General features: G+C 67.2%; 43 protein-coding genes and 2 tRNA genes (1 of these 45 running past the window's edge). 10 read left to right on the top strand and 35 right to left on the bottom strand.

Annotation, left to right across the window (positions count from 1 at the left end):
* Positions 1-296 precede the first annotated feature (296 nt).
* The 5 genes from murA to ACYVN4_RS44005 form a co-directional block, all read right to left on the bottom strand.
* Positions 297-1,559 (bottom strand): UDP-N-acetylglucosamine 1-carboxyvinyltransferase, encoded by a 1,263-nt coding sequence (gene murA / locus ACYVN4_RS44025; RefSeq protein WP_379366587.1) that lies wholly within the window; start codon positions 1,557-1,559, stop codon positions 297-299.
* 10 nt (positions 1,560-1,569) lie between these two features.
* Positions 1,570-2,163: a cob(I)yrinic acid a,c-diamide adenosyltransferase gene (locus tag ACYVN4_RS44020; RefSeq protein WP_460730047.1), complete on the bottom strand. Its 594-nt coding sequence runs from the start codon at positions 2,161-2,163 to the stop codon at positions 1,570-1,572.
* A gap of 21 nt (positions 2,164-2,184) precedes the next feature.
* The gene (locus ACYVN4_RS44015; RefSeq protein ID WP_379366584.1) at positions 2,185-2,607 is read right to left on the bottom strand and encodes a DUF2550 domain-containing protein; all 423 of its coding nucleotides are present in this window, start codon (positions 2,605-2,607) and stop codon (positions 2,185-2,187) included.
* Positions 2,608-2,775: 168 nt separating this feature from the next.
* On the bottom strand, positions 2,776-3,468 hold the full coding sequence (locus ACYVN4_RS44010; RefSeq protein ID WP_460730044.1) for an MspA family porin: 693 nt from the start codon (positions 3,466-3,468) through the stop codon (positions 2,776-2,778).
* A gap of 29 nt (positions 3,469-3,497) precedes the next feature.
* On the bottom strand, positions 3,498-4,157 hold the full coding sequence (locus tag ACYVN4_RS44005; RefSeq protein WP_460730042.1) for an MspA family porin: 660 nt from the start codon (positions 4,155-4,157) through the stop codon (positions 3,498-3,500).
* Between the two features lie 276 nt (positions 4,158-4,433).
* Between ACYVN4_RS44005 and ACYVN4_RS44000 the strand changes: the two genes are divergently transcribed.
* Positions 4,434-5,525, top strand: coding sequence for an NAD(P)-dependent alcohol dehydrogenase (locus ACYVN4_RS44000; RefSeq protein ID WP_460730040.1), 1,092 nt, complete (start codon positions 4,434-4,436; stop codon positions 5,523-5,525).
* Positions 5,526-5,588: 63 nt separating this feature from the next.
* On the opposite strand, the gene ACYVN4_RS43995 is transcribed toward ACYVN4_RS44000, so the two are convergent.
* The 11 genes from ACYVN4_RS43995 to ACYVN4_RS43945 all read right to left on the bottom strand — a co-directional run bounded on the left by ACYVN4_RS43995 (position 5,589) and on the right by ACYVN4_RS43945 (position 15,330).
* Positions 5,589-5,966, bottom strand: coding sequence for a F0F1 ATP synthase subunit epsilon (locus ACYVN4_RS43995; protein ID WP_460730038.1), 378 nt, complete (start codon positions 5,964-5,966; stop codon positions 5,589-5,591).
* Between the two features lie 6 nt (positions 5,967-5,972).
* Positions 5,973-7,403, bottom strand: coding sequence for a F0F1 ATP synthase subunit beta (atpD, locus tag ACYVN4_RS43990; protein WP_460730036.1), 1,431 nt, complete (start codon positions 7,401-7,403; stop codon positions 5,973-5,975).
* A gap of 18 nt (positions 7,404-7,421) precedes the next feature.
* Entirely contained in the window at positions 7,422-8,393 is a 972-nt protein-coding gene (locus tag ACYVN4_RS43985; protein WP_460730034.1) for a F0F1 ATP synthase subunit gamma, read from the bottom strand.
* Between the two features lie 55 nt (positions 8,394-8,448).
* On the bottom strand, positions 8,449-10,086 hold the full coding sequence (gene atpA, locus ACYVN4_RS43980) for a F0F1 ATP synthase subunit alpha (RefSeq protein ID WP_460730032.1): 1,638 nt from the start codon (positions 10,084-10,086) through the stop codon (positions 8,449-8,451).
* A 66-nt stretch (positions 10,087-10,152) separates the two neighbouring features.
* Complete coding sequence (locus tag ACYVN4_RS43975; protein WP_460730031.1) at positions 10,153-10,962, bottom strand: F0F1 ATP synthase subunit delta; 810 nt, start codon at positions 10,960-10,962, stop codon at positions 10,153-10,155.
* 19 nt (positions 10,963-10,981) lie between these two features.
* Positions 10,982-11,533, bottom strand: a complete 552-nt coding sequence (locus ACYVN4_RS43970; RefSeq protein WP_460730029.1) for a F0F1 ATP synthase subunit B — start codon at positions 11,531-11,533, stop codon at positions 10,982-10,984.
* A gap of 26 nt (positions 11,534-11,559) precedes the next feature.
* Positions 11,560-11,802 carry an ATP synthase F0 subunit C gene (locus tag ACYVN4_RS43965; protein WP_460730027.1) on the bottom strand — a complete coding sequence of 81 codons (243 nt, stop codon included), beginning with the start codon at positions 11,800-11,802 and terminating at the stop codon, positions 11,560-11,562.
* A 76-nt stretch (positions 11,803-11,878) separates the two neighbouring features.
* The gene (gene atpB, locus ACYVN4_RS43960; protein WP_460730025.1) at positions 11,879-12,652 is read right to left on the bottom strand and encodes a F0F1 ATP synthase subunit A; all 774 of its coding nucleotides are present in this window, start codon (positions 12,650-12,652) and stop codon (positions 11,879-11,881) included.
* A 367-nt stretch (positions 12,653-13,019) separates the two neighbouring features.
* Positions 13,020-13,448, bottom strand: a complete 429-nt coding sequence (locus tag ACYVN4_RS43955; RefSeq protein ID WP_460730023.1) for a hypothetical protein — start codon at positions 13,446-13,448, stop codon at positions 13,020-13,022.
* 11 nt (positions 13,449-13,459) lie between these two features.
* On the bottom strand, positions 13,460-14,653 hold the full coding sequence (locus ACYVN4_RS43950) for an MraY family glycosyltransferase (RefSeq protein ID WP_460730021.1): 1,194 nt from the start codon (positions 14,651-14,653) through the stop codon (positions 13,460-13,462).
* An 11-nt stretch (positions 14,654-14,664) separates the two neighbouring features.
* The gene (locus ACYVN4_RS43945; RefSeq protein ID WP_379366558.1) at positions 14,665-15,330 is read right to left on the bottom strand and encodes an L-threonylcarbamoyladenylate synthase; all 666 of its coding nucleotides are present in this window, start codon (positions 15,328-15,330) and stop codon (positions 14,665-14,667) included.
* Between the two features lie 101 nt (positions 15,331-15,431).
* On the opposite strand from ACYVN4_RS43945, the gene ACYVN4_RS43940 reads away from it, so the two are divergent.
* Positions 15,432-15,725 carry a DUF427 domain-containing protein gene (locus ACYVN4_RS43940; RefSeq protein WP_460730018.1) on the top strand — a complete coding sequence of 98 codons (294 nt, stop codon included), beginning with the start codon at positions 15,432-15,434 and terminating at the stop codon, positions 15,723-15,725.
* A 3-nt stretch (positions 15,726-15,728) separates the two neighbouring features.
* On the opposite strand, the gene prmC is transcribed toward ACYVN4_RS43940, so the two are convergent.
* The 10 genes from prmC to argS all read right to left on the bottom strand — a co-directional run bounded on the left by prmC (position 15,729) and on the right by argS (position 28,250).
* Positions 15,729-16,607, bottom strand: coding sequence for a peptide chain release factor N(5)-glutamine methyltransferase (gene prmC / locus ACYVN4_RS43935; protein WP_460730017.1), 879 nt, complete (start codon positions 16,605-16,607; stop codon positions 15,729-15,731).
* Positions 16,608-16,722: 115 nt separating this feature from the next.
* Positions 16,723-17,181 (bottom strand): aminoglycoside 6'-N-acetyltransferase, encoded by a 459-nt coding sequence (gene aac(6'), locus ACYVN4_RS43930; RefSeq protein WP_460730015.1) that lies wholly within the window; start codon positions 17,179-17,181, stop codon positions 16,723-16,725.
* 17 nt (positions 17,182-17,198) lie between these two features.
* The gene (gene prfA / locus ACYVN4_RS43925) at positions 17,199-18,278 is read right to left on the bottom strand and encodes a peptide chain release factor 1 (protein ID WP_460730013.1); all 1,080 of its coding nucleotides are present in this window, start codon (positions 18,276-18,278) and stop codon (positions 17,199-17,201) included.
* Positions 18,279-18,415: 137 nt separating this feature from the next.
* Complete coding sequence (gene rpmE / locus ACYVN4_RS43920; protein WP_379366549.1) at positions 18,416-18,637, bottom strand: 50S ribosomal protein L31; 222 nt, start codon at positions 18,635-18,637, stop codon at positions 18,416-18,418.
* A 730-nt stretch (positions 18,638-19,367) separates the two neighbouring features.
* The gene (rho, locus tag ACYVN4_RS43915) at positions 19,368-21,359 is read right to left on the bottom strand and encodes a transcription termination factor Rho (RefSeq protein WP_460730010.1); all 1,992 of its coding nucleotides are present in this window, start codon (positions 21,357-21,359) and stop codon (positions 19,368-19,370) included.
* Positions 21,360-21,777: 418 nt separating this feature from the next.
* Positions 21,778-22,734, bottom strand: coding sequence for a homoserine kinase (gene thrB, locus ACYVN4_RS43910; RefSeq protein WP_460730008.1), 957 nt, complete (start codon positions 22,732-22,734; stop codon positions 21,778-21,780).
* A gap of 25 nt (positions 22,735-22,759) precedes the next feature.
* Complete coding sequence (gene thrC, locus ACYVN4_RS43905) at positions 22,760-23,848, bottom strand: threonine synthase (RefSeq protein WP_460730006.1); 1,089 nt, start codon at positions 23,846-23,848, stop codon at positions 22,760-22,762.
* The gene (locus ACYVN4_RS43900; protein ID WP_460730004.1) at positions 23,845-25,173 is read right to left on the bottom strand and encodes a homoserine dehydrogenase; all 1,329 of its coding nucleotides are present in this window, start codon (positions 25,171-25,173) and stop codon (positions 23,845-23,847) included. Before ACYVN4_RS43900 ends, thrC begins: the two co-directional genes overlap by 4 nt.
* Entirely contained in the window at positions 25,170-26,591 is a 1,422-nt protein-coding gene (gene lysA / locus ACYVN4_RS43895; protein WP_460730002.1) for a diaminopimelate decarboxylase, read from the bottom strand. The genes ACYVN4_RS43900 and lysA overlap by 4 nt, the downstream gene beginning before the upstream one ends.
* The gene (argS, locus tag ACYVN4_RS43890) at positions 26,592-28,250 is read right to left on the bottom strand and encodes an arginine--tRNA ligase (protein WP_460730000.1); all 1,659 of its coding nucleotides are present in this window, start codon (positions 28,248-28,250) and stop codon (positions 26,592-26,594) included.
* Positions 28,251-28,372: 122 nt separating this feature from the next.
* Here argS and ACYVN4_RS43885 point away from each other — a divergent pair, with 122 nt between their 5' ends.
* From ACYVN4_RS43885 to ACYVN4_RS43870, 4 genes are all read left to right on the top strand, one after another.
* Positions 28,373-29,350 carry a DUF3105 domain-containing protein gene (locus ACYVN4_RS43885; protein WP_460729998.1) on the top strand — a complete coding sequence of 326 codons (978 nt, stop codon included), beginning with the start codon at positions 28,373-28,375 and terminating at the stop codon, positions 29,348-29,350.
* An 11-nt stretch (positions 29,351-29,361) separates the two neighbouring features.
* Positions 29,362-30,075 (top strand): DUF305 domain-containing protein, encoded by a 714-nt coding sequence (locus ACYVN4_RS43880; protein ID WP_460729996.1) that lies wholly within the window; start codon positions 29,362-29,364, stop codon positions 30,073-30,075.
* A 112-nt stretch (positions 30,076-30,187) separates the two neighbouring features.
* Positions 30,188-30,263 (top strand) — tRNA-Arg (locus tag ACYVN4_RS43875).
* A gap of 259 nt (positions 30,264-30,522) precedes the next feature.
* Positions 30,523-31,797: an alpha/beta hydrolase family protein gene (locus ACYVN4_RS43870; protein WP_460729994.1), complete on the top strand. Its 1,275-nt coding sequence runs from the start codon at positions 30,523-30,525 to the stop codon at positions 31,795-31,797.
* Between the two features lie 3 nt (positions 31,798-31,800).
* On the opposite strand, the gene ACYVN4_RS43865 is transcribed toward ACYVN4_RS43870, so the two are convergent.
* The 6 genes from ACYVN4_RS43865 to ACYVN4_RS43840 form a co-directional block, all read right to left on the bottom strand.
* Complete coding sequence (locus ACYVN4_RS43865) at positions 31,801-32,397, bottom strand: TIGR03086 family metal-binding protein (RefSeq protein ID WP_460729992.1); 597 nt, start codon at positions 32,395-32,397, stop codon at positions 31,801-31,803.
* Between the two features lie 10 nt (positions 32,398-32,407).
* Positions 32,408-33,823, bottom strand: a complete 1,416-nt coding sequence (locus ACYVN4_RS43860) for a hypothetical protein (RefSeq protein WP_460729991.1) — start codon at positions 33,821-33,823, stop codon at positions 32,408-32,410.
* A 134-nt stretch (positions 33,824-33,957) separates the two neighbouring features.
* Positions 33,958-34,311 carry a hypothetical protein gene (locus ACYVN4_RS43855; protein WP_460729989.1) on the bottom strand — a complete coding sequence of 118 codons (354 nt, stop codon included), beginning with the start codon at positions 34,309-34,311 and terminating at the stop codon, positions 33,958-33,960.
* 128 nt (positions 34,312-34,439) lie between these two features.
* On the bottom strand, positions 34,440-35,567 hold the full coding sequence (locus ACYVN4_RS43850) for an ABC transporter ATP-binding protein (RefSeq protein WP_460729987.1): 1,128 nt from the start codon (positions 35,565-35,567) through the stop codon (positions 34,440-34,442).
* On the bottom strand, positions 35,564-37,138 hold the full coding sequence (locus ACYVN4_RS43845; protein WP_460729985.1) for an ABC transporter permease: 1,575 nt from the start codon (positions 37,136-37,138) through the stop codon (positions 35,564-35,566). The genes ACYVN4_RS43850 and ACYVN4_RS43845 overlap by 4 nt, the downstream gene beginning before the upstream one ends.
* Positions 37,139-37,140: 2 nt before the next feature.
* Positions 37,141-38,163: an iron ABC transporter substrate-binding protein gene (locus ACYVN4_RS43840; RefSeq protein WP_460729983.1), complete on the bottom strand. Its 1,023-nt coding sequence runs from the start codon at positions 38,161-38,163 to the stop codon at positions 37,141-37,143.
* 140 nt (positions 38,164-38,303) lie between these two features.
* Here ACYVN4_RS43840 and ACYVN4_RS43835 point away from each other — a divergent pair, with 140 nt between their 5' ends.
* The gene (locus tag ACYVN4_RS43835) at positions 38,304-38,747 is read left to right on the top strand and encodes an Rv0361 family membrane protein (protein ID WP_460729981.1); all 444 of its coding nucleotides are present in this window, start codon (positions 38,304-38,306) and stop codon (positions 38,745-38,747) included.
* Positions 38,748-38,754: 7 nt separating this feature from the next.
* Complete coding sequence (locus ACYVN4_RS43830; RefSeq protein WP_460729979.1) at positions 38,755-40,158, top strand: purple acid phosphatase family protein; 1,404 nt, start codon at positions 38,755-38,757, stop codon at positions 40,156-40,158.
* Positions 40,159-40,203: 45 nt separating this feature from the next.
* Here ACYVN4_RS43830 and ACYVN4_RS43825 read toward each other — a convergent pair.
* A tRNA-Cys gene (locus tag ACYVN4_RS43825) sits at positions 40,204-40,277 on the bottom strand.
* 130 nt (positions 40,278-40,407) lie between these two features.
* Here ACYVN4_RS43825 and ACYVN4_RS43820 point away from each other — a divergent pair.
* Both ACYVN4_RS43820 and ACYVN4_RS43815 read left to right on the top strand, forming a co-directional pair.
* Positions 40,408-40,950 (top strand): MarR family winged helix-turn-helix transcriptional regulator, encoded by a 543-nt coding sequence (locus tag ACYVN4_RS43820; RefSeq protein WP_460729977.1) that lies wholly within the window; start codon positions 40,408-40,410, stop codon positions 40,948-40,950.
* A gap of 76 nt (positions 40,951-41,026) precedes the next feature.
* The gene (locus ACYVN4_RS43815; protein ID WP_460729975.1) at positions 41,027-42,079 is read left to right on the top strand and encodes an Hsp70 family protein; all 1,053 of its coding nucleotides are present in this window, start codon (positions 41,027-41,029) and stop codon (positions 42,077-42,079) included.
* 89 nt (positions 42,080-42,168) lie between these two features.
* Here ACYVN4_RS43815 and ACYVN4_RS43810 read toward each other — a convergent pair whose 3' ends face one another.
* Entirely contained in the window at positions 42,169-42,945 is a 777-nt protein-coding gene (locus ACYVN4_RS43810) for an enoyl-CoA hydratase (protein WP_460729973.1), read from the bottom strand.
* Positions 42,942-43,096 carry the final stretch of a 3-hydroxyisobutyrate dehydrogenase gene (gene mmsB, locus ACYVN4_RS43805; RefSeq protein WP_460729969.1) on the bottom strand. It continues 748 nt past the right edge of the window, so 155 of the gene's 903 nt are visible here — the last part of the coding sequence; its start codon lies beyond the right edge, outside the window; its stop codon occupies positions 42,942-42,944. The genes ACYVN4_RS43810 and mmsB overlap by 4 nt, the downstream gene beginning before the upstream one ends.

The following is a 43,096-nucleotide window of genomic DNA, read 5'->3' as shown; positions in this document are numbered from 1 at the left end:
GACATTCATCGACACACTATTGAGTTCTCAAAGAACACACGCACACACCAACATCCCCGGGTTTAACCGGCTTGTCGGTGAGGCTGCTTGTTTGTTGCTGGTGAAGCTTAGCTCAGCCCTCACAGCAGAACCAAATCCGCTGGTAGTTGGGAGCTAGATGATCATCAGGCGAAGCTCGTCTCACCGGAGTCGGTGTCCGTGTCGCTCTGACCTGGAATAAGTTACGTGTTGGTTGTTCGCATGTCAAATCGCCTGTTCAGGAGGGGTTTTCGCGAACCCGTCCCGACACCCACCGTTCAGTCGGTGGTTCCGACCCGTTCGATCTCGGCCCCGAGCGAGCGCAGGTTCTCCACGAAATCCGGGTAACCGCGGTCGATATGGAAGACGTCGTGCACTTCGGTGACTCCATCGGCGACCAGACCCGCGAGCACCAGACCGGCGCCGGCGCGAATGTCGGAGGACCACACCGGCGCCGAGGACAGTCGCGGAATCCCGCGCACCACAGCGTGATGCCCATCGGTGCGGGCATCGGCGCCCAGGCGAATCATCTCTTCGACAAAGCGGAAGCGCGCCTCGAAGATGTTCTCGGTGATCATCGAGGTGCCGTCCGCGATCGCGGCCAGGCCGATGGCCATGGGCTGCAGGTCGGTGGGGAAACCCGGGAACGGCAGGGTCGAGAAGTTCACCGCGCGCGGGCGATCCGCCTGCACCACGCGAAAACCATCCGGTTCGAACGAGATTCGGGCACCCGCGGAGCGCAGCTTGTCCAGCACCAGCGACAGGTGCTTGGGGTTGATGCCCGTCACCCGCACGTCGCCGGTGGTCATGGCGGCGGCGATACCCCAGGTCGCGGCGACGATGCGGTCACCGATCACCCGGTGCGTGGTCGGCGCGAGCTTGTCCACGCCTTCGATGGTCAATACAGAGGTGCCCGCACCGGAGATCTTCGCGCCCATCCGCGCCAGCATGTTGCAGAGATCCACGATCTCCGGTTCGCGCGCGGCATTGTCGATGACGGTCTCGCCCTCGGCGAGCACCGCGGCCATCAGGATGTTCTCGGTCGCGCCGACCGACGGGAAGTCGAGGCGAATCCGCGCGCCCTGCAGCTCCTCCGCCCGCGCGACCAGGCAGCCGTGCTCGATCTCGGAGGTCGCGCCGAGGAGGCGCAGACCCTGCTGATGCATATCGAGCGGACGCGAACCGATTGCGTCACCACCGGGCAGCGCGACAACGGCCCGCTTGCAGCGCGCCATGAGCGGACCCAATACACACACCGAGGCGCGGAACTGGGTGACCGCCGGGAAGTCCGCGTGGTACTTGGGTTCCGCGGGGGTCACGATGGTCACGGTCTCGTGGTTCACCGTGACATCGCAGCCGAGACCACGCAGCACCTCTGCCATCAGCGGCACATCCAAGATGTCCGGGCAGTTGGTGATCGTGGTCGTACCCTCGGCCAGCAACGCTGCGGCCATCAGCTTGAGGACGCTGTTCTTCGCGCCGCCCACCGCGACCTCACCGACGAGCCTGCTGCCCCCGGTCACCAGAAACCGTTCACTCACGGGGGTCAGCCTAGTGGTCGGATCCCGTGCTCGCGGCGTCTCCGCCCGGCCGCCAAAGTATGTCGCCATCCGGATTGGCTACTCGGCCCAGAATGAACAGCAGGTCGGACAGCCGGTTCAGGTATTTCGCGGGCAGCACACTCGTGTCGTCCGGGTGGGCGTCGACCGCCGCCCAGGCCGCTCGCTCGGCGCGTCGCGCGACCGTGCGCGCGGTGTGCAGCAGTGCGGCCAGCGGAGTGCCGCCGGGCAGGATGAACGAATTCAACGGTGCCAGAGGCTCATTGAACTCATCGCACCACTTCTCGAGGCGGTCGATGTAGTCCTGCGTGATGCGCAGCGGCGGGTACTTGGGCTCGGCGACCACGGGCGTGGAGAGGTCCGCACCGGCGTCGAAGAGATCGTTCTGTATGGAGCGCAACACACCGAGCATCCGCTCGTCGGGCGCCCCGAGCGCGATGGCGACTCCGAGAGCTGCATTGGTTTCGTCACAGTCTGCGTAGGCGATCAAGCGCGGATCGGTCTTGGCCACCCGGGAGAAATCACTCAAACCGGTCGTACCGTCATCGCCGGTCCGCGTATAGATCCGAGTCAGGTGCACGCTCACACGGTCACCTTAGCCCGTGCGCTATCCCGCGCGGCGGCGGCGAATGCGCTCGGAGGGGCGGGATTCCACCCAGGAAAGGAAGGCCGCCATGGCCCCGCGGTCGAGCGCCAGCTCGTAGCTGCCGTCACCGTCCGAGCACATGACGATGACCTCGTCGGTCATGATGTCGTATTCGTCGTCCTGCGGGGACCGTCGCGGACCGATCTCGATCGCGAGCCGGCGCATGGTGGAGTCCGGGCCGAGTTTCAGACTGGAGAGTTTGTAGAAGAGGAGCGTGTCCTCGTCGTAGCGGATGAGGCCGTGCCGCCAGCCGCCGCCGTGCCCGCGCGCGGGCAGCACCCGCAGCAGTGCGGCCGTGCCGCCGCGGCGCAACATCACCAGGCGATACGTCGAGGCCAGGGCCAAACCGACAAGCAACAGCACCAGAATGATCAGAAGCCACATCCCGGTTTGCAATGCCGCTCCGTCCCTTCACATCCGCGTTGCTGTCGATCACGAACCGGCCAGAGGCCGGGCCCCGCTTTCGGTCGATACTAGCGACCGCGGAAAGGCGAAGTCCGGCCATCCACCGAATGTGACGTATGCGCTGTTCAGCGAGGCGCAGAAGATATATCAGCCAATGCTGAACGGCTGGCCGTAGAGCACCAGGTTGCCGATGAAGTTCGTGCTGTCGACTTCGGCGGCGATGAAGGCCCGGGCCTGGGCGTAACCACCACACCCGTCGACGGCGAACGTCTCGTCGACCCAGGTGACGCTGGCGTGCGGGCCGAGAGTCTTGTTGTAGCGCTTGTGCGATTCCTGGCCGTAGTCGTCCGGCTTCTCGAGGTCGAGCATCAGCAGCGCCTTGGCCTGGCCGGGACCCAGGGTGATGCCCGCGCCCATGGCCTCGGTCGGCACGCCGGGGGTGATTCCGCTGCTGGCCACCGTCGCCTGCTCGCTGGCGTTCTCGCTCGGCGAGAACGACCCGATGTCCACCTGGCAGCCCACGATGTAGCCGGGACTGATCTTGATGGTGGCGCTCGACGCGCTCGGCCCGTCCAGATCCACCACACCGCGGGCGGTGGTCCACACATTGCGGTGCATCGGCGTATCACCCATGGAGCCGCTGATCTTCGCCGACTCGTTCTCGATCCGGACGATCAGATTGGTGCCGTCGGCGAGCTGCCGGGTGATGGAGCCGCCCGGCAGCGGGACGAACGTGTCCGCATGCGCGACGCCCGTCGGGCTGAAGCCGCAACCCACCACGGCGGCCAGCGCGACACCCAGAGCCTTGCCACCCCGGACGCGAATTCCCTTGCCGTACATACGATCCCTTCCCTTGTGAAGCGGACCCGTCAGCCGATGCTGAACGGCTGACCGTAGAGGGTGACCTTGGAGTAGTCCGCGCCGATGATCTCGACGGTGGAGACCTGGCGGGCCTGCGCGTACCCACCGCAGCCCTGGATCTCCATGGGAATGTCCTGGTAGTTGATGGTGTAGGTGCCGCTCTTGATCAACTCGATGTTGTTGATCGCGACCCAGACCACCTGGCCGGGCGAGATCGGGAAGCTGAACCCGCCCGCGATGGTGGGCGTCAGACTCAGGGCGAACGACGAGTTCGCGCTCAGCACGCCCAGATTCACCTGGCATCCGATGATGTATCCGGTGGTCAGGTTGGACGACCCGTGGGTGCCCGAGTTGTTGGTGCCCGGAAAGTTCTTCGGGCCGTTGTTGGGACCGACATCCCCGTCCGGGGTGTTCACGTCGGCGGTGACATTGCCGCTCACCCAGGAGGTGCGGCCCGCGCCGTTGGCCGCCAGGGACGGCGAAATGATCGCGCGCTCACCGAGACTGGTGATTTTCACGCCCGGGCCCTCGATGTGCCCGTCCGGGAGCGGCACCACGGCGTCCGCGTTCGCCGCACCCGGTGCGAAGAATCCGAGGGCGACCGCGACAGCAGCGGCGGCCACCCCCCATTTGCCAATACGAAGCCCGCTCATCAACCCCTCGCTCATCGTGCAGCCTGCATCGTGGAGGTAAAGCTGAGAATGCTGGATTGCCAAGACTTTGCGGGATGCTTCAGATCACATCCGTAGACCGGCGATTGCATTTAACCACACGGTGTAACCCGCGTCGCAATTTCGCCACGAGATAACGGAAATCCGTTGGCGCTTACCAGCCGCGGCGGACCGGTTCCCAACCGGAGGCCCGCTCAGTAGGATCCGGGATGGCCCAAAACTGGAACACGTTCTTATGCTCCGGACAATTGGGATGTCTTGGAAGGAGATTCCGTGGAAATCACCGCTGCGGTGGCCCGGGGAGCGGATAAGCCGTTCTCGATGGAGACCCTCGAGCTCGAGGACCCGCGACCGGGCGAGGTGCTGGTGCGCATCGTCGCGAGCGGCGTCTGCCACACCGACCTGGTCACCAAGGGCGTGTTTCCCGCCGATTTGCCGATCGTGCTCGGGCACGAGGGATCCGGCATCGTCGAGCGCATTGGCTCGGAAGTAACCGGAATCGAAGTGGGCGACCATGTGCTGCTCACCTACGCCAGTTGCGGCACGTGTTCCCGCTGCGTCAACGGGCTTCCGCCCTATTGCGAGAATTTCGTCATTCTCAACACCTCCGGCGGGCGTTCGGATTTCACTTCGCCGCTGAGCAACAATGGCGAGCGCGTCATGGGCGCGTTCTTCGGGCAGTCGAGTTTCGCTACGCACGCCTTGGTGCCCGCACGCAGTGTCGTGGTTGTCGACGAGAGCGTCGACCTGACCGCCACCGCCCCGTTCGGCTGCGGCGTGCAGACCGGGGCGGGCGCGGTCGCCAATGTCATGCGGCCGGGCCCCGACGATTCCATCGCCATCTTCGGCGTCGGCGGCGTGGGCATGGCCGCCCTGATGGCCGCCCGCGCGATCGGCGCGGGAACCATTGTGGCCATTGACCTTTCCGCGGAACGGCTGGAGGTCGCCAAGGAGCTGGGCGCGGACGTCACCATCGACGGCGCGGCCGAGGACGTGGTGGCACAGATTCAGGCGGCCACCAACGGCGGCGCGAACTTCGCGCTCGACACCACGGCCATCAATGCCGTGATCGCCAAGGGCCTGGAAGCCTTGGCCCCCATGGGCACCCTGGTGCTCGTCGGCCTGGGCGAGGCGAGCATGGACCTGGAAATCGGCCATCTCACCGGCAACGGGAAGGCCGTGCGCGGCTGCATCGAGGGCAGCGGCGATCCGCAAAAGTTCATTCCGCGGCTGCTGGCCTGGCATGCCGAGGGCAAGTTCCCGATCGAGAAGATCAGCAAGACCTACAAGTTCGCGGATATCGACACCGCGCTGGACGACGCCCACCACGGGGGCACGATCAAACCGATCCTGACCTTCGACTGAGACGAAAAAGGCGGCGGCCCCGGGGATTTCCCCGGGGCCGCCGCTTTGTTCAGTGTCGAGAGACTAGCCCTGGGCAGCCTTCTCGAGGGCGCGCAGCTGGCCCTTGGCCTTGGCCAGCGCGGCCGGGCTCGCATCGACATCGGCGACGACGGCCTTGGCGGCCGCCTCGTCGATATCGAAGGCGAATTCGGCGGACTCGGCCAGCACGCGCACCGAAGTGGCGGTGACCGAGAAGAACCCGCCGTGCACGGCGGCGACGATGCGCTCGTCGTCGTCGGACACGATGGTCACCGTGCCACCCTCGACCAGCTGGCCGAGCAGCGGCTCGTGACCGGCGAGAATGCCGATCTCACCCTCGGTGGTCTGGGCCGAGACGAAGCTCGCCCGGCCCGACCACACCAGTCGCTCGACAGCGACCAGATCAACGGACATATCTGCCATGGGTGACTACTTCCCGGCGATCTTCTTCGCAGCAGCCTCGACGTCGTCCAGGCCACCACAGGAGTTGAACGCCTGCTCCGGCAGGTGATCGAACTCGCCCTTGCAGACGCGATCGAAGTCGTCGATGGTCTGCTCCAGCGGAACGACGGAACCTTCCTGGCCGGTGAACTTCTCGGCGACGATGAAGTTCTGGCCCAGGAACTTCTCCAGGCGACGGGCGCGACCGACGAGGACCTTGTCCTCTTCGGAGAGCTCGTCCATGCCGAGGATGGCGATGATGTCCTGGAGTTCCTTGTACTTCTGCAGGATTCGCTTGACCTCGTTGGCCACCCGGAAGTGCCGCTCGCCGACGATCGAAGCCTCGAGGATACGAGAGGTCGAGGACAGCGGGTCGACGGCCGGGTAGATGCCCTTCTGCGAAATCGGACGCGAAAGCTCGGTGGTGGCGTCCAAGTGCGCGAAGGTGGTGGCCGGCGCGGGGTCGGTGTAGTCGTCGGCGGGGACGTAGATCGCCTGCATCGAGGTGATCGAACGGCCACGGGTCGAGGTGATCCGCTCCTGGAGCTGACCCATCTCGTCCGCCAGGGTGGGCTGGTAACCCACGGCAGAGGGCATACGACCCAGCAGGGTCGAGACCTCGGAACCGGCCTGGGTGAACCGGAAGATGTTGTCGATGAAGAGCAACACGTCCTGGTTCTGCACATCGCGGAAGTACTCCGCCATGGTCAGGGCCGACAGGGCGACGCGCATACGCGTGCCCGGCGGCTCGTCCATCTGGCCGAAGACGAGGGCGGTGTCCTGAAGGACGCCCATCTCTTCCATTTCCAGGTGCAGGTCGGTGCCCTCACGGGTGCGCTCACCGACGCCCGCGAACACGGACGTACCGGAGAACTCACGCGCGATACGGGTGATCATCTCCTGGATCAGCACGGTCTTGCCGACACCGGCACCACCGAACAGACCGATCTTGCCGCCCTTGACGTACGGGGTCAGCAGGTCGATGACCTTGATGCCGGTCTCGAGGATCTCGGTCTTGCCCTCGAGCTGGTCGAAGGCGGGCGGCTGGCGGTGGATGCCCCACTGCTCGCCGTCGCGGCCCAGACCCGGGGTGTCGAGGCAGTCACCGAGGGCGTTGAACACGTGGCCCTTGACGACGTCACCGACGGGCACCGAGATCGGCTTGCCGGTGTCGCGCACCGAGGCGCCACGAACCAGACCGTCGGTCGGCTGCATGGAGATGGTGCGAACGATGTTGTCGCCCAGGTGCTGCGCAACCTCGAGGGTCAGGGTCTTGGCCACCGACGCGAGCGCGATGTCCACGTTGAGGGCGTTGTACAGGTCGGGAATCGAACCGCGCGGGAACTCGACGTCCACGACGGGTCCGATGACGCGGGCGACACGGCCTGTGCCGACCCGAGTTTCAGTAGCTGCGGTCATTGGTTCTCTTCCTGGGCCTTAGTCGCGGTCCGAGCTCGACGCCAGTGCGTTGGCACCGCCGACGATTTCCGTGATTTCCTGCGTAATCTGCGCCTGGCGCAACGAGTTCGCGGTCCGGGTCAGCGAATTGACCAGGTCCGTGGCGTTATCCGTTGCGGCCTTCATGGCGGTGCGGCGCGCAGCCGACTCCGATGCCGCCGCTTCGAGCAGCGACGAGTAGATCCGAGTGTTGATGTACTTCGGCAGCAGCGCGCCCAGCAGGCGATCCGCGTCCGGCTCGAACTCGTACTGGGGCGACAGCGTGGCCGACTCGGAGTCGGTGAAGCTGTCGGGGCCCAGATCGAAGTTCTCGTCAACGAAGGTCACCTGGATCGGGGCCAGGCGACGCACCTCGGGCTGCTGCGACAGCATCGACACGAAACGCGTGTAGACGATGTGCAGTTCGTCGACGCCCGGCATGGTGCCGACCCCGTTGGGGGTCTCCACCTCGCCGTCGGCACCGGCCATGAATGCCTCCACCAGGTGGTTGCACGCGGCCGAGGCGTCCACGTAGTTGGGCTGCTGTGAGAAGCCCAGCCAGGACCCGTTCACCGTCCGCTTGCGGAAGGTGTAGTAGGTCAGGCCCTTCGCGCCCATCACGTACAGCACCGGCTCCTTGCCCTCGGAGCGCAAGGTGGTCATGAGCTCCTCGGCCTGCTTGAGCACGTTGGAGTTGTAACCACCGCACATACCGCGGTCGGAGGTGATGACGAGAACGGCTGCACGACGCGGATTCTCGCGCTCGGTCAGCAGCGGGTGGCTGAGATTGCCACTGGCACCGGCCAATTCGGCCAGGACCTTGGTGATCTCCTCCGCGTACGGCTTGGCGGCCGCAACGCGCGCCTGCGCCTTGCTGATTCGCGAGGTCGCGATGAGCTCCTGCGCCTTGGTGATCTTCTTGATCGAGCTCACGGAACGAATACGGGAGCGAAGTTCACGCACGCTTGGCATTAGCGGGTCACCCTCCCTTCATTCGTCGATTCGGTCATTCGCATGCTCGTCTCGATTACTTCTCGACGTGCTTGCGGGTGACGGAAAGGGACTCGACCTCTTCGTGATCCAGCTTGTCGGCCTCGGCCTCGACGACACGCGAGCCGTCGGACGCCAGGAAGCCCAGCTTGAACTTGTCGGTCGCGGCCTTGATGGCATCGGCGGCGTCGCCGTCGAGCACCTTGGCGCCGCCCTGCAGGGCGTCGAAGGAGGACTGCACGGTGGCGTGCAGGTTCTCCAGCAGCTCCGAGTTGAAGCGGCGGATGTCGCCGACCGGCACGGAGTCGTAGAAGCCACCGTCGACCAGGTACAGCGAAACAACCTGGTCCTCAACGGAAACCGGGGCGTACTGGTCCTGCTTGAGCAGCTCGACCCAGCGCGCGCCACGCTCCAGCTGGGCCAGCGAGGCGGCATCCAGGTCGGAGGCGAAGGCGGAGAACGCCTCGAGCTCACGGTAGGAGGCCAGCTCCAGACGCAGCGAACCGGAGACCTTCTTCATGGCCTTGGTCTGCGCGGCGCCACCGACTCGGGACACCGAGATACCGACGTTGATGGCCGGGCGGACACCCTTGTTGAAGAGGTCCGACTCCAGGAACACCTGGCCGTCGGTGATGGAGATGACGTTGGTCGGGATGAACGCCGAGACGTCGTTGGCCTTGGTCTCGATAATCGGCAGACCGGTCATCGAGCCCGCGCCCAGGGCGTCGGACAGCTTGGCGCAACGCTCCAGCAGGCGCGAGTGCAGGTAGAAGACGTCACCCGGGTACGCCTCGCGGCCCGGCGGGCGACGCAGCAGCAGCGAGATGGCGCGGTAGGCCTCGGCCTGCTTGGACAGGTCGTCGAACACGATCAGGACGTGCTTGCCCTGGTACATCCAGTGCTGGCCGAGGGCCGAACCGGTGTACGGCGCCAGCCACTTGAAGCCGGCGGAGTCCGACGCGGGGGCCGCGACGATGGTGGTGTACTCCATCGCGCCGTGCGCCTCGAGCGCGGTCTTGACGCCCGCGATGGTGGAGCCCTTCTGGCCGATCGCGACGTAGATGCAACGCACCTGCTTCGACGGATCGCCGGTGGCCCAGTTGGCCTTCTGGTTGATGATCGCGTCGATGCAGACCGCGGTCTTGCCGGTCTTGCGGTCACCGATGACCAGCTGACGCTGGCCACGGCCGATCGCGGTCAGGGCGTCGATGGCGGTGATGCCGGTGGCCATCGGCTCACCGACCGGCTGACGCTCCAGCACGGTCGCGGCCTGCAGCTCGAGCACGCGACGCTCGTCGGACTCGATCTCGCCGAGGCCGTCGATGGGCGCGCCCAGCGGGTCGATGACGCGGCCGAGGAACTTGTCACCCACGGGAACCGAGAGCACGTCGCCGGTGCGGCGGACCTGCTGGCCCTCTTCCAGGGTGTCGAACTCACCCAGGACGACGGCACCGATGTTGGTGTCTTCCAGGTTCAGCGCCACACCGAGCACGCCGCCGGGGAATTCCAGCAGCTCGTTGGCCATCGCGGACGGCAGGCCACTGATGTGGGCGATACCGTCGCCGGTGTCGGTGACGACACCGATCTCTTCGATGGAGGTCTCGGGGGTGTAGCTCTGGGTGTAGCTCTCGATCGCGCTACGGATCTCATCGGGGGAGATCGTCAGCTCCGCCATGTTCTTCCTGCTCTCGCTGTGGGTCTCGAATGTCGGTGTGTTACTGCGCTTCTCGGCGTTCGTCTCTTAAGCGAGAGACTGGCGCAAGCGCTGCAGCCGGCCGATGGCGCTGCCGTCGATCAGGTCGTCGCCCACGCGCACGACGACGCCGGCCAGCAAGGTCGGGTCCTCCTGCACGTGCACGGTGATCGGCTTGTCGTAGATGCGCTGCAGCGAGGCGGCGAGGTGCTCGCGCTGCTGCGGCGTCAGGGCCACCGCAGCGCGCACGTGCGCCACGATCTGCTCCCGGAGCGAGGCCGCCAGATCGGACAGCTCGTCGATGGCCTGGCCGGCATCGCCCTTGTGGCGCAGCACGGCCTGTTCGACCAGCTGCAGGGTGATGTCCTCGACCTTTCCGGCGAGCAGACGCTGCACCAGGGCACGCTTGGCCGGAGCCGGCTTGCCGTGGTCCTGCAGCGCCTGCTCCAGGTCCGGGTTGTCATCGATGATGCGGCCCAGCCGGAACAGTTCGTCCTCGACGGCGGTCAGGCGGCCACGCTCGTCCGCGGCGCGCAACAGCGCTTCGCGGCCGAGCAGGACCAGCGTGTCCACCAGATCGCGGGTCCGCGACCAGTCCTGGGCCACCGCGGTGGTCAGCACGGCCTGGGTGGTCCCGCTGATCTTGCCGCCGAAGACGCGTTCGGCCAGCTCGGCCCGCGCCGAACTCGACACCGACTTATCCGCGAGCGCCACACGCAGCGAACGCTGGTCGTCGAGGACGGCGACAACGGCGAACAGTTCCGACCCCGTAGTAGCCGCGACGGTGTCGCTACCGGTCAGAGCGGCCCGAAGGGCTTCCCGCGCACGGGAACTCGCCTCGCGGCTCGCTGCGTACATGCTTCCCACTTTCGGTCCGTTACCTTCCGACCCCGATACCGGCGTTCGCGTCCAGTTCCTGGAGGAACCGGTCGATCGACGCCGCCTGCTTGGCCTCGTCGGCCACCGACTGACCGATGATCTTCTCGGCCAGGTCGACCGCGGTGCGGCCGAGCTCGGACCGCAGTTCGGTCACGATCTGCTGGCGCTGTGCCTCCAGCTGCGAGTGTCCCGCGGCCACGATGCGGTCGGCCTCGGCCTGCGCATCGGAACGCATCGCCGCGAGGATCGACGCACCCTGGGTGCGGGCTTCCTCACGGATACGAGCGGCCTCGAGGCGAGCCTCGGCCAGCTGCTCCTGGTACTGCTGCAGGGTGGCCTGCGCCTCGGCCTGCACGGCCTCGGCCTTGGCGATACCGCCCTCGATCTTCTGGGTCCGCTCGTCCAGCACCTTGGTCAGGCGCGGGACGACGTACTTGGCGAAGACAAAGGCGATAACGATGAAGACAATCGCAGACCAGACAATGTCGTAGGTCTTCGGGACGAGGGGATTGATGTCCTCCTCGGCCGCAAGCAAAACAATGTTGTTCATCGTCGATTCCTAGTCTTTTGCCGGAATCAGAAAATGAAGCCGGCGACGAGACCGATCAGTGCCAGGGCCTCGGTGAACGCGATACCCAGGAACATGGTGGTCCGGATCTGGCCCTGCAGCTCGGGCTGACGGGCGATGCCCTCGATGGCCTTGCCGACGACGATGCCGACGCCGACGCCCGGGCCGATCGCGGCGAGACCGTAGCCGATGGCGCCGTAGCCCTTGGCGGTCGGAGCGTTCTCGGCCAGGAAGGTCAGGGTGCTGCTCATTGGTGTCTATTCCCTTTCTGTCGCCCACCCGCCGTAGGCGGCGTGTGTGGCAGGTTTCTGGTGTTGGTGCGGTCGGTCAGTGAGAGTCGGCGTGCTGCGCCAGACCGATGTACACAGCGGTCAGCAGCGCGAACACGTACGCCTGCAGGAAGACCACCAGGAGCTCGAAGAGCGTGAAGCCGAAGCCCGCGAGCAGCGAGAACGGCGAGAACACCGTCATCCAGGTGGCACTGAACAGGAAGAACTGGGTGGCACTGAAGAACAGCACCAACATGATGTGGCCTGCCAGCATGTTCGCCATGAGACGGACGGTCAGCGTGAACGGGCGCAGCACGAAGGTCGAGAGGAACTCGATCGGGATCAGCAGCACGTGCAGCGCGGGCGGCACATTCGGCACCACGATGGACGAGCGCATGTATTTCAGGAAGCCGTACTTCTTGATGCCCACGTAGTTGAAGGTGACGTAGGCAACGACTGCCAGCACGAGGGGCATGCCGATTCGCGCGTTCGACGAGATGTTCAGGCCCGGAATAACACCCGAGGCGTTCAAGAACAGCACCGTGAAGAAGATCGACGCGATCAGCGGGAAGAACTTCTTGCCGGATTCCTTACCCAGCACCTCGTCGCAGATCTGTTCCTTGACGAACACCAGACCGGATTCCGCGACATTCTGCAGACCGCGCGGAACCAGCTGCGGGCGACGGAAAGCCGCGAGCATGACGAGTACGAGAACGGCCGACATGAGGATGCGAATGAGCATCAAACGGTCGAGCTCGAAAGGCGTCCCCTCGAACAGCACTGCTGGAGGGAAGAAGTCGTTGAGTGACGGCGCGTGGAACTCGCCCGCCATAAAGGTGACGCTCAGCGTTCTCTCCCGTGGTCGGAACGCAGGAGATAGTTTTCTCCTGCGGTTCGATCGGACATTGACGATCTGGTGGGTCGACTCAGGTCGGCTCGAAGTTCGTCAGCAGCTGTGGCAGTCACGCCCTGGCGTCTGTACGCGCGTCGGCGACATCGTCGACGGTGCAGAACCGGTAACCCAGAGGGCCCGGTACGGCATGAAGCATAACCTGCTCTCAGGCGGGTCTCAGGCGACCCCCCCTGTTGATTCGGTTGGCTACAGGTAAAGAGTTTATCAAGTTATCTACGACAATGCGTAGGGGGTAGGCGAAACACGTGATGAACGGTGTCTCGCCCGGCTCGCGCGGGGCGCGAAACTACAGGTCGCGCTCCACTTCGACGGTCGGAACGCGTTGGCGCAGAAGGCCGTACGTCTCCGCGCCGAGCACGATGAGCAGCGCCGAGATGACGGTGAAGAACAGCGCGTAGCGGTTGTAGAAGTCGAACTGCTTGAGCGCTGCCACGACAATCACTGCCAGCAGCAGCTTTCCGACCCAGCTGCCGAGCAGCACGACGCCCTGCAGGCCGGACTCGATCTTCGCGCTGAACAGCACCGACGCGGCCGTGGTGAGAATGAACGCACCGCCGAGGGCGGAACCGATCAGGGCTCCCCACAGGCCCGGCAGGCCCGCGCAGATGGACGACACGATGGCCGAAACCACAACCAGCACAGCCAAACCGGCGATGCCGTAGCGCAGGGCCGCGCGGAGCGGGGCATCGGGACCGGGAGTGGAAGGCGTGCTCACGGGCAGCAACTCTACCCGGCGACGTTCTGGCGATCGTGAGGCGGTTTGCGGGTCGGGTTGCGCAACTCACGCCAGGACGGCACCGCGGTGACGATGAGCGCGAAAACGAGTCCGGCCGCGAACACGAGCACCACCATGCGCCGATCCGAGATCAACGAGGTGCCGACCGCGCCGAATGCGAGCACGCTCACCCAGAGATAGATCACCAAGACCACGCGGCGCTGCGAATGTCCGATCTGCAGCAAACGGTGATGCAGATGCATTTTGTCCGGAGTGGAAAAACTCACACCTGCGCGAACGCGACGAATCACGGCCAGAACAAGATCAAGAACAGGAATGAACATCACCGCACCCACCAGCAACAGCGGTGACAGCAAACCCACGATGTCGCGCGGGCCGTAACCCTGCAGCGGAATTCGCCCGGAGGCACCCGTGGACACCGCGGCCAGCATCAATCCGATGAGCATGGAACCGGTGTCGCCCATGAAAATCCGGGCCGGTGAGAAATTGTGTGGCAGAAATCCCAGACACGCGCCCGCCAGCGCGGCCGCCAGCAACGCCGGCGGATAGGTGTCGGTGGAACCGCCGACCTCGTAGAGCAAACCCACGGTGAACACGAAAACCGCGACGGCCGCGATAAAACCGAGGCCCGCGGCCAAACCGTCGAGGCCGTCCACGAAATTCATGGCGTTCACGACGGTCACCGTGATGCCGACGGTCACCAGACCGCCCTGCAGCGGATCCAGCACCACCGTCTCATTGGTGAAGGGGTTGTAGATGGCCACCCAGCTCAGGCCCATCACCGCCATCACGCCAGCCGCGGTGATCTGGCCGACCAGCTTGGTCAGCCAGTCCAGGCCCCAGCGGTCGTCGATGATGCCGACCAGCACGATGAGCGTGGCCGCGGCCAGCACCGCCGGAATGTCCTTGGGGTAGTCGAAGCCGCGGCGCAGGGCGGGCAGCTGATGCGCGAACAGCACGGCCGCCAGCAGACCCAGGTAGATGCCCAAACCGCCCATGCGCGGAATCGGCTTCACGTGCACATCGCGCTCGCGCGGGATCGCCACCGCCCCGAAGGCGATGGCCAGCACCCGGATTCCACCCGTGGACAGGTAGGCGATGACCGTGGCGACGAGCAGCACCAGCAGCAGCTCCCGCAGCGGGACGACCGCGCCCTGGCTGAATACGCCCTGACTCAGCAGCATTTAACGGGCCGTCACCGCTCGCCCGGCTGGCGCAGCTCCTCGGGCGACATGCCGAGCACCTCCGCGATCTTCTCCGCGGCGACGGCGCCCTCGCGCAGGATGCGCGGGGTATCGGAGGTCAGATCGACGATGGTGGAGGCGACCGCGTGATCGGCCGGGCCGCCGTCGAGGTACACCCCGACCAGCTCGCCCAGCTGCGCCTGCGCCTCGGCCGCGGTGGTGGCGGGCGGCTGCCCGGAGACGTTCGCGCTCGACACCGCCAGCGGGCCGACCTCGCGCAGCAGTTCCAGCGCGACCGGGTGCAGCGGCATCCGCAGCATCACCGTGCCGCGCGCGTCACCCAGATCCCAGGCCAGCGAAGGGGCCTGCTGCACAACCAGACTCAACCCGCCCGGCCAGAAGGCGCGGATCAGCTCGCGCGCCTGCGGGCGCACGGAGAAGACCAGCCCGTCGATGGTGTTCCACGACCCGACCAGCACCGGCACCGGCATATCGCGGCCACGACGTTTGGCGGCCAGCAGCGCGCTCACCGCCTGACTGTCGAACGCGTCGGCGGCGAGCCCATAGAGCGTGTCGGTCGGAATAACGGCCAACCGTCCGGACTTCAGCGTGCTGCGCGCGGCGCTCAGACCGGCGGCGCGGGAGTCGGGATCGGCACAGTCGTAGACGGTACTCACGGCTGACATCTTGACACGGGACGCTCGCAGCGCCACTGTCGCGCCGGGTTTCGGCCACGATTCGGTCGTATTCTCGGATTCGACGAAGGAGGCACCACCCCATGATGCGTGCGATCTGGAACGGAACGGTCATTGCCGAGGCCCCGGAAACCGTGGAGGTCGAGGGCAATCAGTACTTTCCGGTCGATTCCCTGAAGCGGGAATTCTTCAGCGAAAGCGCCCACCACACCCTGTGCCCGTGGAAGGGCATCGCCAGCTACTACACGGTCACCGTGGACGGCAAGGAGAACCCCGACGCCGCCTGGTACTACCCCAAGCCCAGCCCCCTGGCCCGCAAGATCAAAGACCACGTCGCCTTCTGGCACGGCGTCGAGATCGAGAACTCCCCCGAGTAACCGTCAGTCGGCGGTGCGGCGGGCTACGACGAAGCGGGGCTTTCCGGCGAGGTCGGGGTGTTCGATGATGTCGGTGAAGCCGCCGTGGGCGGCGAAGAGGGCGGCTACGCCGGAGCCGTTGGTGTCGTCGTGTTCGACTGCGGCCGCGCCGTTTTCGCGGAGCAGGCGGGCGATGGTTGCGGTCATGGGGCGGATGACCTCGAGGCCGTCGGGGCCGCCGAAGAGAGCGCGGTGCGGGTCGTGGTCCATGACCTCGGGGTCGAGCTGGGCATCTGAGGGGATGTAGGGCGGGTTGGAGACGACCACGTCCACCGTGCCGTTGAGGTGTTCGAGGATGGTGGGGTCGGTGACGTCGCCGGCATGCAGGTCGATGGGGCTGTCGCCCTCGTCGGCCAGTTGCAGGGCGTTGCGTCGCGCCCAGGCCAGCGCCTCGGCGTCGAGTTCGACCGCGTGCACCTGGACGTCGGGGCGGGCATGGGCAATGGCCAGGGCCAGGGCGCCGGAACCGGTGCAGAGGTCCACGACGATGGGCTGGTGTTCATGGCCGACCTGCTCCAGCTGAGCCAGCGCCCAGGCGAAGATCAACTCGGTCTCGGGGCGAGGGATGAAAACGCCGGGACCGACCGCGAGATCGATCTCACCCATCGCCGCTGTACCCGTAAGGTGCTGCAGCGGAACGCGTTCCGCGCGCCGCGCGACCAGCTTGCGATACTCCTCGAGCTGGTCGGGGGTCAGCATCGGCATCAAGGCCAGGCGGCCCCGATCGACACCCAGCACATGGGCCGCAAGGTATTCCGCGTCGGCCTGGGGGCTGGGCACCCCGGCCGCGGCCAAGATCTCCACGGCCTCCCTGACGGCCGGTCGCAACGGTGCACGACTCACGGTTTCGCAGCCTTTCTCCCCACGCACATGCTCGCACGAAAATGATTGCCTCGAACGGTCTCCCGCTCAACCGCTCGCGCGCCGACGGCATCGGGCGTGGCGTCCGAGTACCGCCCTAGAGCTTCTTGCGGTAGTACACCACTCGCTCGCGCTCCTCGAAGCCGTGCGACTGGTGGAAGCGGTGTGCGACGGCGTTCTCCAGCAGCGCATCCGAACCGAGTTCGGTGCAGCCGAGTTCGCGTCCCCACGCCTCGACCGCCTCGCACAGCTCGCCCGCGAGACCGTGCAACCGGTATCCGGGAGCCACGAAGATGCCTTCCAGGAACGCCACCGGTGAGGTTTCGCAGCCGTTGACGTAGTCGCGCCGGAGGCTGGCCTCGGCGTATCCGACGGGTTCGCCGTCCTCGCTCAGTGCGACCAGGACGACGGCGTCGGGACTCGCGGCCAGTTCCGCCAGCTCGGCCCGGTGCTCGGCCTCGTCCTCGACCGGCCACAGCGCGAACCGCAGGGAGGCCACCGCGTCGATGACCTCCACGTGGTCGGTGGCCTCTGCCGTCACCCGCTCGATCCGCATTTCCGCTGTCCCCCGGCTTATTCGGCGGCCAGCCGGGCCGCGCGGTCGGCCTCGCCGAGGGCGGTGAACAGGTCCTCGAGGTTGCCGTCCAGCACCGAATCCAGGTTGTGCGCCTTGAAACCGATGCGGTGATCGGCGATGCGGTTCTCCGGGAAATTGTAGGTGCGGATGCGCTCGGAGCGGTCCACGGTGCGGATCTGCGCTGCGCGGCCGGACGCGGCCTCGGCGTCGGCCTGCTCCTCCATGAGGGCCTGCAGCCGCGCGGCCAGTACCTGCTTGGCGCGAATCTTGTTCTGCAGCTGGGACCGTTCGTTCTGGCAGGTCACCACCAGGCCGGTGGGCAGGTGGGTGAGGCGCACGGCGGAGTCGGTGGTGTTGACGCCCTGACCGCCCTTGCCGGAGGACCGGTACACGTCGATGCGCAGGTCCTTCTCGTCGATCTCGACTTCCTCGACCTCGTCGGGCTCCGGGTAGACCAGCACGCCCGCGGCCGAGGTGTGAATGCGCCCTTGGGATTCGGTGACCGGCACGCGCTGCACGCGGTGCACGCCGCCCTCGAACTTGAGCTTGGACCACACCCCGTCGCGGGTGGGTTCCTTGCTCTTGATGGAGAAGCTGGCGTCCTTGTACCCGTCCAGATCGGAGTAGGTGACGCCGAGCACCTCGACCTTCCAGCCGTGCCGCTCCGCGTAGCGGATGTACATGCGCGCCAGATCGGAGGCGAACAGCGCGGACTCCTCGCCGCCCTCGCCGGATTTCACCTCGAGGATGACATCGTCGCCGTCGTGCGGGTCGCGCGGCGCGAGCAGGTCGGTGAGCTGCTTGTCCAGCTCCTCCACCTGCGCCTGCAGGCCGGGGACCTCGGCGGCGAAGGACGAATCGTCGGCCGCGAGCTCCTGCGCGGCGGCGAGATCGTCGCGCGCGGTGCTCAGCTTGTTGTAGGTCGACATGACCGGACCGAGTTCGGCGAAGCGCTTGCCGACCCGGCGGGCCGCGCCCGGGTCGTTGTGCAGCGAAGGGTCGGCGAGCTGGGATTCCAGCCCCTGGTACTCGGCCAGGATGTCGTCGATCGCGTTGGGGGCCGTCTTGTCGGCCATCGCGGGTCCTCCCATCGGGGTGCCGGGCTTCGGCACACCCGGAAAGTATGTGTGAGCTGTTTCAGCTCGCTGCCAGTAGGTCCACAAACACACCGACGCCCGGCCCGCGAGTGCGGGACGGGCGTCGGGCGGGACAGCTAGTTGGCAGCCTTGGTGCGCTTGCCGTAGCGGGCCTCGAAGCGGGCCACGCGGCCGCCGGTGTCCAGAATCTTCTGCTTGCCCGTGTAGAACGGGTGGCACTGGGAGCAGACCTCGACCGTGATCTGGCCCGACTCCTTGGTGCTCTTGGTCTGGAAGGTGTTGCCACAACCGCAGACCACGGTGGTGTCCACGTAAGTGGGGTGAATTCCTGCCCTCATTGGGTGTCCTTTCAACTGGTCCCGGGTCGCCTGAAATTGCCTGACGTGAACCGGAACCGACTAGAGGCATGGTTGCCGACGGAACAGTATATGCGGTGCTCTCCAGGTCACTGCCGGTGGGCTCCGGAGGTAGCTCCCGCGAGGGTTCCACTGTCCTGAACCGCGGGTCTGCCCGGTTTGTTCCCGCCCGTCCCCCCAAGAAACTACGGGCACGCATATTTACCCGGCTCGAGTGACGCTGGAAGTCGAGTAGCCCGCTACTCGGGAATACGAACACCCGTGTTCATAGAGTTTGTCCAGGTGAGAGTTTCACGACGATCGGAAGGACAGCGGTGACCAGGAAGGACGCGACGACCGGGGGTTCATCCCCCGCCACCGCGCACGCCGAAGCCGGGAGGGCACATCGGCGGCACGCGGAAGTCGTCGCGGGCGGGGTCCTGGTGACACTGACGCTTCTGGTGGTCGCGGGCTGGTGGATGGCTCCCGGGGAGTCCGGCAACGCGGTGGGGCCCCTGAGCTCGGCCCCCAACCCACCGCGGGGGGACGCCACGCTCACCTACACAGCGGTCACGGCGCCGGATTACACCGGTGCCGTGACCGCGCTCATTCTCGGCTTCTTGATCGCCGGTGCGGCACTCATCGCCGCCGTCTTCTTCGGCCCGGTACCGCAAACACGGCGGCGGCCCCGCCGAAGCGGGGCCGCCGTCGTGAGAAACCTTGCGCAACAGACTTATTCGTCGATCGCGCCCGGGGCGGTCTTGGAGACCGTCATCAGGAACTCGATGTTGCTCTTGGTCTTCTTCAACCGGTCGACCATCAGGTCGATCGCCTGATGCGAGTCCAGACCGGACAGCACGCGCCGCAGCTTGTGCAGCACCGCCGCCTCGTCCGGCGACATCAGTAGATCGTCGCGACGGGTGCTCGACAGGTTCACGTCGACCGCCGGGAACACGCGGCGCTCGGCGATCTTGCGATCGAGCTTGAGCTCGGCGTTACCCGTGCCCTTGAACTCCTCGAAGATGACCGTGTCACCGGTGGAGCCGGTCTCGACCAGCGCCGTGGCGATTATGGTCAGCGAGCCGCCGTTCTCGATATTGCGGGCCGCGCCGAGGAACCGCTTGGGCGGGTACAGCGCGGTGGAATCCACACCACCGGAAAGGATTCGACCCGAGGCCGGGGACGAGTTGTTGTAGGCACGACCCAATCGGGTGATCGAGTCGAGCAGCACGACAACGTCCTGACCCGCTTCCACCAGACGCTTGGCCCGTTCGATGGCGAGCTCGGCGACCGAGGTGTGATCGCTCGGCGGACGGTCGAACGTGGAGGCGATGACCTCGCCGCGCACGGAGCGCTGCATATCGGTCACTTCCTCGGGACGCTCGTCCACCAGCACCACCATCAGGTAGCACTCCGGGTTGTTGGTGGCGATCGCGTTGGCGATGTCCTGGATGACCATCGTCTTACCCGCCTTGGGCGGGGACACGATCAGCGCACGCTGGCCCTTACCGATCGGCATGATCAGGTCGATGATGCGCGTGGTCAGCTTGTTCGGCTGAGTTTCCAGCCGCAGGCGCTGATTCGGGTACAGCGGGGTGAGCTTGTTGAATTCCGGTCGGCGCTTGGCACTTTCGACGTCGCCGCCGTTGACCGTGTCCAAACGCACCAGCGGATCGAACTTCTGGCGCTGGTTGGACTGATCGCCGTCGCGCGGAGCGCGCACCGCACCGGTGATGGCGTCACCGCGGCGCAGGCCGTTCTTGCGGACCAGGTTCATCGACACGTACACGTCGTTCTGCCCGGCCAGGTAGCCGGAGGTGCGGACGAACGCGTAGTTGTCGAGGACATCCAGGATGCCGGCGACCGGCTGCAGGACGTCGTCCTCGCGGATCTCCATCTCGCGAGCCTCGCCACCACCGGTGGCCACGCCTTCACGGTCCCGCCCGCGACGACGCTCACGGAAGCGACGACCCCGGCGGCCGCGGCCACCTTCCTCGTCGTCCTCCACCCGGTTGTCCCGGTTGTCGCGGTTGTTGCGACCGGCGCCGTTCTGCTGGCCGCCGTTGCTGTTGCGCTCGCCCTGGTCGTTGCGCTGGTTGTTGCGCTCGCCCTGGTTGTTGTTGCGCTCGCCCTGGTCGTTGCGCTGATTGTTGCGCTCGCCCTGGTTGCCGCGATCGCGACGACGCTCGCCGCCCTCCTGCTCGCCCTTGTCGGCGGCGGGGGCCTCGGCGGTGGTGTTCTCGGCATTGGCGCCGCGCTGCTCGCGACCCCGACGCTGGCGACCACGGCCGCGCTGGCCGCCGTCGCGACCGTCCTGACCGGACTCGGACTCGCCACCCTCGGCGCGGGCGTTCTCGCCCTCCTCGCGCTTGGATTCGCGAGTCTCCGAAGCGTTTTGGCGCGCCTCGGCCTGCTCGGCACGGTTGGCCGGAGCCTCCGCCTTCACCTCGGCCGGAGCCGGAGCGGGCTCGGCGGCCTTGACCGACACGGACTCCCCACCGGTCGGCGCGTCCTCGGCCTTGGCCTTCGCATTCCGCGTGGCCTTGCCGGTGGCAGGCTTCGCGCCCGCGCTGCCGCCCCCTTGGTTCTCCTTGATAGCGGCGATGAGATCACCCTTACGCATCCCGGAAGTGCCTCGGATACCGAGTTCTCCCGCAAGCGCACGCAACTGCGGCAACAACATTCCAGTCAGCCCCGATCGTGCGACGTCAGTTTGTTCGCTCATCTTCGAAATCTGTCCGGAGTCACTTTCGCGGCTACCCGAGGACGCTGAATCGCTATCCGTCCCGGGTGTCGCGAGCAGGTCCGTATCTGTCACGGAAATCCTTTCCTTCCCTCGACCGCCGTGTGCCTGTTCGAGGGTTCCTCCTGCAGTCCGGTCTCGTGCCGAACTCGGATGCCGTATCGCCTGTCCCGCCGGGCCGATGGGGTCACCACCACGTGGGCTCCGCCACCAGGAAAAAAGGTGGGAGAGATCATTCCAGTTGACTGGCTACCCCCAAGTTTCGAGCCTCAAGCCTCGAGCCTGAGCAAGGAGCCTCTGGAGCGATTTGCCCTGATGAAGCACCGGCGTCTGACGCGCACGATGTACGGACTCGCTCAGGATAGCTCCCACCTTTTGCATCGGCAAGGCAGGCGCGCTGTCAATCGACCAATACTCCGCCGGCGATGCCCGGCTCCAAGACGCGCATGCCGTCCGCAATCGCGAGTTCGCGCAGTTCTTCCGGGAATTCGCTGGTCGCGAAGGCGAGCACGGTCGGCCCCGCACCCGATACGGTGGCCGCGATGCCCGCGGCGCGCAACCGTTCCACCCATTTGGTGGTCAACGGCAACGCCGAGGCGCGGTAGCCCTGGTGTAGCCGGTCCGCCGTGGCGGGAAGCAGCAGGTCGGGCCGCTGCGTCAAGGCGACTACCGCGAGCGCGGAACGACTCGCGTTGAAGGCCGCATCGACGTGCGGAACCGACTCCGGGAGCAAACCGCGGGTGTGCGCGGTGGCGGAACGCTCTTCGGGAATCAGCACCACGGGCCGCAGCGAGGGATGCGGTTCCAGCCGAACCGCCCGGTACACACGGGCGTGATGTGCGTCGCCACTGCCGTTTTCGTCCGCCGAACGGTCGGTTTCGGTCCAGCACACCACGAATCCGCCCAGGATGCTGGCGGACGAATTATCCGGGTGGCCTTCGAATTCACCGGCCAGCTGCACCAGCACGTCGTCGCCGTAGGCCAGTTCGGGATCGAACTTCGCGGCCAAACCACGCCCGGCCGCCAGGCCGCCGACGGCGGCCGAGGCGGAGGAACCCATGCCCCGGGAATGCGGAATCACGTTGCGGCACACCACGTCCAGACCGTCGGCCCACACGCCCGCGGCCTGCAGGCCGCGCTCGATGGCCCGCACCACCAGATGCGAAGGGCCCCAGGGCACGTCGTCGGCGCCCTCCCCCTCGACCCGGATGGTGAGACCGGAGTCCGTGGTGGACACGATGATCTCGTCGTAGAGCCCCAAAGCGATTCCCAGGGAATCGAAACCCGGACCCAGATTGGCGCTGGACGCCGGAACCCGCACGGTGACGGAGATTCCGGCGGGCAGCGTCCGCGTCATGAGCTGAGCGTCGCGCGCGGTCAACTCAGGCCAGCTCGAGTTCGTGGGCCACGGCGACCGGGTCGACCGCGATGGGCTTGACCTCGGGCATGCCCTTGAGAGCGTTGTCCGGGTCCTTCAGACCGTTGCCGGTCACGGTGCAGACCACGGTGAGACCGGCATCGAGCCAGCCCTCGGCACGCGCGGCCAGCAGACCGGCGACCGACGCAGCGGAGGCGGGCTCCACGAAGACGCCTTCCTTGGCCGCGACCAGGCGGTACGCGGCGAGGATCTCGTCATCGGTGGCCGCGCGGAACGCGCCGCCCGACTCCTCCTTGGCCGCCACGGCCTGATTCCAGGACGCGGGCGCACCGATCCGGATGGCGGTGGCGATGGTCTCCGGGTTCAGCACCGGGGCACCGTTGACCAGCGGCGCGGCACCCGCGGCCTGCACGCCCAGCATGCGCGGTCGCGAGGTGCTGGTGCCGTCGGCGAAGTACTCGCTGTAGCCCTTCCAATACGCGGTGATGTTGCCCGCGTTGCCGACCGGCAGCACGTGCACATCGGGGGCCTTGCCCAGCGCGTCGACGATCTCGAAGGCGGCGGTCTTCTGCCCCTCGATGCGGGCCGGGTTCACCGAGTTCACCAGGCCGACCTCGGGGAAGTCCGAGGTGACCTTGCGGGCCAGCTCGAGACAGTCGTCGAAGTTGCCGTCCACCTGAATGATCTTCGCGCCCAGCATGACCGCCTGGGCCAGCTTGCCCATGGCGATCTTGCCCGACGGGATCAGCACCGCGCAGTGCAGACCGGCGCGGGTGGCGTACGCCGCGGCCGAGGCCGAGGTGTTGCCGGTGGAGGCGCACAGCACGGCGGTCTTGCCGTTGTACTTGGCGTCGGTCATGGCCATGGTCATGCCACGGTCCTTGAACGAACCGGTCGGGTTCGCGCCCTCGACCTTGAGGTACACCTCGCAGCCGGTGAGCTCGGAAAGGTGGTGCGCGGGCACCAGTGGGGTGCCGCCCTCGAAGAGAGTGACGGCCTTCCAATCGGCCGGAATCGACAGGCGATCCCGGTAAGCGTCGATCAGACCCGGCCAAGGGGTATGCACGGCTGCGGCTCGTGCGGTTGCACTCATTCCTCGGTGCCTTCCAATCTCAGAACACTGGTCACGGACGTGACGGAGTCCAGTTCGGCCAACGCGGCAACGGTATCCGCCAGCGCGGATTCCTGCGCGTGGTGGGTCACCACCACCAGGCGTGCGCCCTCGTCGTGGCCCTCCTGGCGGACCGTCGAGATGCTCACATGATGCTTGGCGAATTCCCCGGCAACCGCTTCCAGCACACCGGTGCGGTCGGCTACCTGCAGGTTCACGTGGTAGCGGGTCGGGGTGTCGCCGATCGAAGCGATCGGCAGTTCAGCATAAACCGATTCGCCCGGCGCACGGCCACCGAAGAACTTGTTGCGCGCCGCCATCACCACATCGCCCATCACGGCCGACGCGGTCGGCGCGCCGCCGGCGCCCTGACCGTAGAACATCAGGCGACCGGCGTTCTCGGCCTCGACGACCACGGCGTTGAACGCGCCACTGACCGAGGCCAGCGGGTGCTTGCGCGGGATGAGGGCCGGGTAGACGCGGACGGAGACCTTGTCCTTGCCGTCCTCGTCGCTGACGCGCTCGGCCATGGCCAGCAGCTTCACCGTGCAGCCCACGGCCGCGGCGGTCTCCAGATCCTCGGAGGTGATCTTGGAGATGCCCTCGCGGTAGACATCGCCGGAGGTGACGCGGGTGTGGAAGGCGACCGAGGCGAGGATCGCGGCCTTGGCGGCGGCGTCGTAGCCCTCGACATCGGCGGTCGGGTCGGCCTCGGCGTAGCCCAGGCGGGTGGCCTCGGCCAGCACGTCGTCGTAGTCCGCGCCGGTCTCGGCCATGGCCGAGAGGATGAAGTTGGTGGTGCCGTTGACGATTCCGACCACGCGGTTGACCCGGTCACCGGACAGCGACTGGATGAGCGGGCGGATCACCGGGATGGCGCCGGCCACCGCGGCCTCGAAATACAGGTCGGCACGGTGGTTTTCGGCCGCCGAGGCCAGTTCGCCGGTGTAGTCGGCGAGCAGCGCCTTGTTGGCGGTGACGACGGACTTGCCCGCGTTGAGGGCGGCGGAGATGAGGGCGCGAGCGGGATCGATGCCACCCATGACCTCCACGACGATGTCGACATCGTCACGGGTGACCAGGGTTTCGGCATCGGTGGTGAGCAGGTCGGCGGACAGTCCGCGGTCCTTGTTCAGGTCGCGCACGGCGACACCGCGCAGCACGACGGGAGCGCCGACCCGGTTGCACAGGTCATCGGCGTGGTCACGAATGATGCGGACGACCTCGGTGCCTACCGTGCCCATACCGAGGACCGCGACGCCAATCGGATGATCCGATCCCCACACGCCGTTCTTGTTCTCGGTCATGCATTCACCTCCAAGCTCAGTAGGTCCTCCACCGTCTCACGGCGAAGAATCAAGCGCGCCTTGCCATCCCGCACAGCGACCACCGCGGGCCGGGTGAGCAGGTTGTAGCGGCTCGACATCGAGTAGCAGTACGCGCCGGTTGCCGCGACCGCCACCAGGTCGCCCGGGCCCACATCGGACGGGAGCCAGGTATCGCGGATGACGATATCCCCACTCTCGCAATGCTTTCCGACCACGCGAGCCACCACCGGGCCGGCCTCGCTGGCACGCGAAACCAACCGGCAGTCGTACTCGGCCTGGTAGAGGGCCGGACGGATGTTGTCGCTCATGCCGCCGTCGACGCTCACATAGCGTCGGCGATTACCGCCGTCGAGCACAACATCTTTGATGGTGCCCACCTCGTAGAGGGTGACGGTGCCGGGGCCCGCGATGGCGCGGCCCGGCTCGACCGCGATGGTCGGCATGGGCAGCCCCGCCCGCTCGGCCTCCTCGGCCACGATGCGGCGCAGGTTGGCGGCGAAGTCGTTCAGGGCCGGCGGATCCTCGTGCGGCAGGTACGAAATGCCAAGGCCGCCACCGAGATCCAGCACATTCACCTGCGCGGCGCGGTCCATGCCGAACTTGTCGGCGACCTCGCGCAGCAGGCCCAGCATGCGGCGGGTGGAGATCTCGAAGCCGTCGATCTCGAAGATCTGCGAGCCGATGTGCGAGTGCAGGCCGACCAGGCGCAGGTTGTCGGACTCGAAGACCCGGGCGATGGCCTGCATGGCGTCGCCGCTGGCGATGGAGAAGCCGAACTTCTGGTCCTCGTGCGCGGTCGAGATGTACTCGTGGGTGTGGGCTTCCACGCCGACGGTGACGCGCACCAGAACGTCCGCCACCTTGCCCGCGCGCTTGGCTACGGTCTCGAGGCGTTCGATCTCGATCAGCGAGTCGACCACCACGTCACCGACGCCGGCCTCGACCGCCATCTCCAACTCGGGCACCGACTTGTTGTTGCCGTGCAGGGCGATTCGCTCGGCCGGGAATCCGGCGTGCAGCGCGACGGCCAGCTCACCGCCGGAGCAGACGTCGAGGTGCAGACCCTCGTCGCGGATCCAGCGGGCGATCTCGCCGCACAGGAATGCCTTGGAGGCGTAGTGGACTCGCGCGCCGTCACCGAAGGCGCGGACCATATCCCGGCAGCGGGAACGGAAGTCGTCCTCGTCGATGACGAACAGCGGGGTGCCGTAGTCGGCGGCCAGCTCGTGCACCGGCACACCGGCCAGCCGCACCACGCCGTCGGCGTCGCGGGAGGCGTTGCGCGGCCACACGTTCGCGGGCAGCTCGATCATCTGCGCGGGTGCGCTGGGGCGCTCCGACAGGGTCGGGGCGTGCGGGATGTCCGCGTGACGGGGACCGGCGGGGTGGGCACTCATTTACATACGCTCCGGGGCAGAGACGCCTAGCAGGCCGAGGCCGTTGGCGAGAACCTGACGGGTCGCCTTGACCAGCTCGAGGCGGGTGGCATTGAGAGGGCTGACAGCGTCGTCGCCCTGTGGGATGACGCGCAGCGTCTTGTCGGACTGGAAGGGGTGGTAGGCCCCGGCCAGTTCTTCCAGGTAGCGCACTACCCGGTGCGGCTCACGGGTTTCCGCGGCGGTGGCGACCACGCGCGGGTACTCGCCGAGGGTGCGGATCAGTTCGCCCTCGCGGTCGTCGGTGAGCAGCGCGAAGTCCGGTGTCACCGAGGCGAAGTCGAATGCGGCGGCATTGCCGATGATCTGGTTGGTGCGGGCGTGCGCGTATTGCACGTAGTAGATCGGGTTCTCGCTGTCGGCCTTGGTCCACAGGTCCAGGTCGATGTCGATGCTGGAGTTCACCGACGAACGCACCAGCGAGTACCGCGAGGCGTCCACGCCGATCGCCTCGACCAGGTCGTCGAGCGTGACGACGGTGCCCGCACGCTTCGACATCCGCACGGCGGCACCCTCTTTGACCAGGTTCACCATCTGGCCGATGAGCACCTCGACGGTGTCCGGGTCGTCACCGAAGGCGGCCGCGGCGGCCTTCAGCCGGCCGATGTAGCCGTGGTGGTCCGCGCCGAGCATGTAGATGCACAGGTCGAAGCCGCGCGAACGCTTGTTCTGGAAGTAGGCGATGTCACCGCCGATGTAGGCGGACTTGCCGTCGCTCTTGATGACGACGCGGTCCTTGTCGTCGCCGTACTCGGTGGAGGCGATCCACCAGGCGCCGTCCTTCTCGTAGAGCTTGCCGGACGCCTTGAGCGTCTCGATGGCCTTTTCGACCGCGCCCGAGGCGAACAGCGAGCTCTCGTTGAAGTACACGTCGAAGTCGACGCCGAATTCGTGCAGGTTCTGCTTGATCTGCGCGAACATCAACTCGACGCCCTCGCGACGGAACAGCTCGTGCCGCTCGGCTTCCGGGAGTTCCAGCACTCCGGGATTGGCCTGCACGAGGGTGTCGGCGATGTCGTTGATGTATGCGCCCGCGTAGCCGTCCTCCGGGGTCGGCTGCCCGGTGGCGGCCGCGACCAGCGAATTGGCGAAGCGATCGATCTGCGCGCCATGGTCGTTGAAGTAGTACTCGCGGGTGACGTCCGCGCCCTGCGAGGACAGGATCCGGCCCAGCGCGTCACCGACGGCGGCCCAGCGGGTGCCGCCCAGGTGGATGGGGCCGGTCGGGTTGGCGGACACGAATTCCAGGTTGATCTTCTGGTTCGCGAGAGTGTCCGCGGTGCCAAAGTTTTCACCGGCCGCGAGAATCTTCTCCACGATCGCGCCCTGCGCGGCCTTGGCCAGGCGAATGTTCAAAAAGCCAGGTCCGGCGACCTCGGCGGCGTCGATACCCTCGGCCTGCGACAGGGCCTCGGCGAGTGCGGTTGCGAAGTCGCGGGGATTCATTCCCGCTTTCTTCCCTACCTGCATGGCCACATTCGTGGCATAGTCACCGTGCTCGGGGTTGCGGGGACGCTCCACCTTGACCTCGTCGGGCAGGACCGCAGGGTCGGATCCACGTTCGACAAGTACCTTCGCCGCGGTAGCACGAAGGAGATCTGCAAGGTCAGCTGGAGTCACGAGTCACTATCCTATGGTCCGAGCAGGTGTACGCCGCGCGCGGGCACCACCGGGCAGGTGCCCAGCAAACGATGCGGCCGCGTCGTTTGATTGTCCGACACGTCGAAGAGAGCACAAAAAGCATGCCGAGCAAGACCAGTGCCAAGTCGGCCAAGGCCATCAAGGCAGCGGGCAAATCGGCCGGGTCGTCCCGAAGTCGGGGCGGTGGCGGGCTCGGCGGCAAACGCCAGATCCCGTGGCTGATGATCGGGGCGGTCGTCTGCGTCCTCGCCCTCATCGGCGGTATCGCCTGGGTGATCGTGCCCCGGATCGAGGACCGCCGGGAGACCACCGCCGCACAGACCGACGTCAAGGACTTCGTGCCCACCCCGCAGCAGAAGGATCCCTCCGACCGGATCCAGGGCGTGGTGAAGAAGGACTACCCGGCCGGTATCCACATCACCGCCAAGCAGCGGGTGGCCTACGACCAGTCCCCGCCCTTCGGCGGACCGCACGACGGTTCCTGGGCGGCGTGCACCGGCGTGGTGTACAGCAAGGCGATTCGCACCGAGAACGCCGTGCACTCGCTCGAGCACGGCGCGATCTGGATCGCCTACAACCCGGACAAGGTCAGCGGCGACGGCGTCAAGGAACTCCAGCACATGGTCAAGGGGCGGCCCTACATGCTGATGTCGCCGTACCCGGGCCTGGACAAGCCGATCTCGCTGCAGTCGTGGGGCCACCAGCTCAAGCTGGACAGCGCCGATGACGCGCGGGTCAAGCAGTTCATCACCGCGCTGCGCCTGAACCAGAACACCTACCCCGAGGTCGGCGCGGACTGCGCGAACCCGACCTTCAATGTCGACAACCCGCCGGCCTTCGACGCGAGCGCGCCGGGCCCCGACGCCATCCCGATGGACGGCAAGGGTATTCAGGCGGATCCGTCCGAGCTGGGCGCGGGTGGCAGCGGTATTCCGGGCATGCCCGGTGGCAGCATCCCGGGCGTGCCCGGCGGGCTGACCCTGCCGACCGACTCCCCGACCGTGCCCGAGGGCATCCCGGCCATCCCGGCCCCGACCGACGCGCCGACGCAGCCGGATCAGCCGGCTCCGACGCAGTAATGCCGCCGTTCATGTCCGACGTACCCGATCGCAGCTCCGAGCCGGAGCCCGCCGCCGAGCCCGACCAGCATCCGCGCCGCAACCAGCGGCAGCTGGTGCTGATCCTGGGCATCGTCGGCGTGCTGCTGGCCGGATTCCTGGGCGGCCTGCTGGTCTCCAATGCCCTGCACACCACCCCGGAGACGCCCGGCACCGTGGATGTCGGCTTCTCCCAGGACATGTCGGTGCATCACGCGCAGGCGGTGCAGATGTCGGGCATCGCGCTGTCCGGGTCCACCGACCCGGCGGTCAAGCGCCTGGCCTACGACATCCTCACCACGCAGGCCAATCAGGCCGGGCGCATGCAGGGCTGGCTGCAGCAGTGGCACGAGCCGTTCATCGCGCCCGACGGCTACATGGGCTGGATGACGGACATGTCCGCGCACGAGCACACGGGTACCGCCATGCACATGGGCCCGGTGCAGACCATGCCCGGCATGGCCTCGGATCAGGAGATGTCGGACCTCGGCAAGGCCACCGGCACCGCGCTGGACACCCTGTTCCTGCAACTCATGCTGCGCCACCACCAGGGCGGCATGCCGATGATCCAGTACGCCGAACAGCGCGCGGACACCGACGCGGTGCGCACGCTGGCGCAGAGCATGGCCAAGACCCAGCAGAGCGAGGCCGATCTGATGACCCAGATGCTCGCCGAGCGCAAGGTTTCCCCCCTGCCGATGAACTGATTCCGCCGGACCGGGTGCTTCAAAGCGCCCGGTCCGTGTCGGTTTTTGGTGCAGGGCAAGCTATGCGATACGCTTTCCCAGCCCGACCGGGAGACCGGACGGGACCATCCCCGCCCTCGTAGCTCAGGGGATAGAGCGTCTGCCTCCGGAGCAGAAGGCCGCAGGTTCGAATCCTGCCGAGGGCACCACGTCAGGCCCCGACCGTGTGAATCACGGTCGGGGCCTTACTCGTTCCGCGACTCGCCCGCTGACTGACTTATCGTGCCATCGTTCCCGATTGGGATTCCGATTCGTGGCATGGGGGACGAAGGTAATAATCGTGCATCGCGGTGCCCGGTTGTGCAGGAGGCAACCGGGCACCGCGAGCGCATTTCTCGGGTCGAGCCGCCCATAATCGGCTGTGCGCCTTGCGGAGTGAAATGGCGACGGGCCGGTATGTTCTGACAGGTGTCCGAAAACCAGAGCGCCCGTGCCGAACAGCCGATGCGACGCGTCTCACGGCCGCTGGCCGGTGGGTTGACGACGGTCCTGGCGGCCGCGCTCGCGGGGCTGAGCGTGACCGCGCCCGCCGCCGCGGTGGGCCCCGAGGGAACGACCGACGCGGCGTCGTTCTACTCCCCCGCCGAGGACCGGGTGGCGGGCACACACGGCTCGGTGATCCAATTGCGGCCGCTCACAGCCGATCCCGCGCTGGCGGGGGCACGGAACTACCTGGTGCTGTACCGGTCGATCGACATGCACGGCGATCCGGTCGCGGTGTCCGGCACGCTGGCGGTCCCCGACGGCGTCGCGCCGCCGGGCGGCTGGCCGCTGATCTCCTGGGCGCACGGCACCACCGGCGTCGCCGATGTCTGTGCGCCGTCGCAGGACACCTCACCCGATTTCCCGGCCCACGATTACACCGCGCTGGTGCGCCGGGTGCAGGAGCGCTGGATCGCGGCCGGATACGCGGTGGCGCAGACCGACTATCAGGGCCTGGGCGTCGGCGGCCCGCACGGGTATCTGATCGGCACCGCCGAACAGCGCGCGGTCACCGATATGGCCAGGGCCGCACGGCAAGTCGATCCGGATATCGGCACCCGCTGGGTGGCCATGGGCCATTCGCAGGGCGGCCAGGCCGCCATCTTCACCGCCGCACAGGCCCAGCAGTGGGCGCCGGAGCTGCATTTGCTGGGCTCGGTGGCGATGGCCCCCGCCTCCCATCAGGGCCTCGGCTTGCAGGCGACCCAGGTGGCCACCACCGCGGGCGTGGCGGGCGCGCTCGCGCCGTTGACGGGCGGGGCGACGTCGTTCCTGCCGTTGATCATTCGCGGCGCGCAGACGGTGAGCGACCTGGATCCGGCCCGATTCCTCACGCCCCGTGCGCAATCCATGCTGTCGCTGGCCGATTCCGGCTGCATCGGCCAACTGCGGCAACCGGATTCCTGGGGTGGACTGAGCGCCGACGATGTCTTCACCCGCAACGGCGACATGTCGACGCTGATCCGGGTGCTGAACGAAAACGACCCCAGCGCACTGACTTTCACCCAGCCGCTACTGGTCCTGCAGGGCCGCTCGGACACCACGATTCCGGCGGTCGCCACCGATGCCATGGTCGCGCAGCAGCGCGTCGGCGGGCAGCCGGTGCAGTACCACGGCTATCCGGGCGTCGATCATCGCGGCGTGCTGGAAGCGTCGTTCAACGACGCGCTCGCCTGGGTCGGCACCCGTTTCGGCCGCTGAGGCTCAGGCGGGCAGCCACTCCGGGTCGCGTCCGAACCAGGCCGCCATCCGATCGTAGATCGGTGCGTCCGCCGCGATCGGCACCTCGTGACCGAAAGCCCTTCCCGGACCACGGAATTCGGGCTTCAACAGCTGCTTGGACCAGGCCAGGGCGTGCTCGGCCAGGTCCGGGTCGAGGGTGCGGCCCTGCCCGGTGGCTCGGGTGAGATCCCAAGCGTGCACGGTGAATTCGGCGATCTGTTGATCGGCACGTCCGCGCGGCGGGCTCGGTCCACCCATCCCCGGTACCAGCCGCTCCGGGTCGGCGGCGCGCCACTCCGCGAGCAGTGCCGCCGCGCGGGTGCGGTACTCCTCGCCCCAGTTCTCGCCGAGCGGCTCGGGCGGCGCGGACCAGTCGGGCATCTCGCCGCGCGCGGCGATGAGGAAGGCGGGCAGGATCTGGCCCACGATGTGATCGAGCAGCCGGCGCACCGGCCAGTCGTCGCACGGCGTCGGCAGGGCCGCCTGATCCGGGGTGACTGCGGCGATGACATCGCCCAGTTGCGCGACCGCGCGCTCGAGCAGATCGACCGTCGGGTCCACGGATACTGTATCGGCCATGAGGCCCAGACTAGACCTGCGGCAAGATGTTCCGGGCCCCATTGTGCAGCGGCATCACCCGTGGCGCGGCGATCTCGCCGCCGTCGTGCGGCTGTGCGCGCGGCGTCGTCGCGGCGCCCGGGGCACGCAGTCGCCACAGCAGCGCCAGCCCGGCCGCGCAGCCCAGCGTGATCACCAGTGCCATCCAGCCGGGCAGCGCCGAGGTCACGCCCTGCGGATCCCGATACCAGTACGGCGAATAGGCGACGCGCCCGAAACTGCTGCCGCGCAACGCCACCACCAGACACGGCACGATCAGCACCGCCACCGCCACCACGGCGCTACCCGCCGTGGTGGGCACCGCAGCTCCGAAGCAGTAGCCGATGATCAGCGCGGTGAGGGTCACCCCGATCACCGCGAGCGCGGCATGGGAATGGGCCACGTCGGCGGTGCCCGCCGCGAAGACCGCGAGCCCGCCCGTGGCGGCCAACGCGATCCAGGGTGAGGCCCACCGCCGTCCGGCGGCCAGCCCGATCACCACGGCCAGCACCGGAATGGGCGCGCTCCAATCCGGCCGCGGCACCGCGATGATCGCGCTGCCCGCATTGGCGATCGCCACCGACAGCAGCACCAACGTGCCTTCCCGTCCCGGCAGCAGCAGTGCCGCGACTACCGCCGCGCTGACGGTGACGGCGACCGTCACCGTGATCTGCGCGGGTGTCCCGGAGTGCCGGACGAACCATTCGGTCGAGAGCGCGGTCGCGGTGACCAGCACGAGCGCGGACAGAATCGGGCCGATCGCCAGATCCGTGTTCTCGTCCTGGGCTCCCGGCTCGGGACGTTGTACGGCGATACCGAGCGCCAGCAGCACGGCCGCGAGCAGGACCAGCCACACCGGCGGCGTTGCGCCGGAAGCCCACTCGATCAGCGGATTGCTCTTGCCCGACGGCAGGGAGGTCTGGTCCCCGATGATGATCGCCGACAGGGCACCGATCAGATAGGCCCCGGTCGCGACCGGTTTGCCGAAGACCGCGACCGCGAGCGCGCCGAGCATGATGCCGCTGAAGATCGAGTCGATGTAGTTGACGGTGGTCATCGCCCCGGTGGTCGCGGGGTCGTTGTTCCAGAGGTGATTGACGATCAGCAGTACCGCGCTGCCGAAGGACGCGATCCATGCGCTGCGCCGCCCGAGCGCGATCACCAGGGCGGCGGAAACCACCGCGAACGCCGCCCCCGCCGCGGCGGCCCGCGGCATGTTCAACACCATCAGATCCAGTTGCAGGACCGAGCCTTCGGTCCCGGCGAGATCGAGCGGGGCCATCAGCAGCAATCCCGCGATCACCGCCCCCAGCAGCGCCGCCATCGCCTCCACCGGACCCGCGAACCGGCGAAACCGCCCGGGCGTGTCCACGCCCGGCGGGTGTGCCAACGCGAACTTCGCGCCCATCTCGTCACCTTCCTCCGGTGATGCGACGCCTTCCGCGTTACAGCAATAACGAGCAGCTATCTGTTGGCGAGGTTAACAGGCAGGTCCTGTGTGAATTCTGAGAAGTGCAATCGGTCACATCGGGCAGTGCGGGCTCAGGCGCAGCGGAAACGGTAGGTCGCCAGCGGCGTGACGCCCTGGACCGAGGTGAGTTGCTGGGCGGCGTCGCCGTCGAGCGCGCAGCCGGTCGGGGTGCTGACCTGGACCCGGTAGCAGCCGGGCGCGGCGTTGTAGACGGCCGAGCCGTCGGTGCCGGTGGTGATCGTGGCGAGGTTCGCACCGCCGCCGCAGGGCGCGATGTCGGCGGCCACTCCGGCCATGGGGAATTGTTCGGGCCCGTAGACGGCCTGGATTTTCAGCGCCGGGTCGGCGGGCGGGTCGGCCACCGCCAGCGGAGCCCACGCGCACGCGGCGACGACAGCGGAAGTGATGAGCAGCGTGCGGCGCACCGGGTCTCCTTCGAGTCGAGCAGAAGCGATCCTGCGTCAGCAGAGTGAATCTGCCTCCGCGCCAATATAGGTGCTCGACCGACCGTTCAGTCACATTCCGTGCGGTCGCCGAAAACCCCGCCGCTCGATCAGACCGCCGCCGCGGTGTCGGGCATCGCGGCCGTGGCGGAGGCGGTGTCGCCGCCCGGCGCGCGCCCGGCCGCCGCGCACTGTTCGGAGGTGAAAGCGACCGCCGCGCCGAGGACTTCGAGCTCCACCCGGTCCGCCACCGCGGGCGCATCGACGCTGACCCGGCGCACCTGGATGGGATCGGGGCAGCCGTCGAGGTCGAGGGTGAGCAGCACGTCCGCGCCCCGGAATTCCATGGCGCGCACGGTCGCCCGGCCCGACTCGCCGTTGCCGCAGGCGCGGGCCAGCAGCTGTTCGGGGCGCAGCATGATCGCGCCCGCGCCGGTGGGCGCGTTCACCTGGACCGGGACGCGGCCCAGCACGGTCTGGGCGGTCTCGGCGCCGATGGTGGCGTCCAACAGCACGGTGTCACCGAGGAATCCGGCCGTGAACAGGTCCGCCGGGGCCGCGTACACCTGCTCGGGGGTGCCCACCTGGGTGAAGCGTCCCGAGCACATGACCGCCACCTGATCGGCGAACGACAGCGCCTCCTCCTGGTCGTGGGTGACCAGGATGCTGGTCATGCCCGCGGCGCGCAGGGTTTCGGCGACGGCCTGCCGGGTGGCGGCGCGCAGTCCGGTGTCCAGCGCGCTGAAGGGTTCGTCCAGCAGCATGACGGTAGGTTTGCGGGCCATGGCGCGGGCCAGCGCGACCCGTTGCTGCTGTCCGCCGGAGAGCTGGTGGGGACGCCGATCGGCGTAGGACGGATCCAGCGAAACCATCTCCAGCAGTTCGGCGATCCGCTGCCGATGCTTGCGCCGACCGTTGATGCCGCCGAGTCCGTAGGCGATGTTCTGCCCCACGGTCAGATGCGGGAACAGTGCCCCGTCCTGCGCCACATAGCCGATCCGGCGACGATGCGCGGGCACCGAGAAGCCTTGCCGGGCAACGGTTTCCCCGCCGATGGATACCGATCCTGCGTCCGGGTGCTCGAATCCGGCAATCACCCGCAGCAGCGTGGTCTTCCCGCATCCGGAGGAGCCGACCACCGCGGTGGCGCTGCCGTCGGCGACCTCCAGGCCGATGCCGTCGAGCACGGGCGCGTGTCCGAAGGTCTTGGAAACCTGGTCTACGACAAGACGACTCACAGTCCCGCCGCCTTCCTGGATCGGTTGAACAGCAGATAGGTGACGGGCACCGAGGCCACGATCATGATCAGCGCGTAGGGCGCGGCGGACGCGTAATCCAATTCGCCCGACAGCTGCCAGAACTGCATGGCGAGGGTGCGGGTCCCGTTGGGGGCCAGCAGCAGGGTGGCGGTCAGTTCGGTGGCCACGGCCACGAACACCATGGCCGCCGCCGCGGCCGCCGCGGGTGCGGTCAGGCGCAGCGTGACGCGGAAGAATGTTGCGGCGGGCGAGATTCCGAGCGCCTGCGAGGCTTCCTCCAGCCCCACCGGCACCTGCGCCAGCCCGGCGCGCACGCTGACCAGCGCACGCGGCAGGAACATGAGCGTGTAGGCGGCCAGGATGGTGGCGGCCGTCTGATAGAACGCGGGCAGCCAGCGGATCGACACCGTGACCAGCGCCAGCGCGATCACGATGCCGGGCAGTGAACTGGTGATGTAGTTGGCGCCCTCGATGATTCGGGCGAACCGCGAGGTCGAGCGGACCGCGACCCAGGCGACCGGGAAGGCGCACAGCGTGGTGATGAGCGCGGCGGCCGCGGACAATCCGAGCGTCTGGCCCAGGGATTCGCCGATCTCGCCGGTGTTCCACACCGCCGAGCCGCCGATCTTCAGCCAGCGCCCGACGGTCCACAGCGGCACCCCGAGAGTGGCGGCCAGCGCACCGGCCAGCAGCAGGAACATCGGAATCTGGCCGAACCCCAGGCGAATTCGCCGCACACTCCGCTGTGCGCCGCCGCCGACGCGAGCGTAGCGGGCCCGGCCACGCACTCCGGCCTCCCCGGCCAGCAGCACCAGGCACAGCAGCACCAACACGCCGGACAGCGTGCTTCCGGCCGCCCCGTTGAAGGTCGACTGGTACTGCTCGAAGATGGCGGTGGTGAAGGTGTCGAACCGGATCATCGCGAACGCGCCGTACTCGGCGAGCAGGTGCAGCGAGATCAGCAGTCCGCCACCGAGAATGGCCAGTCGCAGTTGCGGCAGCACGACGCGCACGAACACGGCGACCGGCCCCGAGCCCAGCGCTCGGGCCGATTCCTCCACCGCGGGATCCAGGCGCCGCAGGGTCGCGGCGACCGGCAGGTACACCAGCGGAAAGTACGAGACCGTCGAAACGATCACCCCACCCCACAGTCCGTGCAGGGAGGGGATGGCGCTGACCCAGCCGTAGCTGTTGACGAACGCCGGAACCGCCAGCGGCGCCGCGAAGATCGGCCCCCACCAGGCCGTGCCCCACACGTCGGTGCGTTCCACGATCCAGGCCAGTCCGACGCCGAGCGTCACGCAGATCGGGACGGTCAGCACCACCAATTCGACGGTGTTGCGCAGCAATTCGCCGACGCGTGGCCGGAACACCAGTTGCGCGGTGTCGTGCCAGCCGGTGGAGACGAGCGTGGACACGATGTAGCCCAGCGGTACGAGGGTGGCCGCCACCATGAGCAGTGCGGCGACAGTGACCAGCGACCCGGGCCGCAGGGCCCGGGTCGCGGTTACCTTCGTTGCCCCGGTGGGCACTTCGGTCCGAACGGTCACGGTTACAGCAGGCCCGCCTCGGTCATCAGCTGGGTGACCTTCTTGGCGTCCAGCTTGCTGGGGTCGATCTTGGGCGCGTCCAGCGAGGCCAGCGGCGGCAGCGCCGGGTTGGCGGCGACGTCGGCGGCGATCGGGTACTCCATGGAGTCACCGGTCTGCAGGACGGTCTGGCCCTTCTTGGAGGTGATGAAGGCCAGGAACTTCTGGGCGTTGGCCTGCTTGGTGCTCGACTTCAGCACGCCGCCACCGGAAATGGAGACGAAGGCGCCCGGGTCCTGGTTCTTGAAGTAGAACAGCTGGGTGTTCTTGCTGTTCTCCTTGGTGTTGGCCTGATCGCGGTACCAGTAGTAGTGGTAGATCACGCCGCCGTCGAACTGGCCGGAGTTGGCGCCCTTCATGACGGTGGTGTTGTTCTGCGAGATGACCGCGTTGTCCTTCATGCCCTTGAGCCACGCCTTGGTGACGTCCTCACCCTTCTGGGCGAGCAGGGCGGCCACGATGGCCTGGAAGTCCGCGCCCGAGGCACCGGCGCTCCAGCGGCCCTTCCACTGCGGCTGCTGCAGGTCGAGCAGCGACTTGGGCAGCTGGTCGGCCGGGAGCTTGGCGGAGTTGTAGACGAAAACGGTGGAGCGCGCGGCGATTCCGGTCCACTTGCCGGTGGAGGGGCGGAACTGCTCGGGGACCTGCGCGAGGGTGTCCTTGTCGACGTCGGCGAACAGGCCGGCGTTCTCGACCAGGGCCATGGCCGGGGAGTTCTCGGTGAGGAAGACGTCGGCCTTGGACTTGCTGCCCTCGGCGACGAGCTGGTTGCCCAGGTCGGTGTCACCGCCGTTGCGGATGGTCACCTTGATGCCGGTGTCCTTGGTGAACGCGTCGATCCACTCCTTGGTGAGGGATTCGTGCTGCGCGTTGTAGACCAGGATCTCGCTGTCGTCCTTGGACGAGTTCGAGCAGGCCGTGGTCGCACCGAGGACAGCGATCGCCGCCAGCGCTCCGGACACCAGTTTCCATCGAGCCGCCGTCATGACCGTCCTTCCGTGAGGTTTGCCTAACCAACGTACATTCCCACCCTCCCCGTTCAAATGCCACCCCACCAATCGACACGCAATCGCTGTACTCTCCAGACGTTCCGCAACCGAATACGCGCCCGAGTCGAAGGATCTCGATGACCCTGAATCGCCGAACGCCCTTGACCATCGGACTCGGCGTGGCCGCCGTGGTGTTAGTGGGCGGCGGCATCGCGACCGCGGTGACGTTGAACGGCAAGGACTCCGGGGTCAGCGAGGACAAGCGCGTCGAGACCGCGCTGCGGAGTTTCTACGACGCCATGGACTCCGGTGGCGCCTCCCAGGCGGTCGGCAAGACCTGCGCGGGCGACCGCGCCCAGTACGACGCCTTCACCGACGCCCAGAAGCAGGCCATGGACAAGAACCGGGTGTCGATGAAGGTCGATTCGGTGCAGGGCATCACCATCACCGGTGATCGCGCCACCGCCGTCACCCTGGGCACCTTCACCCTGCCCGGCGCGGCGGCCGACAAGCGTTCCATCCCCGAGCATCTGCGCAAGGAAGACGGCGTATGGAAGGTCTGCTCCACCGACGCGAAGTAGGACGACCATGAGCTGCTGCGGCCCGAACCGACGTCAGGTCCTCGGTTTGCTCGCGGCAGCGGCGCTACCCGTGGCCTGGGCGAGTCCGGCTCGCGCACAGCCGGGTTCGGTCGTGGTGACCGATCTCGAGGTCGTCACCATCACCGATCGGACCGCGATCTTCACCTGGACCACGTTCGGTCCGGACGCCAGTGGCAATCCCGTTCCGGTCGAGGCCGACAGCGAGGTCTGGCTCGCCCCGGCCGACGGTTCCGGATTGCGCCAGGTCTTCGGCGATTCGCAGCCGACGGCCTATCACTACGCGGAGGTCACCGGGCTGGAACCCGGCCGCACCTACCGTTTCGAGGCGCGCTCGGCGGGCATTCCGGCCACGCCCGCGCTCAATGTGGTTACCAGGCAACCGAATACGCCCGAAGCACAGGGCGTTTTCACCACCCTGGTGCCGCCGCCGGGCCGCCTGCTGCGAACTATCGCGCTGTCCAACGACATTCACTACGGCGAGGAAGTCAGCGGCATCATCACCGCGGGCCTGCCGCCAGGCTTCCGCCAAGAGCCCGGTCTCGCACCGTATCCCGAGATCATGTTGACGGCGCTGCTCGACGATATGCACCGCCCCGACCGTGCCGTCGACCATCTGCTGCTGGCCGGTGACCTGTCGGCCGAGGCGACACCCGAGCAGGTGCGCGGCGTGCACACCGCGCTCGCGAACTGGGGTGTCCCGGGCCGGGACTGGTTCGCCGCGCGCGGCAACCACGACCGCCCGCACCTCGGCGACGACTACGCGAGCTGCACGCCGTACCTCGATCACCACGACTGCTGGGGTGATTCCTTCAGCGCCAGACAGCAATTGACGTCCTACGAACTCGGCGAGCTGCGCGTGATCGCGCTGGACACCACCCAACTCGACGCCGCGGGCGGCATCCTGGAGCGCCCCCAGCTCGATCAGCTGCGTGACCTGCTCGCCGCCGATCCCGACCGCCCCACCATGCTTTTCGGCCATCACCCCGTCACCACCGAATCCGGCTGGTCGAATCTCGCGGGCCCGAGCTTCATCCTCGACGCCGCGAATGCCGCTGAGCTGCAATCGATCTACCGCAACGCCCCCGGCGTCTTCCTGCATCATTCCGGCCACACCCACCGCAATCGACGCACCCGCGCGGACCTGCCGATCCCGGTCGAGTTCCTGGAAGTGGCGGCCTGCAAGGAATATCCGGGCGGCTACACCCTGCTGCGCCTCTACGAGGGCGGCTACATGCTGAACTTCTACAAGACCCGCACCGACTCGGCGCGGCGCTGGAGCTCCCGGTCCCGGGGCGAATACTTCGGGCTGCTACCCGAATACACGCTGGGCACGTCCACCGACCGCAATCACGTGGTGGCGCGCGACCTCACCGGGCTGTCAACGGTGTGAACGCGAGAAACGCCTCCCGGACAGTTCCGGGAGGCGTTTCTCCGATGGAGCGAGCGACGGGACTCGAACCCGTGTGACAGGTTTTGCAGACCTGCTCCTAACCGCTCGGACACACCCGCATCGTGTTCGGCAATACTCGCGGGAATCCGCCCCGCGGCACAGTCTTTAAATCACGGTGATTTCTGTGCACCTTCACGAATCGGCTCGGCGCTTCAACCAACCGGTTCGTGACATGCGATGATCGGGGGCATGTCTCGACCACGTCCGTTGCCACTCGATCCGATCGAGGAAGCGCATCGTCAGTGGTCGGAGCACGGCTGGGGCGAGGTGGCCGACGGCATGGCGGCGGTGACCTCGCTGGTGCGGGCGCAGCAGATCGTGATGGCCCGGGTGGACGAAGCTCTCCGACCGTCCGGTTTGACGTTTTCCCGCTACGAGCTACTCATGCTGCTGAGTTTCAGCAAAACCGGCGCGCTGCCGATGGCGGTGGCCAGTGCCCGCCTGCAGGTGCATCCCACCTCGGTCACCAACACCGTCGACCGCCTGGAGGCGGCGAATTTGGTGAAGCGTGTGCCACATCCGAGTGACCGGCGGGCGACGCTCATCGAAATCACCGATGCCGGAAGAGAATTGGTGGCCAAGGCCACCACTGAACTGAACCGGCGGGTTTTCGCCGAGGCCGGACTGCCGCCGCAACGTTTGCAGTTATTGCTGGAATTGCTGTCGGAGTTCCGTCAGGCGGCCGGCGACTTCGATCCGGGTAGCTCGCCGACACGGTGGGCCGGTCAGTAACCCTTCAGCGACCCAACAGCCAATTTCCTGCGTCATAGTCTTGGATTCGGCTCACAAAAGGTTCACCATTGAGGCCATGGTGCTGGTCCTCGGGGTGTCGGCGGGCGCTGCTGGCGCACGCGCCATGCTCACCCATTCCGACCAGCCGCATCTGCCCCCCATCGACCGTTGCAAGGTCTTACGCCGGGCCGGTGGCGGCAGCATGGAGGAGGCGGTGTTCGAGGCCATCCGGCTGATGCGCAAATCGGCCGCCAAGCGGGACGAATTCATTACCGGCATCGCCGTGACCTGCCGCTGTACCTCGCACGCCGAGTCCGTTCGGACCGCCGCCGGCCGCAATCGCCTCACCGTCATCGACGAGCCGGTGGCCCAACTCCGATATCTCCGATTCACCGGGCGACTGCCCACCGAGGGCTCGGTCCTGCTCTACGACCTAGGTGCTTCCGGCCTGACCCTCACCCAGATCGACTGCCGAACCGATGCCGTCCTCGCCACCAAGCGCAGCACCGTCCTGGGCGGTGACGGCCACGACGCCCTGCTGCGCTGGCTGCTCACCCGCGGTGGCGTCACCCTCGATATGGCCACGACACGCCGCCAGAAGGAAGCCCTGGCGTCCGAGCGCGTGCTGGCCGTCTGCGACCCGATCACCGGGCAGCGCTTCGTGGTCACCCGCAGCGACTTCGCCGAACTCGTCGAGGCCGGTATCCATCACTCCGCCTCGTTCGTCCGCCATATGGTCGACGAGACGGGTATCCGGCCCACCGGGATCGCCCTGCTGGGCGGCTGCACCCGCAACAAGAGCATCCGCGACGAGTTGAAGCAGCAGTTGGAGCTGCCGCTCATCTACGATCCCGAGCCCGAATTCGTCTCCACCCGCGGCGCGGTCCTGCTGGCCGCCGAACGGCCGTCGGCCCGCAGCATCCGCAGCGTCCATCTGACACCGCACTCGGGCGCACACGAGGCTCCCTCCTCCCCCGTTTCCCGCCGCAAGATCGTTGCGGCCGTGGCGGTTACCGCCACCCTGGGCGGCACCATCGTGGGCGCGCTGGCCATGAACCGCGACGGCGGCGACCACACCGACGGCAAGCCGCCCACGGTCGAAGTGGTCGGCCCCCCGAAACACGGCTGAGCACAGCCGAATCCGGTCGGTGCCACTCCATCGAAAAAGGGGCTCGGGGACCTGGTCCCCGAACCCCTCTCAGCTGCAGCTGAATTCGCTCACTTGTGAGTGAAGTTGGCAGGCCGCTTCTCGACGAAGGCGGTCATGCCTTCCTTCTGGTCGTCGGTGGCGAACAGCGAGTGGAAGACGCGACGCTCGAAGCGCAGCCCCTCGGTGAGGGTGGTCTCGAAGGCGCGGTCGACGGCTTCCTTGGCGATCATGACCGACGGCAGCGACATGGACGCGATGGTCTCGGCGACCTCCATGGCGGTGGCGACGAGCTCCGCGGCCGGGACGATGCGCGAGACCAGGCCCGCGCGCTCGGCCTCTTCGGCGTCCATATTGCGGCCGGTGAGGATGAGATCCATCGCCTTGGCCTTGCCGACGGCGCGGGTGAGGCGCTGCGAGCCGCCCATGCCGGGGATAACGCCGAGCTTGATCTCGGGCTGCCCGAACTTGGCGGTGTCGGCGGCGAGCAGGATGTCGCACATCATGGCGAGTTCGCAGCCGCCGCCGAGGGCGTATCCGGCGACCGCGGCGATGATCGGCTTGCGGAACGCGACCAGGCGGTCCCAACCACCGAAGTGGTCGGTCAGGAACATGTCCATGTAGGACTTGCTCTGCATCTCCTTGATGTCCGCGCCCGCCGCGAAGGCACGCTCGGAACCGGTCAGCACGACGGCGCCGATCTCGTTGTCGTTCTCGAGCTCGTCGAGCGCGGCCGAAATGTCGGTCAGGACCTGCGAATTCAGCGCGTTGAGGGCCTTCGGCCGGTTCAGCGTGATCAGCGCGACGCGGCCTTTACGCTCCAGCAGAATGGTCTCGAAGTCGGTCACGCCGTCTCCCCTTCAGATCGCTTGCGGATATCGGTGACGATAGCCGAGAAGTCCTTGCCCGCTTCCTCCTGGTTGAAGCGGTCGTAGATGTCGGCGGCGAGCTGTCCGATCTGCCCGTCGACACCGTTGGCGCGCAGCGCGTTCGCGGCCA

Source organism: Nocardia heshunensis (genome assembly GCF_054782115.1).
Note: the sequence above shows the minus strand (reverse complement) of the source record. Positions and strands in the feature narration are given on the sequence as shown.

What these genes read in the sequence shown, in the direction of transcription:
- ACYVN4_RS44015 (WP_379366584.1), bottom strand. Translation starts at nt 2,607, where the DNA reads ATGTGGCTTCTGATCATTCTGGTGCTGTTGCTTGTCGGTTTGGCCCTG.
- ACYVN4_RS44010 (WP_460730044.1), bottom strand. Translation starts at nt 3,468, where the DNA reads ATGTACGGCAAGGGAATTCGCGTCCGGGGTGGCAAGGCTCTGGGTGTC.
- ACYVN4_RS44005 (WP_460730042.1), bottom strand. Translation starts at nt 4,157, where the DNA reads ATGAGCGAGGGGTTGATGAGCGGGCTTCGTATTGGCAAATGGGGGGTG.
- ACYVN4_RS43995 (WP_460730038.1), bottom strand. Translation starts at nt 5,966, where the DNA reads ATGGCAGATATGTCCGTTGATCTGGTCGCTGTCGAGCGACTGGTGTGG.
- atpD (WP_460730036.1), bottom strand. Translation starts at nt 7,403, where the DNA reads ATGACCGCAGCTACTGAAACTCGGGTCGGCACAGGCCGTGTCGCCCGC.
- ACYVN4_RS43985 (WP_460730034.1), bottom strand. Translation starts at nt 8,393, where the DNA reads ATGCCAAGCGTGCGTGAACTTCGCTCCCGTATTCGTTCCGTGAGCTCG.
- atpA (WP_460730032.1), bottom strand. Translation starts at nt 10,086, where the DNA reads ATGGCGGAGCTGACGATCTCCCCCGATGAGATCCGTAGCGCGATCGAG.
- ACYVN4_RS43975 (WP_460730031.1), bottom strand. Translation starts at nt 10,962, where the DNA reads ATGTACGCAGCGAGCCGCGAGGCGAGTTCCCGTGCGCGGGAAGCCCTT.
- ACYVN4_RS43970 (WP_460730029.1), bottom strand. Translation starts at nt 11,533, where the DNA reads ATGAACAACATTGTTTTGCTTGCGGCCGAGGAGGACATCAATCCCCTC.
- ACYVN4_RS43965 (WP_460730027.1), bottom strand. Translation starts at nt 11,802, where the DNA reads ATGAGCAGCACCCTGACCTTCCTGGCCGAGAACGCTCCGACCGCCAAG.
- atpB (WP_460730025.1), bottom strand. Translation starts at nt 12,652, where the DNA reads ATGGCGGGCGAGTTCCACGCGCCGTCACTCAACGACTTCTTCCCTCCA.
- ACYVN4_RS43950 (WP_460730021.1), bottom strand. Translation starts at nt 14,653, where the DNA reads ATGCTGCTGAGTCAGGGCGTATTCAGCCAGGGCGCGGTCGTCCCGCTG.
- ACYVN4_RS43940 (WP_460730018.1), top strand. Translation starts at nt 15,432, where the DNA reads ATGATGCGTGCGATCTGGAACGGAACGGTCATTGCCGAGGCCCCGGAA.
- prfA (WP_460730013.1), bottom strand. Translation starts at nt 18,278, where the DNA reads ATGGCCGACAAGACGGCCCCCAACGCGATCGACGACATCCTGGCCGAG.
- rpmE (WP_379366549.1), bottom strand. Translation starts at nt 18,637, where the DNA reads ATGAGGGCAGGAATTCACCCCACTTACGTGGACACCACCGTGGTCTGC.
- rho (WP_460730010.1), bottom strand. Translation starts at nt 21,359, where the DNA reads ATGAGCGAACAAACTGACGTCGCACGATCGGGGCTGACTGGAATGTTG.
- thrB (WP_460730008.1), bottom strand. Translation starts at nt 22,734, where the DNA reads ATGACGCGGACGCTGCCCGCCGGAATCTCCGTCACCGTGCGGGTTCCG.
- thrC (WP_460730006.1), bottom strand. Translation starts at nt 23,848, where the DNA reads ATGAGTGCAACCGCACGAGCCGCAGCCGTGCATACCCCTTGGCCGGGT.
- ACYVN4_RS43900 (WP_460730004.1), bottom strand. Translation starts at nt 25,173, where the DNA reads ATGACCGAGAACAAGAACGGCGTGTGGGGATCGGATCATCCGATTGGC.
- lysA (WP_460730002.1), bottom strand. Translation starts at nt 26,591, where the DNA reads ATGAGTGCCCACCCCGCCGGTCCCCGTCACGCGGACATCCCGCACGCC.
- ACYVN4_RS43885 (WP_460729998.1), top strand. Translation starts at nt 28,373, where the DNA reads ATGCCGAGCAAGACCAGTGCCAAGTCGGCCAAGGCCATCAAGGCAGCG.
- ACYVN4_RS43880 (WP_460729996.1), top strand. Translation starts at nt 29,362, where the DNA reads ATGTCCGACGTACCCGATCGCAGCTCCGAGCCGGAGCCCGCCGCCGAG.
- ACYVN4_RS43865 (WP_460729992.1), bottom strand. Translation starts at nt 32,397, where the DNA reads ATGGCCGATACAGTATCCGTGGACCCGACGGTCGATCTGCTCGAGCGC.
- ACYVN4_RS43860 (WP_460729991.1), bottom strand. Translation starts at nt 33,823, where the DNA reads ATGGGCGCGAAGTTCGCGTTGGCACACCCGCCGGGCGTGGACACGCCC.
- ACYVN4_RS43840 (WP_460729983.1), bottom strand. Translation starts at nt 38,163, where the DNA reads ATGACGGCGGCTCGATGGAAACTGGTGTCCGGAGCGCTGGCGGCGATC.
- ACYVN4_RS43835 (WP_460729981.1), top strand. Translation starts at nt 38,304, where the DNA reads ATGACCCTGAATCGCCGAACGCCCTTGACCATCGGACTCGGCGTGGCC.
- ACYVN4_RS43830 (WP_460729979.1), top strand. Translation starts at nt 38,755, where the DNA reads ATGAGCTGCTGCGGCCCGAACCGACGTCAGGTCCTCGGTTTGCTCGCG.
- ACYVN4_RS43820 (WP_460729977.1), top strand. Translation starts at nt 40,408, where the DNA reads ATGTCTCGACCACGTCCGTTGCCACTCGATCCGATCGAGGAAGCGCAT.
- ACYVN4_RS43815 (WP_460729975.1), top strand. Translation starts at nt 41,027, where the DNA reads ATGGTGCTGGTCCTCGGGGTGTCGGCGGGCGCTGCTGGCGCACGCGCC.